General features: G+C 32.7%; 47 protein-coding genes (2 of these 47 only partly in view). 15 read left to right on the top strand and 32 right to left on the bottom strand.

Annotated elements, in window-relative coordinates; translation table 11 throughout:
* From menC to ACFVRR_RS01640, 5 genes are all read right to left on the bottom strand, one after another.
* Nucleotides 1-119, bottom strand: the 5' end (the start) of a protein-coding gene (gene menC / locus ACFVRR_RS01660) for an o-succinylbenzoate synthase (protein WP_387324004.1). It extends 997 nt beyond the left edge of the window; the window shows 119 of its 1,116 coding nt (coding positions 1-119); its start codon is at nucleotides 117-119; its stop codon lies off the left edge, out of view.
* Nucleotides 120-145: 26 nt separating this feature from the next.
* A complete protein-coding gene (locus ACFVRR_RS01655; RefSeq protein WP_387324002.1) occupies nucleotides 146-991 on the bottom strand; it encodes a GNAT family N-acetyltransferase in 846 nt (281 codons plus the stop codon).
* A gap of 181 nt (nucleotides 992-1,172) precedes the next feature.
* The gene (locus ACFVRR_RS01650; protein ID WP_387324909.1) at nucleotides 1,173-2,288 is read right to left on the bottom strand and encodes an RNA-guided endonuclease InsQ/TnpB family protein; all 1,116 of its coding nucleotides are present in this window, start codon (nucleotides 2,286-2,288) and stop codon (nucleotides 1,173-1,175) included.
* Nucleotides 2,289-2,449: 161 nt separating this feature from the next.
* Nucleotides 2,450-3,595: an amidohydrolase gene (locus ACFVRR_RS01645; protein WP_387324000.1), complete on the bottom strand. Its 1,146-nt coding sequence runs from the start codon at nucleotides 3,593-3,595 to the stop codon at nucleotides 2,450-2,452.
* Nucleotides 3,596-3,619: 24 nt separating this feature from the next.
* Nucleotides 3,620-4,474: a MurR/RpiR family transcriptional regulator gene (locus ACFVRR_RS01640; protein WP_387323997.1), complete on the bottom strand. Its 855-nt coding sequence runs from the start codon at nucleotides 4,472-4,474 to the stop codon at nucleotides 3,620-3,622.
* A 317-nt stretch (nucleotides 4,475-4,791) separates the two neighbouring features.
* Between ACFVRR_RS01640 and ACFVRR_RS01635 the strand changes: the two genes are divergently transcribed.
* Together ACFVRR_RS01635 and ACFVRR_RS01630 are read left to right on the top strand one after the other, a co-directional pair.
* The gene (locus ACFVRR_RS01635) at nucleotides 4,792-5,901 is read left to right on the top strand and encodes a glycosyltransferase family 4 protein (protein WP_387323995.1); all 1,110 of its coding nucleotides are present in this window, start codon (nucleotides 4,792-4,794) and stop codon (nucleotides 5,899-5,901) included.
* Nucleotides 5,894-6,676, top strand: coding sequence for a HipA family kinase (locus ACFVRR_RS01630; RefSeq protein ID WP_387323992.1), 783 nt, complete (start codon nucleotides 5,894-5,896; stop codon nucleotides 6,674-6,676). Before ACFVRR_RS01635 ends, ACFVRR_RS01630 begins: the two co-directional genes overlap by 8 nt.
* Nucleotides 6,677-6,723: 47 nt before the next feature.
* On the opposite strand, the gene ACFVRR_RS01625 is transcribed toward ACFVRR_RS01630, so the two are convergent.
* The 4 genes from ACFVRR_RS01625 to ACFVRR_RS01610 all read right to left on the bottom strand — a co-directional run bounded on the left by ACFVRR_RS01625 (nucleotide 6,724) and on the right by ACFVRR_RS01610 (nucleotide 12,216).
* Nucleotides 6,724-8,034: a UDP-glucose dehydrogenase family protein gene (locus tag ACFVRR_RS01625; protein ID WP_387323990.1), complete on the bottom strand. Its 1,311-nt coding sequence runs from the start codon at nucleotides 8,032-8,034 to the stop codon at nucleotides 6,724-6,726.
* A 1-nt stretch (nucleotide 8,035) separates the two neighbouring features.
* A complete protein-coding gene (gene galU / locus ACFVRR_RS01620) occupies nucleotides 8,036-8,947 on the bottom strand; it encodes a UTP--glucose-1-phosphate uridylyltransferase GalU (protein WP_387323988.1) in 912 nt (303 codons plus the stop codon).
* A 447-nt stretch (nucleotides 8,948-9,394) separates the two neighbouring features.
* Nucleotides 9,395-11,122, bottom strand: coding sequence for a glycosyltransferase family 4 protein (locus ACFVRR_RS01615; protein WP_387323986.1), 1,728 nt, complete (start codon nucleotides 11,120-11,122; stop codon nucleotides 9,395-9,397).
* The gene (locus ACFVRR_RS01610; protein ID WP_387323983.1) at nucleotides 11,119-12,216 is read right to left on the bottom strand and encodes a CotS family spore coat protein; all 1,098 of its coding nucleotides are present in this window, start codon (nucleotides 12,214-12,216) and stop codon (nucleotides 11,119-11,121) included. The genes ACFVRR_RS01615 and ACFVRR_RS01610 overlap by 4 nt, the downstream gene beginning before the upstream one ends.
* Nucleotides 12,217-12,510: 294 nt before the next feature.
* Between ACFVRR_RS01610 and ACFVRR_RS01605 the strand changes: the two genes are divergently transcribed.
* The gene (locus ACFVRR_RS01605; protein WP_387323980.1) at nucleotides 12,511-13,482 is read left to right on the top strand and encodes an NAD-dependent epimerase; all 972 of its coding nucleotides are present in this window, start codon (nucleotides 12,511-12,513) and stop codon (nucleotides 13,480-13,482) included.
* 96 nt (nucleotides 13,483-13,578) lie between these two features.
* Here ACFVRR_RS01605 and ACFVRR_RS01600 read toward each other — a convergent pair whose 3' ends face one another.
* Nucleotides 13,579-14,859 (bottom strand): helix-turn-helix domain-containing protein, encoded by a 1,281-nt coding sequence (locus ACFVRR_RS01600; protein WP_387323977.1) that lies wholly within the window; start codon nucleotides 14,857-14,859, stop codon nucleotides 13,579-13,581.
* Between the two features lie 905 nt (nucleotides 14,860-15,764).
* On the opposite strand from ACFVRR_RS01600, the gene ACFVRR_RS01595 reads away from it, so the two are divergent.
* The 3 genes from ACFVRR_RS01595 to ACFVRR_RS01585 are packed head-to-tail and all read left to right on the top strand — an operon-like array spanning nucleotide 15,765 to nucleotide 19,606.
* On the top strand, nucleotides 15,765-17,327 hold the full coding sequence (locus ACFVRR_RS01595) for a spore germination protein (RefSeq protein WP_387323974.1): 1,563 nt from the start codon (nucleotides 15,765-15,767) through the stop codon (nucleotides 17,325-17,327).
* Nucleotides 17,328-17,352: 25 nt separating this feature from the next.
* Entirely contained in the window at nucleotides 17,353-18,456 is a 1,104-nt protein-coding gene (locus tag ACFVRR_RS01590; protein ID WP_387323971.1) for a GerAB/ArcD/ProY family transporter, read from the top strand.
* Nucleotides 18,443-19,606, top strand: a complete 1,164-nt coding sequence (locus ACFVRR_RS01585; protein WP_387323969.1) for a Ger(x)C family spore germination protein — start codon at nucleotides 18,443-18,445, stop codon at nucleotides 19,604-19,606. Before ACFVRR_RS01590 ends, ACFVRR_RS01585 begins: the two co-directional genes overlap by 14 nt.
* Before the next feature lie 182 nt (nucleotides 19,607-19,788).
* Here the strand turns inward: ACFVRR_RS01585 and ACFVRR_RS01580 are convergent, their stop codons facing one another.
* Together ACFVRR_RS01580 and ACFVRR_RS01575 are read right to left on the bottom strand one after the other, a co-directional pair.
* The gene (locus ACFVRR_RS01580; RefSeq protein WP_387323967.1) at nucleotides 19,789-20,820 is read right to left on the bottom strand and encodes a CotS family spore coat protein; all 1,032 of its coding nucleotides are present in this window, start codon (nucleotides 20,818-20,820) and stop codon (nucleotides 19,789-19,791) included.
* Nucleotides 20,821-21,598: 778 nt separating this feature from the next.
* Nucleotides 21,599-21,793, bottom strand: a complete 195-nt coding sequence (locus ACFVRR_RS01575) for a hypothetical protein (protein ID WP_387323964.1) — start codon at nucleotides 21,791-21,793, stop codon at nucleotides 21,599-21,601.
* 181 nt (nucleotides 21,794-21,974) lie between these two features.
* On the opposite strand from ACFVRR_RS01575, the gene ACFVRR_RS01570 reads away from it, so the two are divergent.
* Nucleotides 21,975-22,184, top strand: a complete 210-nt coding sequence (locus ACFVRR_RS01570; RefSeq protein ID WP_387323962.1) for a hypothetical protein — start codon at nucleotides 21,975-21,977, stop codon at nucleotides 22,182-22,184.
* Here ACFVRR_RS01570 and ACFVRR_RS01565 read toward each other — a convergent pair.
* The 3 genes from ACFVRR_RS01565 to ACFVRR_RS01555 are packed head-to-tail and all read right to left on the bottom strand — an operon-like array spanning nucleotide 22,170 to nucleotide 26,025.
* Nucleotides 22,170-23,267 (bottom strand): GerAB/ArcD/ProY family transporter, encoded by a 1,098-nt coding sequence (locus ACFVRR_RS01565; RefSeq protein WP_387323959.1) that lies wholly within the window; start codon nucleotides 23,265-23,267, stop codon nucleotides 22,170-22,172. The genes ACFVRR_RS01570 and ACFVRR_RS01565 overlap by 15 nt on opposite strands.
* 9 nt (nucleotides 23,268-23,276) lie before the next feature.
* Nucleotides 23,277-24,470 carry a Ger(x)C family spore germination protein gene (locus tag ACFVRR_RS01560; RefSeq protein WP_387323956.1) on the bottom strand — a complete coding sequence of 398 codons (1,194 nt, stop codon included), beginning with the start codon at nucleotides 24,468-24,470 and terminating at the stop codon, nucleotides 23,277-23,279.
* A complete protein-coding gene (locus tag ACFVRR_RS01555; protein WP_387323954.1) occupies nucleotides 24,454-26,025 on the bottom strand; it encodes a spore germination protein in 1,572 nt (523 codons plus the stop codon). Before ACFVRR_RS01555 ends, ACFVRR_RS01560 begins: the two co-directional genes overlap by 17 nt.
* Before the next feature lie 343 nt (nucleotides 26,026-26,368).
* Here ACFVRR_RS01555 and ACFVRR_RS01550 point away from each other — a divergent pair, with 343 nt between their 5' ends.
* Nucleotides 26,369-30,496 carry a S8 family serine peptidase gene (locus tag ACFVRR_RS01550; protein ID WP_387323951.1) on the top strand — a complete coding sequence of 1,376 codons (4,128 nt, stop codon included), beginning with the start codon at nucleotides 26,369-26,371 and terminating at the stop codon, nucleotides 30,494-30,496.
* Between the two features lie 59 nt (nucleotides 30,497-30,555).
* Here the strand turns inward: ACFVRR_RS01550 and ACFVRR_RS01545 are convergent, their stop codons facing one another.
* From ACFVRR_RS01545 to kynU, 7 genes are all read right to left on the bottom strand, one after another.
* Nucleotides 30,556-32,037: a sodium:solute symporter family protein gene (locus ACFVRR_RS01545; RefSeq protein WP_387323948.1), complete on the bottom strand. Its 1,482-nt coding sequence runs from the start codon at nucleotides 32,035-32,037 to the stop codon at nucleotides 30,556-30,558.
* A complete protein-coding gene (locus tag ACFVRR_RS01540) occupies nucleotides 32,037-32,234 on the bottom strand; it encodes a DUF3311 domain-containing protein (protein WP_098810205.1) in 198 nt (65 codons plus the stop codon). Before ACFVRR_RS01540 ends, ACFVRR_RS01545 begins: the two co-directional genes overlap by 1 nt.
* Nucleotides 32,235-32,253: 19 nt before the next feature.
* Nucleotides 32,254-33,447 carry a M20 family metallopeptidase gene (locus ACFVRR_RS01535; protein ID WP_387323944.1) on the bottom strand — a complete coding sequence of 398 codons (1,194 nt, stop codon included), beginning with the start codon at nucleotides 33,445-33,447 and terminating at the stop codon, nucleotides 32,254-32,256.
* Between the two features lie 175 nt (nucleotides 33,448-33,622).
* Nucleotides 33,623-34,924, bottom strand: a complete 1,302-nt coding sequence (locus ACFVRR_RS01530; RefSeq protein WP_387323941.1) for a hypothetical protein — start codon at nucleotides 34,922-34,924, stop codon at nucleotides 33,623-33,625.
* A 462-nt stretch (nucleotides 34,925-35,386) separates the two neighbouring features.
* Entirely contained in the window at nucleotides 35,387-36,181 is a 795-nt protein-coding gene (locus ACFVRR_RS01525; protein WP_387323940.1) for an alpha/beta fold hydrolase, read from the bottom strand.
* A gap of 195 nt (nucleotides 36,182-36,376) precedes the next feature.
* Nucleotides 36,377-37,807, bottom strand: a complete 1,431-nt coding sequence (locus tag ACFVRR_RS01520) for an amino acid permease (RefSeq protein WP_387323938.1) — start codon at nucleotides 37,805-37,807, stop codon at nucleotides 36,377-36,379.
* Between the two features lie 38 nt (nucleotides 37,808-37,845).
* The gene (gene kynU / locus ACFVRR_RS01515; protein ID WP_387323937.1) at nucleotides 37,846-39,132 is read right to left on the bottom strand and encodes a kynureninase; all 1,287 of its coding nucleotides are present in this window, start codon (nucleotides 39,130-39,132) and stop codon (nucleotides 37,846-37,848) included.
* 215 nt (nucleotides 39,133-39,347) lie between these two features.
* On the opposite strand from kynU, the gene ACFVRR_RS01510 reads away from it, so the two are divergent.
* Nucleotides 39,348-39,959, top strand: a complete 612-nt coding sequence (locus ACFVRR_RS01510) for a TetR/AcrR family transcriptional regulator (RefSeq protein WP_387323935.1) — start codon at nucleotides 39,348-39,350, stop codon at nucleotides 39,957-39,959.
* A gap of 57 nt (nucleotides 39,960-40,016) precedes the next feature.
* On the opposite strand, the gene ACFVRR_RS01505 is transcribed toward ACFVRR_RS01510, so the two are convergent.
* The 3 genes from ACFVRR_RS01505 to ACFVRR_RS01495 form a co-directional block, all read right to left on the bottom strand.
* Nucleotides 40,017-41,549 carry a class I adenylate-forming enzyme family protein gene (locus ACFVRR_RS01505; RefSeq protein ID WP_387323933.1) on the bottom strand — a complete coding sequence of 511 codons (1,533 nt, stop codon included), beginning with the start codon at nucleotides 41,547-41,549 and terminating at the stop codon, nucleotides 40,017-40,019.
* Nucleotides 41,550-41,579: 30 nt separating this feature from the next.
* Nucleotides 41,580-42,761, bottom strand: a complete 1,182-nt coding sequence (locus tag ACFVRR_RS01500; protein ID WP_387323931.1) for a CaiB/BaiF CoA transferase family protein — start codon at nucleotides 42,759-42,761, stop codon at nucleotides 41,580-41,582.
* An 810-nt stretch (nucleotides 42,762-43,571) separates the two neighbouring features.
* Nucleotides 43,572-43,721: a hypothetical protein gene (locus tag ACFVRR_RS01495; RefSeq protein ID WP_176522518.1), complete on the bottom strand. Its 150-nt coding sequence runs from the start codon at nucleotides 43,719-43,721 to the stop codon at nucleotides 43,572-43,574.
* A 272-nt stretch (nucleotides 43,722-43,993) separates the two neighbouring features.
* On the opposite strand from ACFVRR_RS01495, the gene speB reads away from it, so the two are divergent.
* The 4 genes from speB to ACFVRR_RS01475 all read left to right on the top strand — a co-directional run bounded on the left by speB (nucleotide 43,994) and on the right by ACFVRR_RS01475 (nucleotide 48,682).
* On the top strand, nucleotides 43,994-44,938 hold the full coding sequence (speB, locus tag ACFVRR_RS01490) for an agmatinase (RefSeq protein ID WP_387323928.1): 945 nt from the start codon (nucleotides 43,994-43,996) through the stop codon (nucleotides 44,936-44,938).
* Between the two features lie 37 nt (nucleotides 44,939-44,975).
* Nucleotides 44,976-46,331, top strand: coding sequence for an APC family permease (locus ACFVRR_RS01485; protein ID WP_387323926.1), 1,356 nt, complete (start codon nucleotides 44,976-44,978; stop codon nucleotides 46,329-46,331).
* A gap of 22 nt (nucleotides 46,332-46,353) precedes the next feature.
* Nucleotides 46,354-47,979 carry an amidohydrolase gene (locus ACFVRR_RS01480; protein WP_387323923.1) on the top strand — a complete coding sequence of 542 codons (1,626 nt, stop codon included), beginning with the start codon at nucleotides 46,354-46,356 and terminating at the stop codon, nucleotides 47,977-47,979.
* Between the two features lie 121 nt (nucleotides 47,980-48,100).
* Nucleotides 48,101-48,682 (top strand): TetR/AcrR family transcriptional regulator, encoded by a 582-nt coding sequence (locus ACFVRR_RS01475; protein WP_387323921.1) that lies wholly within the window; start codon nucleotides 48,101-48,103, stop codon nucleotides 48,680-48,682.
* Nucleotides 48,683-48,722: 40 nt separating this feature from the next.
* On the opposite strand, the gene ACFVRR_RS01470 is transcribed toward ACFVRR_RS01475, so the two are convergent.
* The 6 genes from ACFVRR_RS01470 to ACFVRR_RS01445 form a co-directional block, all read right to left on the bottom strand.
* Nucleotides 48,723-48,977, bottom strand: coding sequence for a spore coat protein (locus ACFVRR_RS01470; RefSeq protein ID WP_387323919.1), 255 nt, complete (start codon nucleotides 48,975-48,977; stop codon nucleotides 48,723-48,725).
* 12 nt (nucleotides 48,978-48,989) lie between these two features.
* Entirely contained in the window at nucleotides 48,990-49,178 is a 189-nt protein-coding gene (locus tag ACFVRR_RS01465; RefSeq protein WP_097975901.1) for a hypothetical protein, read from the bottom strand.
* A 125-nt stretch (nucleotides 49,179-49,303) separates the two neighbouring features.
* Entirely contained in the window at nucleotides 49,304-50,791 is a 1,488-nt protein-coding gene (locus tag ACFVRR_RS01460) for an amino acid permease (protein ID WP_387323916.1), read from the bottom strand.
* Nucleotides 50,792-51,519: 728 nt separating this feature from the next.
* Nucleotides 51,520-53,496: an alkyl/aryl-sulfatase gene (locus ACFVRR_RS01455; RefSeq protein WP_387323913.1), complete on the bottom strand. Its 1,977-nt coding sequence runs from the start codon at nucleotides 53,494-53,496 to the stop codon at nucleotides 51,520-51,522.
* Nucleotides 53,497-53,577: 81 nt separating this feature from the next.
* Nucleotides 53,578-55,020: a spore germination protein gene (locus ACFVRR_RS01450; protein ID WP_387323911.1), complete on the bottom strand. Its 1,443-nt coding sequence runs from the start codon at nucleotides 55,018-55,020 to the stop codon at nucleotides 53,578-53,580.
* A 288-nt stretch (nucleotides 55,021-55,308) separates the two neighbouring features.
* The gene (locus ACFVRR_RS01445; protein WP_387323909.1) at nucleotides 55,309-56,343 is read right to left on the bottom strand and encodes an AI-2E family transporter; all 1,035 of its coding nucleotides are present in this window, start codon (nucleotides 56,341-56,343) and stop codon (nucleotides 55,309-55,311) included.
* 345 nt (nucleotides 56,344-56,688) lie between these two features.
* On the opposite strand from ACFVRR_RS01445, the gene ACFVRR_RS01440 reads away from it, so the two are divergent.
* Entirely contained in the window at nucleotides 56,689-57,126 is a 438-nt protein-coding gene (locus ACFVRR_RS01440) for a hypothetical protein (RefSeq protein ID WP_387323907.1), read from the top strand.
* Between the two features lie 13 nt (nucleotides 57,127-57,139).
* Nucleotides 57,140-57,268, top strand: a complete 129-nt coding sequence (locus tag ACFVRR_RS01435) for a hypothetical protein (protein WP_387323905.1) — start codon at nucleotides 57,140-57,142, stop codon at nucleotides 57,266-57,268.
* 9 nt (nucleotides 57,269-57,277) lie between these two features.
* Here ACFVRR_RS01435 and ACFVRR_RS01430 read toward each other — a convergent pair whose 3' ends face one another.
* Nucleotides 57,278-57,671, bottom strand: the 3' portion of a protein-coding gene (locus ACFVRR_RS01430) for a (2Fe-2S)-binding protein (RefSeq protein ID WP_387323903.1). The gene runs 116 nt beyond the window's last position; 394 of the gene's 510 nt are visible here — the last part of the coding sequence; its start codon lies beyond the right edge, outside the window; its stop codon occupies nucleotides 57,278-57,280.

Below are 57,671 nucleotides of genomic sequence, written 5' to 3'. Positions count from 1 at the left end.
TCTTCGCTTATGGCTTCTAATAGAATAAATTCACGGTCATATTCAGTACCAAAGCTGGTTGTAAAAGGATGCAATAAATCTAGCTTCATATGGCGTAATATTACTTTTTTAATTTTCATTTCCGAACTCTCCCTTATTTTCCTTTTTATTTTTTCAATACATAAAAATGAACTGGCATTTCCGAGTCTGAATTCTTATAAAATCCAGTAACTTTCCATCCGCTTTGAAATAATTTTTTAAAGGACTCTCTAGTAAGCATTCGCCACTGGCTTGCAATTTTACTATTCGTTTCTCTAATTGTTCGGAAATCTTTTGGTACCGCAACAAAGGCTAGATCGTTAAACACATCTATATCGTTTTGAATCGGCATTGGTATTCCGTCATCATTGTTTTCTTCCCATTTAATAAGTGAATTTTTAACTGCTTCATCTAATTCAAAAGGTCTCAACTTCTCCTTTTCCTCTTCCACTTCTGCAATATACCATTCAACTAGAAAACGATCAGATGGAATTCCACTATTTAATAAGTCTTCCATTTCACCATAGCAGTTTTCAATATACGTATTACAAACTCCACCTAACTTAGAAATATTTAAATAGCCATTTGCTGTTTCTAATGGATCATAAGTCCAAGTAATCAATTTATAGCCGAGTTTAAGAGCTTCTTCTCGTTGGGCAATTTTAAGTAGTTTACCAATCCCTTTATTACGAAACTCTTGATCAATTCCAAGCATATGAGAACAAAGATAAACATTTTGTCCATCATAACCAGTAAAACTATATTGAAATCCAATTAGTTTATCGTCAAAATATGCACCTAAAACTAGTCCGCCATTTTTTGCAGCTGTAATTGTTTGATGCGTAGGAATTGAATCTTCAAAACCCCAAATTTTAGATTCTAGTTCTCGTACTTGCCCCATTTCTTCGATGGAATGTAGTGCACGGATCTTAATTCCTGTATTAACTTCAGATTGATTCAGTTTGTTTAGCATTTGCCTCACCGTTGCCAAAAAATTATAAAAATCAATTAATATCTTTTATTCTAGATTTTGTTTAATTCCCTGTTCTACGTGTCCGATTTTACCTAATCAGGCTACTCTCGTTTGATCCAACACTCCAAGGGCTTAAATTCGGATACAACGAATCCTACAAATTAGTAATGACTTTTAGGTATCAGGTTACTAATTTATATCGTGACAAGTTGATTGCTGCATTTAAATCTCGATCCATTTCATGACCACACTCACATTTATATAATCGGTCAGATAGTTTTAAATCAAGTTTCAAACTTCCACAACTTGAACACGTTCTAGAAGATGGGTACCATTTATCAGCTTCAATAAATTCAATGCAATATTTTTCACACTTGTATTGAATTTGGCGTTTGAATTCGAACAAACACTGATTCGCAATTGCTTTTGAAAGGTGCTTATTCTTCATCATCCCTTTGATGTTTAACGTTTCCATTACGATACGATATGGTTTGGTTTTCACAATCTCCCTCGTGGATTGATGAAGATGATTTAGTCTAATATTTATCAACCTTCTATAGATGTGTTGTATCTTCAATTCAATTTTTATAATGTTGCTTGTTTTGACGAAACGGTTTCCCTCCTTATTCAATTCATATTTACGAGAAACTTGACGTTGCAACCTACGAAGGCGTTTCTCAGCCCTTCTAACATTGCTTGTTTTGTTAATGTTTTTCTTCTTATTTCCATCTGAACATACAGCTAATTCTTTTATTCCAACGTCAATACCAAGTGAGATATCTGTCAGTTCGACTGTTGGTTTTGATTCATTAATTCCTACAGAAAGATACCAATATTTACTGTCAAAACTAATTCTAGGATTGGTATATTTTACGTCTGGAATTGACTCAGAAACGACAACCCAACCGACTTTTTCAATCAATACTTTATTTCCATTTACTTTCAACTTTACATTATCGTTATAAAAAGATGGTTTTGATGTTCTTTTACTTTTGAATCGCGGTTGATCAACCAACCCTTTAAAGAAATTTTTATATGTTCCACAAAGATCTTTTATCGCTTGTTTTGTTATATTGTTAGATACTTCATACAACCACGAAAATTCATCTGTTTGTTTTAATACCGTTAATTCTTTTCTTAAAACACCATCATTTAAGAACTTCCCACTTTGTTTATAATTCTCTTTTTGTCTCGCAAGTGACCAATTATAAGCCCATCTGGCTGTACCAATGGATTTCCAAAGTTGGAATTCTTGTTCTTTATTTGGTTTCAATCTCACTTTCTTTGCAAGTATCATTGTTTTATCACAGTTTTTAAGAGATTGATTAGTTTTTTCGGCAATCCCACTTATCAGTTTCACATTACTCACCTCATGTATAGTTAAACACAATGGATGATGTCCATTTAGAACATAATGTGATATTTTTATAAATTTTTATAAATAGAGATTAACAGTTGTTAACCTTTTAATTGTTCTTGTTCTGATGCTAATAATACTGTTTGAGTTAAAATTTTCGCTCCATAATGAAGGGCTTCTAAATTAAAACTCATATGAGGATGATGTAATCCCGGAGTTAATCCACATCCTAAACCGACCATTGTAGCCGCAATTTGAGGATATTTGTTTGTATAGAAATGGAAGTCCTCCCCACCATTTGAAATGCATTCAGGCACTAAGTTTTCATGTCCGATTATTTCTACAATAGCCTTCTCGGTAATTTTTATTGCCTGCTCATTTTGTACAGCTGCTGGAACAAACTCTTCCATAGACCACGAAATCTTTGCTTTTGTTTCATTCATCGTTTCCTCGAACACCTCAACTGTACGCGCATTTAATTGATTCATAATGTCATTTGTTTGCGCTCTAACATCAAGTGAAAACTTTACCGTTTCTGGTATCGTATTCGATGCTTCATTTTCAGTTTGAATTTGGGTCATTTTAATTGAATGAGGGATATCCGTATTTAAATTTATTTGCTTTAATTTTTTGACTATTTCAGCAGCTACTTCAATCGCATTAATACCATCTTGTGGTCTAGATGCGTGAGCCTGAATTCCTCGAATTGTACCTTTAATCGTTTCAGCAGACCCATGTATGATCACTGGAGATGCCTTTTGAAAAGGTACTTCTCTTTCTGGTCTTAAGTGCACGCCAAACAATGAAATAACATTGTCTAATGCACCATCTTCCATCATTTGAAGGGCTCCTTCACCCTTTTCTTCGGCTGGCTGGAAGATAAATCGAATCGTATGGTTTGGCTTTATACCACTCGCAGATATAGCCAACGCTGCATATAAAACCATCGTACTATGAGCATCATGACCACATGAGTGGTTTGCTATTACAACACCATCTACTTCTTGAACAAGTGCATCCATATCAGCTCTTAGCGCAACAACTGTATCATTTTGACCCTTAATTTCAGCAATAAATCCAAAATGATTTTTAAATGTTTTAATCTCAATTTTTGCATCATTTAGTCGTTCACTTAAATACTTTGCTGTTTTTTCTTCTTGCCAACTAGGCTCAGCTAGCTTATGTAAATCCTGGTAAGTTTGTAAAATAGTTTCTTTATTATGATCTAGATACGATTGTGGATTCATAAAATTTTCTCCTAACTGTTTTTTCTATTCTATAAACACTTCATAGGTAGAATAAATTTTTTCCAATTTCTGTTGATACATTTGAATTCTTTTTTGGTCCTTTTCATATAATCCGGCAATCACTAAATTTAATAGACTAATAACTGATGCGATTGAGTTAGAACCACTTTCCACATTCTCTTCTGTAGTTAGAACAATATCTGCAATTCGGCCAATCGGTGATAATAACCGATCAGTAACTGAAATTAAACTTATTCCATTTTCTTTCGTACATTGAGCAATTGTTAATGTTTCCTTTGCATACCTTGGAAAAGAAAATGCAATAACAACTGATTTTTCTGTTAAATTACAAAACTTTTCATAAAAGTCACCTGCTGGAGAACAATACAATACGTTACCTCTAATTGAGCTTAACGTATTCGAAAACCAGTACGCTGCTATATGGGATACTCGATGACCAACTATTAACACTTGATCAGCACTGGTAATTGCTTCAACAGCTTTTGAAATTTCCTTAATATTTGAAGGTTGTAATAAATTTCTTAAAATATTTACTTCATTTTCGATAATTTTTGTAAAAGTATTTTGTCCTTCTACATTTTTTAACTCTTCTTGTTCTTTTATATAATCGGCTTTATTTAAATGAAGAAACTCATTTTGAACACATAACTGCATATCACTGAAGCCTTCAAATTCAAGTGCATATGAAAGACGAATAACCGTTGTTTCACTTACTTCAACTTTTTTTCCAATTTGATAAGCAGTTTTAAAAGCACACTCCTCAAGATTTTCAATCATATAAGTCGCCACTTTTTTTTGCCCTGGCGATAATTGTGTAAATTTTTCCTTAACTAACAATTTAAAATTAGGTCGCTCCATTATTTTTAATCCTTCCAGTGATGAAGTTTATCCTTCATTAATTTTAAAAGTTGCAGTCAATACTTCTTTTTCTTTAACATTATCATATCCCTAAACAAGGAGCAAGGAATAAAAAAGTTAAGTTTTTCTGCTTTTAACCTAATAAATATTTGTCGTTAGTAGTTAATTGCCCTTACAATTTACCTCAATTTGAATTAACTAAAATAGGACTACTATTCAAAATTTGAATCCGGTCAAAAGCCGTAATCGAGTATACAATTAGTTTTAAAATCGGTTTAAAAGTTATTTGTATACCCTAAAACCAAGGAGGGGAAAATTTGAAAGTCTTAATAATCTGGCGTCTCTTAACAGTTGGTGGAGTAAATGCTGGCTGGAGGAATCGTTCAATTTATTTTAAAAAGTTTGGCATTGATACTGAGTTTCTATACACAACAGATCATGGTGGATTACACATAATGGAAGATGTTGCACCTGTCTATTTAACGAAGGACGAAAACGAAATTATTGATATTATTAAAAACAATGCATATGACGCAATCATTGTAGTAGATACGGGATCAGCGTATAAGTGGTTACAAAAAGCTAAATATAAAGGTCCAGTTATTGTAGAAGCACGTACGCCCGAGCTTATGAAACTACAACCTCATTTAAAGAAATTCAGATCCATTGAACCTGTTTCTATTATTGTTCCATCTAATTATCAAAAAAGATTAGTTTCCATCTTAACAGATAATATCCCCATTAAAGTAATCTACAATGGTGTTGACACATCGTTTTTCCATCCATTAGCCCAAGATGAAATCGCATCCGAAGATCATCCAATCCTTCCAAACAATAAAAAAATTGTGTGTTGTATCGGTAGAGTAGATAAACGAAAGAACTGGCCAATGTTAATTGAAATTGCAAAATTGATAAAAAGTGAACGGTCGGATATTGAAATTTGGTTAATTGGAGGAGCTCAAAGCGTTCAGCGAGAGGATTTTGCATTAACTTGGAAGGAAGAAGGTCTAACCGATATTATTAAATGGTTTCCGGTTATACCTTATCAACAAATGCCCCATGTATACGCAAAAGTGCTTCAATCTGGTGGTTGTACTATCGCAACTACAAAAGTAGAATCATTTGGGAATACCTTTATTGAGTCTATGGCATGTGGTGTGCCTGTTGTAGCTTCTAATATAATGCCTATTTCGGAAATCGTTCTTCAAGGTGAAACAGGTATGCTTTTTCGAGGACATGATGTTCAAGATGCTGTAAAAAAAATCTATACAATCGTTGATAATAAGAAGTTTCATGAAAAACTATCCCAAAATGCAATCAACCATGTTGAAAATAATTTTGCTATTCATAAAGTAGCCGATATTTATCGCGAATATCTTCTAAAATTTGGTAAAGGCAAAAATAGTGATGTGATTCAAAATGATTGAACCAGTTTCCTATATAAAAAAACTAGAAGGTAAATCCAATGCTCATTTAATTACATTTAGTGATGGTAGAGATTATGTTGTGAAATATTTTCGGTCTGGATTTGAAAAAACATTGCCAAACGAATGGGTTGCTTATTGCATTGCTAGATTTTTAGATTTACCAGTTCCTTTTGCTCAAATCGTTTCGATTCCTGAAGAGTTCTCAAAAACAATACCGGATCTAGTCATGGAAGAAGTTCAACTTTCAAAGTTTCAGTTTGCTTCGTTATATGTACCTGAAACATTAAATGGACACCAAGTTGTATCAGTTCCTAGTATTTTAAATAACAATCAGCTTGCAGGTATTATTTTATTCGATTACTGGCTTTGTAATGGAGACCGTACTCGAAAAAACATTTTACTTCGCGAAGAAAGTTTAGATCAATTTAAACTTTGGATCATTGACCATGCTGAAGCATTTGGCTCCTATAGTTGGTTAACTTCAGAGTTAGAAACTTTGCCTCAAAATATTATGAAAAGTTCAACTCATCAATTCATGTCCCTATATATAAATAGTGAAGAAGAATTTAATGAACAACTTCAAATCATCCAAAGATTCCCGGTACTGCTTTTAGAAGAAATTGTAGAAGTAATACCTGATGATTGGTTATTATCAAAGGAAGACAAAAAGGCAATTGTAGGCAGATTAGTAAATCGTAGAAAAAAAATTCTCCCTTATCTTAAACATAAATTCGTCAAAACGATCTACCGTCCATTACATGATCAAAATGAATAGTATAACAAAAACGACTTCAAATTTGTTTGAAAGTCGTTTTTTCATTTTTATTGAATTATAGACGGTTTACCAACTGGGTAATATTCTATTTTCTCACAATCTCTTACTCTTTCTTCCAACAGACAGTTTCTTCCGTCAAAAATGATTGGATTCTTCATTTTCTTTAATATGCTAGGTAAGTCAAGTTCTCTAAATTCTCTCCACTCAGTAACAATAAAAATTGCATCTGTATCCGTTACACATTCATTTATTGAACTAGCGAACGTTAAATTGTTACCTAGTATTTTTTTTGCGTTTTCAATTGCAACAGGGTCATATGCAATGACTTCTGCTCCTAATTCTGTTAAAGAATTTATAATATTAATAGAAGGTGCTTCTCTCATATCGTCTGTATCTGGTTTAAACGATAATCCTAGGCATGCAATCTTTTTCCCTTTTAAAATACCAAATCGTTCAATAGCTTTCTTTACGAGCAATTGGCGTTGGAAATTATTAATTGAAATAGTTTCCTTTAGAAAACCAAATTCAACCCCATTTACCCCGGCTGTATGCAATAATGCTTTAACATCCTTTGGAAAACAAGAGCCGCCATAACCTATTCCAGCATATAAAAATGCTTCACCAATTCGTTTATCTTTACCCATTCCTTTTGCTACATCTTCTACATTTGCACCGAGTGCTTCACAAAGATTTGCAATTTCATTGATATAACTTATTTTGCTAGCTAAAAAGGCGTTAGATGCATATTTAATCATTTCTGCACTTCGAATACTAGTAATTAAGATTGGTACATTTAATGGTTTATACAGTTCTTCAACAATTCTAGCAGACTCTTGATTATCGCTACCGATAATGATTCGATCTGCTTCCATCGTATCTTTAATTGCCGAGCCTTGTCTTAGGAACTCTGGATTTGAAACAATGTCAACTACGATATCTTTACTGCAATTTTGTTGAATAATTTCTTTTACTACTTCATTCGTTCCAACTGGAACAGTACTTTTTATCGCAATAATTACGTCTTGTTTAATATTTTTTGCGATATCAATCGCTGCACCCTCAAGATAAGTTAAATTTGCGGCCCCATCTTCTCTTTGAGGGGTACCTACTGCAACGATAATAACCTTCGCATCTTCTAATCCCTTATCATATGAGGTTGTGAATGATAATCTTCCTAGCTTTATATTATTAGTTATTAACTCTTCAATTCCTGGTTCATATATTGGAGAAATCCCTGCACACAAATTTTTTATTTTAAGTTCATTTATATCAATACAAGTTACTGAGTGACCAATTTCTGCTAAACAGACTCCTGTCGTTAAACCGACATAGCCCGTACCTAATATAGAAATTTTCAAGTCAATCCACTTCCTGATTCTTCATATTTAGAGCATGATCAGATATGACCTCATTTAGGAAAGCGATTACCTCATCTTTTATATCTTCTCTATTAATCGCAAAATCAATTGTAGCCATTATAAATCCAATTTTATTTCCGATATCATATCGTTTACCTTCGAAATTATATGCTAAGACAAATTGATTTTTATTTAATTCATTAATCGCATCTGTTAATTGTAATTCACAGCCTTGTCCCACAGAAATTGTTGCTAAAATATCAAAAATCTCCGGAGTAAGAATGTAACGTCCCATAATTGCAAAATTTGATGGGGCATCTTTCAATTTTGGTTTTTCCACTAGACACTCAACTTGAAATAGATTTGTGTTTGTATCGTAAGTACTATCTTTTTGTTTAATAACGCCATATTTACTTACTTCTTCATCAGGAACATGCTGAACAGCAATAACCGGGGCATTATATTTCTCGTAAACATTAATAATTTGCTGTAAGCAAGGTGTTGTAGACATCACTATGTCGTCCCCTAACAAAACAGCAAATGGTTCATCTCCTATAAAACTCTTAGCACATAATATTGCATCTCCTAATCCTTTTGGTTCCTTTTGGCGCACATAGAAGATTTTGACCATATTGGATATTTTCTGCATTTCTTCCAAAACAGTTTGCTTGTTTTTTCGAGATAATGATTCTTCTAATTCATATGATTTATCAAAATGATCCTCGATTGCTCGTTTGCCTCTACCACTAATAATAATGATTTCTTCAATGCCAGAAGCTACAGCTTCTTCAACGATATATTGAATAGTTGGTTTATCAACTATAGGTAACATTTCTTTTGGCAACGCTTTTGTTGCTGGCAAAAAACGAGTCCCGAGACCAGCAGCGGGAATAATAGCCTTGCGGATTTTCATTTGACTTGCCTCCAAACATTTGTTCATTATACTTTATATGTAAAGGTTGGAGGTCTTGTCACCATATATACCTATTATGTTGAGAAAGTTTATGACTTAAAAACTAGTGTTTTTTCACCTATAAATATATTTTTTTAAGAACACTAAACCAATCTATTAAAAGCTAATGTTGTTCATGTTAATTAACATTCATTAAGCTATTTCTAGCGTTAATTTGGCCATTTTTTTCGTTCCAGGAGTTATCATTCATTACATCAGTTTTGGCGTTAATTTAGCCATTTTAACTTTAATTAAGCTATGTTCATAATTTAATCAATGTTGCATAAGTTGCTCTCTTCGGAACTCAGTCATAAATAATTTTCAAACTAAAAAAGGCTATCTCAAAAGTCTTTAAACTTATGAGACAGCCTCTTTCTATTTAGACAGATTCCTCAAAAATATGATTTTTTATCGATTTCTGTTTCTATGCATTTCAGTGACGCTAGGAAGTTTCTTTAATCTAAAAGGTTCTGAATTAACATTATTAGATAGATTGTTAGCCCTATTTTCTACTCTACTTACTTCATTTGCATATGGTCTTTCGTTTAGGCTTGAATTAGAGTTTACATTATTTACGACCTGATCAGTTACTCTTCTAATTCGTCTTAATACTCTTGGATTCGTATTAACTGAAAATTCTTCCCCTACTTTTGAGACTACTTTTTCCTTAGGAACTGACTTTGTTTTCTCTACTAGAATTTGAAGCAATTCTTCAATAGAGTTTATTTCAGACTGAGTTACTGGTTTTGGTACTTCTACTTTTGATTCAGTAGCTTCTTCAATTTCAATTGTTGGTTTTATTTCTACAGTTGGTTCGATTACTTCAATGATATCTGTCATCGGTTGTTCGGTTACTTCAATGATATCTGTCGTCGGTTGTTCGGTTACTTCAGATACATTATTAGCTACATTCAACTGTGTATTTTGTACTGCAGTTTTAAATAATGTTTGAGGTTCGTATTGTTCTAATTGTTCTGTTGAAATAGATGAAGCATATTCAGTTTGGCTCCATGTAGATAGAATTTCATTTGCTACACGACTCCATAAATACTTAGTAACTGCAAGTTCTCTACCTTTTATTCCCATATTCTTCATTATCGTTTTGTTTGATAATATTTCTGTAATTTTGGTAGCGAATTCATCTGGATCAACTGGATTTTCTACGATTAATCCATTCTCGCCTGGAATAATGACTTCAGGATTCCCTCCTCGAGCAGTTGTAACAATTGGAAGTCCAGCTGCCATCGCTTCATAGTGAACCCTTGCAAGAGGCTCTTGCCATAATGAAGTACAAACAAATAGATCTGCTACTGCAAACCAGTTGTGTATTTCAAAAGGTGATACAAACCCTGTTGTAATAATCGGTACATCTTGTTTTTTTGCGATAGCACGGATATATGCAACATAATCTGTAACATTGTTTTGACTAAACCAATTGCTTCCTACGATGACTAATGCTAAATCTTTGAAGGTTTTTGAAAGTGTTGGCAATGCTCTAATTAGACGGTCTACACCTTTATTTTCTGAAAGTCTTCCTGCAAATAAAATAACTGTTTTATTTTCTAAGCCATACTCTTGTCTAAGTGTGTTTCTCGTACTAATCATTTTAGGATGATTACCAGGTAAGAAACGGTCAGAATCAACACCTGAGTAAATCGTTCTAATTTTATTTGCACTTTGAGGATAAAGTTCACGAATTACATTTCCTACATAATCACTTACCGTAACGATGCTTGAAACTTCTTCTAATACTAAATTCGCTTCATCAACAGCAATTTTCCCAATATTAAACATGTCATTATGCATACTTAATGTAATTTTTGAATTTGGTGCTACTTTTCTAATCGGAAGGACAAGTCGTGGTCTGTTAAAAATGTGGATTAAATCAAATTGATTTCCTTTAATGTATTCAACTACACCTTCACGATATAGTTCTAATACTTTTCCTGGCACACGCACATAATTTACACCGTCGATTGTTTCTTCATCTGGTAAAGAGGGATCATTAACGCCTAGTACTGTTATATCGTGTACTTTACTTAAATAAGGTAAACTTCCTGCAATATAAGTCTGAATCGCACCACCTAAAACTGGAGGTACTGGTAGGTTTTCTGTACATACCATTAATATTTTCATTCTTTTCCACTCCAGTCGTTGCGAACTTCATTCAATGTTGCCCACTTTGACTGCTCTAAGTCAACGATTGATTGAATTAATTGTTTAGTAGATTCGCCTAAAAATAATTCTGGTTCATAAAGTACTTCTTTAATGTTTTTATAAAATTCATTTGGCATTGAAAAATCAATCATTAATACTTCATATAATTCTTTAGAAATTGGATTTGCTTCGTGATATGCATTAATCATTTCCCTTACCCATGTAGCATCCCACGCGAATAAATCAGACATTGTACCAGATATCAGTTTTCTAAGATCACGAATTGGCAAATCATATGCAACTCCATCTAAATCAATAACCCACATTCCATTTGGTCCCATTTGACCATTTGACCAGCCGTAATCTTGGTGAACTAGGCCCCAACTCGCGTTTCCTTCATTTACCATATTAAAGTAACCAGAATTGTTTAAGTCTTCCATACTCTTTCTTGCTTGTTCTTGAAATAGATCTACTACATTTAATAAATCCTGACTAGCTGGCATTTCTTCATAAGCCAGGGCAATTGTTCTAAACCAATTCATTTTGTTATATACTTTTTCATAGCTTTTTGGCCATTTGTGCAATCTTGATGCAATTTCTGCTTGAATCGGTGGTACATAGCCTTTACTTAAACGATGAAACTCACCAAGTGCAAAACATAACTGCTTAGCACCTTCTAAATCTTTCGAAACTGGTGCCAACTCTTCAATCCATTCTGCAACGAACCATAGTTTTCCACCAGCTTCTACATATTCCTCGCCATCTCTAGTTCGTACAATACTTGGAACTCTAGCCTGTTGAACCTCAACTAAATACTTCTGAGCTCCTAAACTAAACATACTTCTAGTTGGTCTTCTGTGTAAAAGCTTAAAACTTTTTGGACCATCGTTTGTTTCAATTTTCCAAATCGCTCCGCCTTTGTCAGCTTTCGTCGTAATTACTTGCATGCTATTTACTTGAAGGTCATAAAACTTAAGTACTTCAAGCCCAATTTTTTCAATATATTCAGGCACATAGAATTCATCATGAATAAGCTCATCGACAATCCATGGCTCAATTATTATATTATTCAATTTCTCCCTCCTACTTTTTTAGAGCCCATAAAAAAATTCACATTTCTTTTTAATGAAATGTAATAAATAGTTGCTTATTTATTTTTATTGCCCTAAGTGTATTTAGACCTAATGTAATAATATGATTTTGTCCAAGTATTGTGAGGGTATATGTGTATTCTATTAAAAAGTATTTTCCCTAATCTAGTTAAATACATATTTCTATTTGTATTCGAACTTTGTCGATTTCTCCATCATATGATATTCCAACTCTTGTTAGATAAGGAGGTTTTTAACATTAAAAAAGCTGATACTATGCGCATCTTAATTACTGGATGTGCCGGATTTATTGGATTTCATCTAAGCAGGCGCCTATTAGAACAAGGTTTTCAAATCATTGGAATTGATAATCTAAATGATTACTATGACAGACGTCTAAAATTTGATCGATTGGAGCTTTTAAATAAATATGAGGATTTTAGTTTCATAAATGGCTCAATTCATGAAATGGAACTACTAGAAGGGCTCTTTGTACAATATAATTTCGATCTAGTTATTAATCTAGCAGCACAAGCTGGGGTGAGATATAGCTTAGAAAACCCAGGGTCTTATATCCAATCAAACCTTGTAGGTTTTGCCAATATATTAGAGTGTTGTAAAAATCATCAAATTAAACACCTCATATACGCCTCTTCTAGTTCTGTTTATGGTAATAATAAAAAAACTCCCTCTTCAATTAATGATCGAGTTGACCAACCAATTAGTTTATATGCAGCCACAAAAAAATCAAATGAATTAATGGCATATTCATATAGTCATACGTTTAATCTACCTACTACAGGATTGCGTTTTTTTACGGTCTATGGGCCTTGGGGTAGACCAGATATGGCACTATATAAATTTGCGAATTCAATTACTAACGGACAACCAATAGATGTTTATAATTATGGAAATATGAAACGAGATTTTACTTATATTGATGATGTTGTTGAATCAATTGAAAGAATCATTAAAAATGGGCCACCAAACAAATCCGACTCGTATTATAAACTTTACAATATTGGTAACCATAGCCCAGTGAATTTAAATTATTTTATCGAAGTTTTAGAAAAGCAACTTGGTATAAAAGCAACTATTCGATTATTGCCGATGATTTCAGGGGAAGTACTTGAAACATATGCCGATATTGATCAACTCGTAAATGATATTCAATATAGTCCAACTACTTCAATTGAAGACGGTATTGCAAAATTCGTTGAATGGTTTAAGGATTATAAAAAGAAATGAAACTAGCCACAAGGATTTTAAACTTCCTTGTGGTTTATTTGTCTAATGTAGAAATTTTCAGCTATTGCTGTTGAATAACAAAAAAAGAAACCCAGTTTAAGGGCTCACTGCATATAAATTATTCGCCTGGTTCCGATCCTCACTTAACATTTGAATATAATCCTCATTTAATTGTTCTGTTAAATGTTCTCTATAGTGCCAAATTGATAATAAGCATTGTTTAAATTTTTCAATTATACCTACATTTTTAACTTTTCTAGATACCTTTATTAATTCATTTAACCCTTCAATATATTGCTTATTTTCACATTTTAAAAGTGATTGTGCATAACAGAAATCTAAGTACAATTGTTGTTTATACAAATTTGAACTATTGGCCATTTCATTAATTACTTTTTCATGCTGATTGATTAAAGCTAAAGCATCTTCTAATCTACCTAATTTTACATAGGATTCAATAATTCTCGGAATGCCTACATATAAATCATCTCGATCTTTAATCCAATCATAGTATTCATCAACATAATGTAATTCACCAAAATCAAGGAATGTGACATACCGATTACCGATTGCAGCCTCTGCAAAAAAATCATTAATCTTACTATATTTCCTTATTATTTCAAGCACTTCATCGATTGAATTACTTAACCGATTTAAAGCGAAACCTTGGTATACTAACCCATAACCAAATTGCTTTTCATTCTTCGCCATTTTTTCTAATCGCTTCGCATAATGAAGGACTTTGTCCCATTGTTTTAACATATAGTAAGTAGCTGTAATATATAAAATTGTTAGTTCCTGAAAATCATCTGGCATATAGCTCACATATTCTAATACATGGACAAGAGTAGCTGGTCCTTCTTCTGTTAACCTATTTAAATAGTACTTTCTAAAATAACTAATAGCGACTTCTTCTGCAGTTTGATCTGGCATGTGATGAATAATGATTTCATATAAAGGTAAAGCCTCTTTCTCTTTCCCTTCAGCAAATAACTTTTCAGCAATCTCAAATAAATTTTGTAAATTTTTAGTTCGTATTGTCTTAGATTTTTCCTCTAACATTTCAGAAATGATAAAGTTTAACTCTTTTTTAAATCCATTTATTGCACATTTATAAATAAACGCTACACTTCTTCGTTTATCTAAATATCGATTCTGATTAAAGCATAATTGTGTATAGCTCGAGTAAAAATGTCCTTCTGCCAAACCGAATGCTTCTGTAATTGCATCTAAATAATGCAAAGATAATGGCTTTTTATTATTAAATACTCTACTAATATCACTAATATGGATTCCAGAATATTTAGCTAAATCAGCTTTATTCCATTTTTTGTCATGCATTAATGTAAGAAAATCATATAGAAGTATCTGATTCATAAGCTTTCCTCTCCATACTTGGTAATAATCTTTTTTATTTCAACATTCCCAACCTTTTTATCTAGATAGAAAGTTGAAAATTAGGTATTATCGCACATATTCTATTAGGTTTATTATACTATTTTGTCGTTTTTTTAAAATAGGAAATATTCAATTATTTAATTAAAATTAATTAATTTTTTTCAGAGTGTTGAAATAAAAAATGGTCAATAGGGGAAACCGGACATTAAATGAACATTTATTTAATGATGAAATTATCATTTTTTGGATGAGCTATTAATGGCTTTAAATGTTAATATATTTTAGCAATTTCATGATTCAAATAACACTAGTAATGATTTTTTTAGAAGTTAAAAATATTATGATTTATTTTTAGAAAAACGAATTCGATTGATTAGTTTAATAATTGTTTGATAATAATTGACCTACAATCTGATTAATATACAACAGTTAAGTGACTCTAAGTAAAGACTATTTGATTAGGGTTTATCGCAGACTTTTTTTGATGAATAAGTTGATTGGAACGGAGGGGTGCTCGACTCCTATGGGATAAGCGGGAAGGCTGAGACCCCACAGGCTTGCCGAGGAGGCGAAAGAATCTCGCCCCATGGAAAGCGAGCATCCTGTAGTGGAAATCAACATCACTCTACTCCTTTTACGAAAATTTGGTAATTTAATTGAAAAGGTTGTTTTTCACCATGTTTCTGCATTCTTTTCCTACAATGGGAAATAATACCTTTAAACTTTATTAATACTTTACCTGAGGATGATTAGATGTTTAAAAAGATTATTTCATTTATACCCGAGTATCCTATTTTCATCCAAGCTTTTGTTACCTTTATCGTTCCTGTAGGCTTATCAAAATTTTTCAAATGGGTTCATTTTATGGAGAAAGAGTGATTTAAATGAAGCGTTGGAGATCCAAAATAAATCAAGAAAATGAGGAATCTCTAAATAATGAAGCTCAAAATAATAATGAGAATTTGTCCAGTGATCTCCAAGTAAATTTGGATCGGATGTTTAATGAAATCGGACATAATTCTGATGTGAAATTTAGAGAATTTCTATTAGGTGAAACAGAGATTCAACTTACAATTATTTTTATTGATGGTTTATCAGATACGGAGCTAATTCAAAGTCATATAATGAGCGAGTTAATGGCTGGACTTTCTGCAATTGCAAATGAACAAAAAAAAAATGGACTCTCTCTAAAACAAAATGAAATTAAAAAATATATTAAAGAGCAATCACTCGCTGTTTGTAAAATTGAAGATGTTAATACTTATAAAAAATTAAAATCGGGGGTACTATTTGGTTCAATTGCATTATTAATAGATGGTATATCTGAATGCTTTTTAATCGGTGAAGCATTAACAAAATCAAGAGATATTAAAGAACCAGATTCAGAAGCACTAGTACGTGGACCAAGAATTGGCTTTGTTGAAAACTTATCTGATAATACAGCCCTTCTTAGGCGTTCCGGAAAAACTCCAGATTTATCAATTATAGGATTTGAGATTGGAGAAGTATCAAAAAAAGAATTAGTTATAGCGTACATTACAAGTCTTGCTGATTCTCAACTTGTTGAAGAAGTAAAAAAAAGAATTAAAAGAATTGAAATTGATGCAGTCCCAGATTCAGGTTATATCGAACAATTAATTGAAGATAACTACTTAAGTCCATTTCCACAAATTCAAAGTACAGAACGACCAGATCGAGTTATGAGTGCTTTAATGGAAGGTCGAGTTGCCATTTTATTAGATGGATCACCATTTGCACTGATAGCTCCTGTAACATTTCAAATGTTAGTACAATCACCTGAGGATTATTATGAGAGATGGGCTGCTGCTTCATTGGTACGATTATTACGATACCTTGCATGTTTTATTGCTTTATTTGCTCCATCTTTATACATTGCATTTATTTCGTTTCATCAAGGCTTAATTCCGACAAAGCTAGTATTTCATATTGCAGCAACTAGAGGTGGTGTACCATTTCCTCCGTTAATTGAAGCACTTATAATGGAAATCTCGATCGAAGTATTAAGGGAAGCCGGACTTCGTTTACCTAAACCGATTGGGCAATCGTTAGGTATTGTTGGTGGATTAATTATTGGTCAGGCCGCAGTGGAAGCGGGTATTGTAAGTACAATCATGGTTATTGTCGTTGCAGTAACGGCAATTTCCTCATTTACATTACCACAATATAATGTCGGAATTGCCCTTCGTATGCTTCGTTTTTTATCAATGCTTTTTGCGAGTGTATTTGGTTTATATGGCGTCATTTTATTTTTCTTATTAGTATGTAGTCATTTAGTTAAACTCAAAAGCTTTGGTGTTCCTTACTTAAGTCCCGCAGCTCCAGTTCGATTTAGTGATTGGAAGGATTTCATCGTAAGAGCGCCATTATTTATGATGAAAAATCGTCCCAAAAGCATTCAAGCTAAAAGAACTAGAAGGATGAAATAGTATAAGAGAGGAGGAGTACTAGATTATGGTTTCAAAGCCTATTGATCAAATATCAACGAATCAAACCGTCATGTTAATCGTAAATTTTATTTTTGGTGCAGGTATTTTAATCTTACCAAGAAGTGTTACCGACAAAGTAAAAACGCCAGACGGTTGGATTTCAGTTATCATATCCGGTTTGATTATAACCCTCTTAACCTTTTTACTCGTTATGCTGTGTAAACAATATCCGAACGAAACATATTTTCAATTTTCTCAAAAAATCATTGGAAAATGGTTAGGAATTTCATTAAGTATCATTATAATTTTTTATTATATATGCATTTCAGCCTTAGAGGTTCGGGTAATGGCAGAGACTACTAGGTTGTTCTTACTACAAGGTACTCCTACTTGGGCTATTTTAATTCCGTTCTTGTGGATTGGTTTATATTTAGTACTTGGTGGGATTAACCCAATTGCTAAAATAATGGAAATTATTTTTCCAATCACTGTATTATTTTTTCTGTTAGTTATTTTTTTAGGATTAGGAATTATTGAAATTGATAACCTACGTCCTGTACTAGGTAATGGAATTAAGCCTGTCCTTAATGGGCTCAAAACTACTTCCCTATCATTTTCAGGTTTTGAAGTGATTTTATATATCTTTATGTTTATGAAGGATAAAAAGAAAGTATCAAAAACAATTCTGTTCGGAATAGGTATTCCATTTGTTTTTTATACGATTACGGTTGTGGCTGTAGTCGGTGCTTTCTCAGTAGAGGGTGTTTTATTGCAAACTTGGCCAGTACTTACCTATATTCGGAGCTATGATATCCAAGGTTTATTTGTAGAAAGATTTGACTCATTACTTTTAGTCATTTGGATTATGCAAATTTTTGCTACATTTATCATTGCATATTATATTTGTACTCTTGGAATGGCACAAATTTTTAATAAAAAAAGTTTGAATCCATTTCTTTTTGGTACATTACCACTTATTTACATTATTGCAATGATACCGAAAGATATAAATCAAACTTTAGCACTAGCTGATACCATAGGGAATTCTGCATTTTATTTATTTGGCATTGTCCCTCTTTTACTACTAGTGATTTCTATTGTGAGGAAAAAACTAAATGAGAAAATGTAGGCTAAAACGAATATTAACAAGTTTAATTATTAATATAATTCCCCTAATTTTATTATCGGGTTGCTGGAGTAGTAGACCAATTGAGGACTTAAATATTATAGTAGGTTCTTCTATAGATAAAGATGACAACGGTAAATTAAGATCGACTCTACAATATGTTGTTCCTGAGGCAATGACCACAAAATCAGGTGGAGGAGTTCCTACAAAACCTTATATAAATGTGATCGGCGAAGGCATTTCGTTAGAACCTTCTGGATGGGATACAACTTTAAGTAGGGAAGGATACATTTTTGGAGCGCATCAAAAATGCGTTGTCATTAGTGAAGAACTTGCTAGAGAAATTAACTTACGTGAGCTTACTGATTTATATTTTCGTGATATTGATATTCGTGGTAGTACGTTAATTTTTATAGCAAAAGGCAAAGCCAACCAAGCATTAGAAACAAAGGAACCAAATGTCATTCCATCATTACGAATTGTTGAAATTGCTAATGAATCTTTAACTTCGGAAGTTGTCAGCAAAACACCGTTAATTAAAATAGGTGGATTAATGAACTCTGGTTCTAGCTTCCTCCTCCAATTATTAGAACCGACTGATAATGGACCGAAATTTTCTGGTGGAGCAATTTTTAACGGTAAGAAAAATAAAATGATTGGTACACTTAATACTCAGGAAGTAGAAGGAATTAATTTGATCACTGCGCAAGGAAAAGGTGGAGCAGTAAAGGCTTACACGAACAAATCGGATGGACCAACTTGGTTTCAAATTGAATCGATAAAAAGTAAGGTGACACCACATATAAAAGGTGACAAAATCTCTTTTAACGTAAAAATTGAGTCTGAAGGTAGAGTTGCAGAATATTGGAATCCTAAATTAAGGCCATTATTTGAAGAAAAAACCCTTAAAAACATTGAAAAAGCAACTGAAGAGGAAGTTACAAAAATAGTAGAAAATGTAACAAACAAGCTACAAAATGAATATAAAACAGATGTTGCTGGATTTGGAAACGAATTTAGAATACAATACCCAAAAAAGTGGAAAAAAATGAGTAAGAACTGGGATGAACTATTTAGTAAAGCTAAAATAAAATACGATGTTCATATTACGATCAGAGACTATGGAATGATTGGAAAGAAAAAAAATAAATAAAGAAAACTCGCCGATTGGCGAGCCTTTAAGCGAAGACAGAGGCGTAGTTGTCCTTATACTTAATTCCTAAAATTTGGAAACTACATTGGTTTTTCTACTCCCCTGCCCATTTATAATTTCTTAATGTATAAAAAATAAAGCTTGATTCCATAAATTAAAGGGATCTAGCTTTATTTTTTTGGTTATCGTCCATAAGGTGCTTCATTTGTTTGTAAGAAGACGGTTGAAATTACTCTTTCTTTACTTAATTCCAATGTAATTATTTTTTTCATTTTTGAAACTAGACTAGGATCAGATCCTATTATTTCCTTATTTTCGTAATGTGCCGAAAATACATCGTAAAATAAATGAGGAAATAACAAATCAGCTTTTAGAACCTGGTACTGTAAACATGCTAACGGATTAATCTCCTGATATGCGATGATTATTTTCTTCATTAACTTTGGATTCCAATTTTTTTCTTTTTTCATTACAATATTTAAAATTCTTCTCATATCATGAATCGGCAATTCCCTTTTTAACGAACTCATATTTAAGAAATATAAATTCCCGTCTTCTCCAATTATGAGATCGTTTACATCAAAATTCTGATAGCATAATGTTTTGGTTTGTGCTACCACTTCAACACTATATTTATCAACTATTGCTAAAGCTTTTTCACATTGCATTAGAACTATATTTATATTTTTTAAAAACAGCTTATCGATTTCATTTTGATGCTTTAACTTAGCTCGTTCTTCTTTCCATTTTGTTAATTTTAAAAATTTATTTTGTAAATCATTTTTCCAATTTGATTGAATCGATGATACTTGCTCAGTTGTTATTTCTATGCATACTGAAGCTTTATGAAAAGAAGCAATCCCATTCATCAACAGAATAAGATCATCTTCACTCTCTAAATTTGGTCTCCTCCCATTAACAGCTTCATATAACATAAAATATTCATCTTTCCACTTTACAAAACCATCACCTAATTTGGTTGTTAATACTTCTGGTGTAAATACGCCATTATCTCTAAGATAGTCAATTGCATAAATCATGAATTCAATATATCTTTCATCAATTAGAACTTTCTTCAATAATACTTCACCGATATTAGTATCAATGGGCCATTCAGCTTTTTTTTCATCATTGTATTCTATAGATTTATGTTTTACTTCTAAAGGGTAATTTGCAATTACTTTTTTTACTAAATCACTAAAAAAAGCGTCCAAAAAAAATACCTCCCAAATAATACTTATCCACTGTTAATCTATGAATATGTACATGTTTAGAGACGGCTAATCTACTAAATAAATTAGGAAGTAAAATATTTTCTAGTAATAAATTTCTTACCTTTTTACCAATATAACTGTTTGATACTTGAAATGTATAAATTATCTTCTTCTATTAATTTTACTTTTATTTTCGTAATAAATTACAACAAAAATTCCTTATTTTTTTAAGTTTATAAATGCTTTTTGAAATAGCAATTGATGATTAGTGTACAAATAAAAAATCCTAAAGTTATAATCTCAGGATTATCATGCTGATGAAAATATTCTTTACATTTATACTCAATTATCGTAAAGGGGACTAATGATGTTGATTTCCACGACAGTGCGCTCGCTTTCCATGGGGCGAGATTCTTTCGCCTCCTCGGCAAGCCTGCGGGGTCTTTAGCCTTCCCGCTAATCCCATAGGAGTCGAGCACTATCCGCTCCAATCAACTTAATCAATTAAAAGAAGTTTTTTATAAAAACCTATTTTAATTTCCTTTACTTAAAGTAAAAAAATTTTATTCAAGTTAAACGAAATATTAAAAATTAAACTTATAATTTGAAGTTTATTTCTCTAAAAAATTAGCACCAAAACAAACTAATTGGCTATTTTTGTATGTATTGTTGTTATTAAACTATAGGAGTTTTATTCTTCAGGGTCATTTAAAACAAATAGAAATAAACCCAAAAATAAATTCACTGACCATTCCGATATCAATTCTTTTACCAGCTTTTAAATATTGAAAAAAGCATCATAAAAATAATACAAAATAAGGATGATACAACCTGAGAATAATGAGTTTCTAATGAATGTTGTTTTCTTACTACTTTTTGGTTCGTTTTTTCTTAGTTTATAATCTTCCACTAATCCATAAATGATCGGAAGTGCTCCAAACGAAAAATAGCCTATTTTTAAGATTAATTCCACATTTCATTCCCCCATTAATTGATTTTGATTGTTTTAATATTGGTTTTACTTATACATTTCAATAATTATACTTCAGCTCTTTTTCTTTGTAACTTGGGGGAATTTTTGCTTTTTTAATTGAAGCTTATTGAGTAAAACAACCTCAAATTTCTCATAATACTCATTAAAAGGAGTGTTATGAATGAAAGAAATATTAATCTTTGTTTTGTTATCATTTTTTTGTTTTTTGTTATTTTACGGGCTTACATTATTACAAGGTTTTGATTTGCATTATTTAATGTTAGCGATTTCTTATAATAAAGTTGGTTTTATGACACTTGATAAAATTTTAATTATTTATTTCATTCTCTATTTTGGTTTAACAATGTTTGTGAATCTAAGAAAGAGATAACTTTTTTTGGATTTTTAAAGTCACAAATAGAATGAATGGCAAAATTATTTGAAACGGAACATGAAGATATTTAGGGACTAAATCAAGTCCTATATGAATATGCTGTGCATACGATACGGTTGTAAAGATACTAAAACAAATAATAATGATTCCAATTAAAAATGTTATTAACCAGTTTTCTTTTAAATGGAAAATTTCCATCGTCCCAATAACTGCCCCAAAAAATAATATGGATATTTTAATAAACCCCAAAATGACAAATACAATTACCGCTAGTGACTCTAATCTAGTAAAAAAGTCTCCAATGTTAATTAATGATACGCTTGAAAGTACAGGATAGGTTGAAGCTTTAAAAATAATTTCACCTAAATTTGCAATATGTATGATTGTCGATATGATTAGAAAGAACCCAGCATAGATCATTGCTAAATAGCTCATTTTGTGTGCATTTTTTGGTTGATCATAATGTTGCATCAATAATAAAAATACGATTGACTCTCCAAATGGAAAAGTGACAGTTGTTGGAAATACTGATTTTAAAACTGGTTTCCATCCGTTTTCAAGGAAGGGTTTTAAATGGGAAAAATTTAAAAATCCAGTTAATAATTGTGAAATAATGAGAAGAAAAACGATTATACCACTTAATAGAAAACAAACCCAAACAGTTCTGGCAAAGCTTGTAAACCCTTTCATCACAGTATAAATTAAGAGAAACATCATTAACATCGAAATGGTAAATAAACCTGTATTATCTAATGCAACTGTTAAAATAAGCTCTGCAAAATCTCTCATAACTCTTGATGCAATATAAATACAATAAACAACATATAATACGCCAATGAAGTTGCCTATATATTTTCCCCACGCTGTTTGTAAGCACTTAATTAGTGAATATGTCGGGTTATTTTTATAGATTCCCAAATATAAGCTTAATAAAATTAATCCACATAAAAGACTGATCAAGATTGCTAACCACGCATCTCTCCCGGCATCTTTTGCTGGGTCGACTGCTACAGCACTTCCTATTAAATAAATTGCTAACAAACTAAATAATTGCTCTGAATTAAATTTCATATTTTGCATTACATCACCTTATTTCTTCTTCATAATAACAGGATCTCCTAGTAAGCCACTTCGTTTTATAATGACAGTAGTTTTCACATTTACTTTTGCTTTTGCGAAATCATCTGCCCAATGGCTTTTAAGTTTTTTCCATTTTTCAGGATCATTAGTATGTATCATATCTCCGAATCCAAAGACATCACTTTTATATTTTTGAGCAGATTTAATACTATGCTCGATCTGTTGTTTGACTACTAAAGCAGCTTGTTTTTCAATTTTTATTAAATCTTGAACACTTTCAATATTTACCGAACAACCAGTTTCATCAAGTAATGTAAGGAGCGTATTATCAATATGAATAATTGGTATATTCCCCTTAACTTTCACTTTCGTTTTTATACTTTGTGCATGTAGACGGAGTGAACTATATTTATTATTTCCACATGGCACTGCAAAATTTGTTTGTTGAATTTTATCCAATACCATTAAGATGCCTCTTACATCCCGTCCGGAGATCCAACCAGCTAGTTTACTATCTCGAAATAAAGCTAAGTTATCAATTTTAGTTTGAGCTGGCTCCATCGTTTGTAAATTAGTTAACGTATTTTTTTCTTTATTCCCGTTAACAATTTCAACTCCACTAATCGCAATCTCTTTCCCTGAATAAGTAAGATCTTCTCCTAATTCAAATACATTTGGATTGACACTTTCACCTAATGAAAAATTAACATTCTGTAATTTTGAAACCATTTCTGCTGAAGAAACTTTATTAATAGGAGTCATTGTATTTAATATTTGTTCGGCAGTTGAATTTTTAGCTACAAGAACAGACATAAAAGCAGAGACTCTTGGTTCCCGAATAATTGCATCCACAATTTCTTCAATACCATGCTTTGCTGCATTCTCCCCTATTACCGTTAAACCAACATGCGTAAAATCTTTGTTCTTCGTTATTTTTTTACCTGCTTCTCGAATTGCTTCGGATAGTGTTTTCCCAGTACTTGTATAAAGAATGACTGGTGAAGAATTACCACCACCATTTTGACCGGTAGCTAAATCAGTTGGATTAATGACTTGTAATGTAACCTTAAAATTTGATTTGTCAGTCCAATCGACACCTAATCCCGTGATAAAAGAAATTTTATTTAACTCCATATAATTACTACAGCCTGATAGTATCAATACAATTGACATTAATAACGTTATTTTAAGATTTCGATTCATTGTCTTCACCGTTATTCCTTTTTTGTTGCTTTCTAATCCGTGATGATTCAGGAACAACATCATCCTTTGTTGTCTTTAAATCTTTTCGTTGTAATCGTATTAACATATCTTCATTATCTTTGATTGATAATGGTGATATTGGCATCATATATGGCACACCAAAAGAATCAATTGTATTTAAGTGGACTAGCCAAAATAAAAACATTAATGCAATACCGTATAATCCAGCAACACCAGCACTTAAAATGAATAAATATCTAAGCAATCTTGCTGAAGCAGCAACACTATAATTCGGTATTGTAAAACTAGATATTCCCGTAATTGAAACAAAGATGATCATTGCAGTTGAAATAATTCCTGCTTGCACAACTGCTTGACCGATAACAAGTGCTCCAACAATCGCAACAGTTGAGGCTAGTACTCTCGGACTTCGAATACTTGCTTCTCTTATAATCTCAAATGCAAATTCCATTAGTAGTAGCTCAACGATTGCTGGAAAAGGTACACTTTCCCTTTGCGCTGCAAGACTAACCAATAATGGTGTTGGAATCATCGACCGATGATGAGTAATTAATGCAAGATAAAATGCAGAAACTAATAAAGAAATTAAAAAGGCTGTAAAACGTAAAAACCGTAAAAATGTCCCCACTATATAACGCTGATTGTAGTCATCAGGTGACTGAAAAAACATCGGTAATGTGGCTGGTAAAACAAGCCCAATTGGACTCCCATCCACAAGTAGTCCTATGCGCCCTTCTAATACATTTGCTGCAATAACATCCGGTCTTTCAGTGTCCAATACAGTTGGAAATGGACTGTATGGTTTTGATTCAATTAAAGACTCAATATAGATAGATTCTAAAACTCCTTTAATCTTAATATGCTTAATTTTGTCTCTTATTGAGTTTAATAACTCTCGATCAACTTTGTCGTCTAGATAGGAAATAACGAGATTTGTATTCGTTACATCCCCTACCTTCAACATTTCCATCTTAAATTGAGTATTTCTAATACGATAACGAAGAAGTGACATATTCGTTGCAATTGATTCAGTAAAACTATCTTTTGGACCACGGATAATCGTTTGTCCAGTCGATTCTGAGACTGAACGGAATTGCCCACTTTTTGTATCAATCAGCAAAACTTTTAGCTGATTATCAATAAAAATCGCTGTGTCACCGTTTAACACTGCCATCATTATGTTATTCCATTCATTTTCAATTTTAACTTGTGGAACATCAAACGTGTTCTCTTTCATTTCATTGAAGAAATTAAGATCACTTAAACGATCTAAATTCGAGTTTTTCCATCTATGAAGAATTGGATCCACGATAAATTGACTAATCGTGTCACCATTCGAAATACCTTGCAAATGAATTAAAGCCATTTTTCTTTTTTTGGTCTCTCCAACCTCAAACTCTCTTACGATTAAATCAGCACAATATTGCAATTCACTATTTATATTTTTTAAATTTATTTGTAATTCGGATGATAAAACAACTGGAGCTTTAACTTCTTTTGACTGTTTACTTCTTTTCGGGTTTCCCAATCGCATATCAATCACCTAATTAATTTATTTATTACTATTTAAAATTTGTTAAATGTAGAAAAATTATGCTATTTTTTACCATTTTTTTGAACAAGCGTAAATTTAACGTGAAAATAACCTTATTTATTTACTATATTAGAAACGTTTCAAATCAATAATATTTTATTTTTTAATATGTTTACTAATTTTCTAGTACAAATTTCTTAATAAATTAGAAGAATTTTATTCTTTAGTGGGAAAAACGTTGATTTTTTAAGAGAAAATAACCCAATTGACTGGTTATTTAATTTTGCCAATAATTGGAATATAAGGATAATTCCTTGAGTTTAATTTGAAGGGGTGTTTTGTATTGAAAAGCAATTTAGTAGTACCACTCAAGGTTGTATCTACTAGTTTTATAGCAGCTAGTTTACTATTTTCTAGTCACACTTTTGCATCAGTTGGTTCAACTTCACAAGGTCGCATTTCAAACGTAGAAGATAATTTAAAAAATTTATCAAAAGAGGATCGAAACCGAGTACATAACAGTGTTGATTCGTCAGATAAAGAAAAGTATTTATCACCAAACCTTGATACAACAAGTACTAATCCTGTAAACATCATTGTTCAGTTTAAACAAGATCCTGCTAAAACGGAAGTTAAGAAAAGCGAAGAAAACGGAATTAAAGTCTCTTTAGACGATGCAAAAAATAAAGTGGAAAAATCTCATCAAACTTTTATAAATAAAATTGGACAAGCAAAAAAAGGCATATCAGCTATGCAAATACGTAAAGAGTACCGTCAAGCATTCAATGGTGTTGCGATGACTGTACCGGCTAATGAAGTACATACAGTTCTTGCGATGGATGATGTAAAAGCAGTATTTGAAGACAAAGTAATCAAAATAGATCCATCTCCTTCTGAGGTTCAAACTACTGAGTCAACTAGCCATTCTCCAGCATTAGATAGTTTAGAAAATATAGGTGCATCAAAACTTCATGAAGAAGGCATTACTGGTAAAGGTGTAAAAGTCGCTGTAATCGATACTGGAATTGATTATAATCATCCAGATTTAAAAGATATTTATAAAGGCGGATACGATTTTGTAAATAATGATTCCGATCCAATGGAAACAACTTACGACGATTGGAAAAAATCTGGACAACCTGAAATCAGTCCATTTGGTGGCACAACTTACTACACTTCCCATGGAACACATGTATCGGGAACGATTGCAGGACAAGGTAAGAATAAAACGGATTATGCAGTTACTGGAGTTGCACCTGGAGTTGAACTATATGCTTATAAAGTGCTAGGTCCATATGGTTCAGGCTTAACAAGTACTATTATCGCAGGGATTGACAAAGCGGTAGTAGACGGAATGGATGTTATTAATCTATCACTTGGATCTGATCATAATGACCCCCTTGATCCAAATTCGATTGCAATCAATAATGCTACATTAGCTGGTACGACAGCAGTAATTGCAGCTGGAAATTCAGGAAGTGACTTATATTCACTTGGTTCACCTGGAACTTCTCCGCTTGCTATTACAGTTGGAGCGAGTGATTTTCCAATGACAATACCTACAGCTACTGGTACGGTTAGTTCAAATGATACTCTTTCGTTAACAAATTTAAAACTACTTGCAAAGAGCTATGATGATGATATAAATACTTTTAAAAACCAATCTCTTCCAATCGTATTTGTAGGCCTAGGAAATAGTGAGAGTGATTACAGTGGCAAAGATGTTATTGGAAAAATTGCTCTAATCGAACGTGGAGTCCTTAGCTTAAATGAAAAAGTAATGCTTGCAAAGAAACACGGTGCAAAAGCAGTAATAATGTATAATAATAACCCGACAGAAGGTCAAATTCCTCATTATCTTGGAAACGGTTTTGACTTTATCCCTTCATTTTCGCTTACGAATGAAGATGGATTAAAAGTTGTGAATCGAGTAAAACAAGGAAATGCTACATTTACTTTGAACTCAATTGGAGAAATGAAAACTGGTGGGGATACATTAGCTGATTTTAGTTCACGTGGTCCTTCTAACAGATTTTATGATATTAAACCAGAGGTGACTGCACCAGGGGTTGCTGTATTCTCAAGCGTACCAGCTTATGAAAATGGACCAGAACATCTAACAGATTATACAAATGCATATATGAGTGCATCAGGTACATCAATGGCTTCGCCTCACGTTGCTGGAGCTGCTGCCCTTCTTCTACAAGAACATCCAGAATACAAACCTGAAGATGTTAAAGCAGCTTTAATGAATACAGCCGATAAGTTGAAAAAAGATTATAGTGTATTTGAAGTCGGTGCTGGAAGAATTGATGTATATGAAGCAGCGCATTCTGACGTGCGTATTAAAGTACTAGATAATGCAATTAGCACAAAAGATGGTAAAGATATAACAATACCAGATGTTACAGGTGCATTAAGCTTTGGACCTCAAGTAACTGCAGGTAAAGCAAAAACAGACTCACGAGTAGTTTCTATAACAAACAATAGTAACCATAAGAAAACATTAAAGCTAGAAGTTACATTTAATCAGAATGTAAAAGGTTCTAAAGATGCTTCAGCTAACAATATTTCACTAAATGTTCCTTCTACCGTTACAGTTAATGCAAACCAAACGATAGAAATTAAACCTACGATTCAGATTCCTGCATCTGCAGAGTTCGGTAACTACGAGGGATATGTTTATTTTACAAACAATAGTAATCCTGATGAAGTTTATCAATTACCTTTTGGTTTCAAGCATTTAGATGAAGGTATTAATAAATTAAACGCGTACGAAGACGCATTTACAACACGACGTGATTTAAATAATAGTTTCCCATACGGAACAGGTATTGAATTTGCATTAAATAGTTCAATGGAAACAGTAGATTTTGTGTTAAAAGATGCGAAAACGGGACAAGCCCTTGGCCTTATTGATTCATACGAAGGACTGTTTCCCGAGGACATACTTTTTGCAGTTGAATTCCCGTTTAATGGATTATATTTTCCTTTTACTGAACATAAGGATCATCCAATAGCTTACTCAAAAAAGCTTGCTCCTCCAGGAAAATATGAACTAGAACTAATCGCTACTAACAGAGATGGTAAAACATTTAAAAAGTCTGATACATTTTTCATCGAAAATACGAACCCTGTCGTTAAATTGCAACAACCGGGTGGAGTATACGAGGTTACTGGAGATGGTATGACTGTAAAAGGAAATATTTATGATGAGCAAGTAGCCATTATGAATCAGAACGGTTTTAACTGGGATCAGTCTTCTAATATGATCGATCTTATTAATAAAACGAAATATTCTACTACCCCATTATTGATTGAAAAAAATGGTGACTTTGAATTTAAGACTGGTCTATTAAATGGTAAAGATGTAACAAAATTTACACTTAACGAACGTGATTATGCACAAAACGGTATGCAAGATCATCCAGATTTCTCATACACGCTTGTTAAAAAAGGACTTCCTTATACGAAACTAGTAGCGAACAAAAATGATGTAAAATATGGAGAAAATGTCACTCTATCACTTAGTGCACACAATATTAAAGATTTAATAGGTGGAGAATTTACATTAGCATTCCCTTCTACGACATATGACATTGCAAATATAACTTTAAATAAAGATTTTACTGCTTATGCTAAGTCACATGGTTTAATTGCTGATCTTAAAATACTTGAGCAAACTGCAAGTAAAATCACGATTAAAACTCAATTAACAGGTGACTCAGTCCAACCAATACAAACAGCTATACCATTAATCGATATGACCTTTAAAGTGAAGGAAAAACCAAGCACCTATATAAAATGGATTCAAAATATTGATATTACAAAATCTACAGCTTTTTCTTTAAATCAAGCACCTGTGACAATTCAAGGTTTTGGTCAAGGTATAAATATTGTTCCAACCTACTCTCAACTTGAAGGGGGTATTCTTGCAGATGGATTTTTAGATAATAATGGTATTTGGCTAGACTATAAGAAAGACTTTTCAAAAGCTGGCATGACTTTAAAATTAGTTTCAAAAAATGGAAAAACTTATACAGGAGAATTTAACAGTAGTTCACGTTACTTTATTAAAAATCTTCCAGCTTCAAATGAAAAATATGATTTAACAGTCAAAATTCCAGGACATTTCGACCGTCATGCTACAGTTAATGATTTATATGATATTACTAATGGTGATACTGTTGGTCGTTTATCTTACATTTTATATGCACCAGTTATGGGTGGGGATGTTAATAACGATGATGTAATCGATGTATTAGATGCGGATTATATTAAAACATATTGGGGCACTAACAAGCGTGTAGCTGATATCAATTTCGATGGGATTGTTGACGCAAAGGATATGAGTTTTATTCAAAAGAATTATTTAACACCAAACCCTGATGTGAAAGACGTTCCAAAAGGTAAAAAGAAAATTAAAGGTGAAACTTTAGAAGATATTTTGAAGGATTTAGACATTCACTAAATAACTTTATAGCATAATAGAAAACGTCGGCTCAATAGAACCGACGTTTTTATTACGTCTTATTGCTCAACTAATTTATCAATACGCTTATTCTCTGACATACTATTTCTTGTAATAAGACTAACAGTAACCATTACTAGCGCATTAATAATTAGTGCAATAATCCCTACATTTAAGTCTTTCACTACTTGTGGAAGGTGTGGAAAAGCTTGAGCAAAAGTCTTTTCACCTAAATCAAAAATACAAACAATAACCCCACCAAATATAATTCCAGTTATAGCCCCTTGCTTTGTTACGAAGTTCTTTTTCATTAAACTTAAGAAAAATGGTGGAGCAAGCTGCGTTATAAAATTATACGCCACAATTGCAATATTAAATAAAGAGCTACCACCTTTAAATGTAAAATATAAACCTATTAAAGTAATGAAAGGAACAATTAATTTTATTAATTTTGTAATATGTACTTCTGATTTAGAAGGGACTACTACTTGGTAAATATTTTTAACAAATAATGTGGAGATTACCATTAGAATCAAAGAAGCAGGTACTAATGCAGCTAATACCCCCGCTCCCCCTATTAAACCAACAAACCACGGATCAAAAGTCTTTTTCGAAAGAAGTAATAATATTTTGTCACTATCACTTCCTTGTAACCCTTTAAATTGTAAGATCGCTGCAAAGCCCACGAAGAAAGCAAATAATAAAATCAACTGATACAACGGCATTATGATTGCGTTTTTTCTTAAAACCTTTGCATTTTTGGCTGCAAAAATAGGTGGAAAAGAGTGAGGCCACATATACATCCCAATTCCACTTAATATAATAGTAGAAATATACCAAGTTAAGTTCATACCATGTTCTGGAAGAATCGTAAAGTTTGGCTTAGCTTGTTCAATCGCTTCATACATTGGCTTAATACCGCCATAAAAATGAAATGGAAAATAAATTCCTAAAAATAAAATAATAGCTAGAATTAAGATATCCTTTAATACAGAGGTCCAAGCAGAACCATGAATACCTGATAGAATGACAAATATCGTAACGCCAAATGCACCAAATAAAATTGCCATTTTGGAAGAAATGACGCCATAAGATGTAATTTCAACAATATAACCTAACCCTTTAAACTGTAAAACTAAGTAACAAAATAAAGCGACGATTCCTACTAAAGCAACAAGCACTCCTAGAATTGGACTATCATATTTCTTTGCCATAAAATCTGACTGAGAAATTAATTTATGTTTTTTGGAGTATTTCCAAATCTCTGGAAAAGCCCAATAAGATATGATTGATGCAATACATCCGTAAGAAACGATACTAAAAATTGAACCTCCTTCACCATATGCTGAGCCACTTGCACCTAAAAAGGTAAAGGTTGTATACATTTCACCAGCTGATAATAAAAAGATGAAAAGCGTTCCCATTCCTCGGCCACCAACAGACCATTGTTCTAAGTTCATTTCTTTCCCTTTTTTTGACCATATACCAATCATGATTGAAACAGCGAAAAATAAGAATATAAATAATGTTCCTGTATTCATTATAATTCCTCCTCTTTGTTCGCAGGATCAAAAAGATAGATTAAACCTAAAAATGCAGTAGTAAGAAATGACCATAGTACAATTGAGAAATGGAAAAATGGCATACCAAGTACGTAAGGGGTAACCTTATTCGAAAACAACGCGCCTATTACAAAACCAATAATCGGAATAAAACCAAGTAAATAGATTTTTTTCATACTCTACTCTCCTTAATTTTTAATTATTTAAAATGTTAATAGCTCCTTGAACAAATATCTTTATTCCATCTTTTAAAGCCCTCTCATCGATATTAAATTTTGGATGATGATGCGGATACACTATTCCTTCCTCCTCATTTCTTGCACCTACAAAAAAATAAGTCCCAGGAACTTCATTAAGGAATGCTGAAAAATCTTCACTTCCCATTATTGGTTTAATTAATTCACGATTTTCTTCTCCAACTATTTCACAGACGGTTTTATCGATTAAGCTAGTTATTTCATTATCATTTATGACCGGTGAGTATCCGAGATCGTATACGAACTCGTACTTTGCACCATGAGCATTAGTAATACCTTTTACTATTTGCTCGATTAACATCGGTATATGATTGCGAACTTCAGGTTTAAAGCTCCGAACTGATCCACCAATATTAACACTGTTGGGGATAACATTTATTGCTGTCCCCCCATTAAATTGTGTTACTGAGATGACAGCTGTATCAATTGGATCGAGTTTTCTTGACACAATATGCTGTATATTTGTGACAACTTGGGTTCCAATCAGAATTGGATCAATTACTTGGTTTGGCTGTGAAGCGTGTCCACCTTCACCGATAATTGTAATTTTAAATTGATCTGCACCTGCCATAATTGGCCCATAATTTAATCCAATTTTTCCAGTTTTCAAATAACTCACTAAATGTGCCCCAATAATCAGATCAACTCCATCAAGTACACCTGCATTTACCATTTCAATTGCACCACCAGGTGGTAATTCTTCAGCATGTTGGAAAATAAAGCGGACCTCACCTTTTAATTGATTTTTAAAACTACAAAGTAGTTTCGCAGCTCCTAAAAGCATTGCAGTGTGCCCATCATGACCACATGCATGCATTATGCCATCCTTTTTAGAACTAAATTCAATTTTAGTTTCTTCTTGTATTGGGAGTGCATCCATATCTGCTCGAATTGCAAGTACTTTTCCTGGATGAATCCCTATTAATCTAGCAACTACACTAGTCTTTGTTGGTCTAGAGATTTCTAAGCCTCCAAATGAATTTAGTTGATCGTACACAAATTGAGCAGTATTTTCTTCTTGAAAGGATAACTCTGGATTTTCATGTAAATATCTTCTCCACCCAATCACTTCATCATTAATCGAACTAACTACATCATCTAATTTTAAATTAGAAAAAACATCGTACTTCATCACTACACCTCCGAGATTAATTCAAATCTACTTAAGGAACATTTACGGTCTTTTTCCTTATATATCAATTTTATTACCTGAAAACGGTTTCTTCAATAACTTTTTTGTTAAAAATTCAAAATATTAATAATATTTAATATTCACAAAAAAAATAAACACTCCAAATTTGGAATGCTTATTTAAAACGATATATTTTACTAGGTCTTCCACGGTAAGATAAAGATTCCTCACCTATACATTCTAATAATTCGACTTCACATAAATCTGCTACAATACGTCTAGCATTCCGTTCTGTCATTTTAAGCTGTTCAGCTAGATTCTTTGTCGTAAAATCCTTCCATGCCATTCTTTTAATTAGATTCTCGATTTTATGATATGTCTTTACACTAATATTTCCTAATTTAAGCTTTTGCAATAGTTCTTGGTCATTTGAACGGTATGCATATGTCATCTCTTCTTCACGACCAAGAGACTCAATGATTTCGCCATTCTCTTGTACAATTATTATTTTTTGTTCATGCATCTCTTTCGACTGCTGAATTGATTCAATTGCATTTTTCTCTGCAGAATAAACAGTCTCACCAAAACCAATACCTACAGAAATTTTAGTATCAGATTCTAACGATAACTGCTCAAGCGTATTTTCTAGCATATGAATCTCTCGTGCAATTGCACCTCTAGAACTATAAATCAAATATTTACCATACCCCTTTTCAATCAGTGACCCATTTAATTGTTCGCAAAGTGTTAAAAGTACATCTTTAATTCGAAGTTCGATATGCTGTAAATGATAAGGTGATTTTGATTTCTGTATAATGCTCTCAAAATTTTCAATTTCAATCAACTCTACTCCAATTTGAGAGTCTTTAAAATAAAGACCTTTCACTTTCTCTGTTAGGAGCCTTAATGTATGCTTAATATCAACACTACTAGTAGATATCCATTCGACTGGAATATCGCGCTTTTTTAATTCCTGATAAATGAATGGAAAATTAGTCAATGCACCTTCTGTTTTATTGGAATCCCATAACTCAAGGTGAAATTGTAATAATTCATCTAAATTAATCTGCTCTTCTTCAAACTTTTTGATATAAAACTGATCAAATGACTCATTTAATTGCTCTAAAGCATCTTCTAATAAATTAGAATACGTTGGCATATCGATGCTTAATTGATTAATTAACCCACCAGTACTATACATGATATTTAACAAACTTTTATAAACCGAAGATTCTGTATGAGGAATATATAATAATTTTTCTTTTGAATGTAGGATTTTTTTTGCAATATTGTATGGCAATTGCCCCGAAAAAAGCCAGACATCTACATCTCGGTCATGTTTTTTTACAATTTCTTTTGTTTCAACAGGTTCATCATATGAAAATGGAAAAAATTCCAATTCATGTTCATATTCTTTAGTAAAACTTAATATTCGTTCCAAAGACCACTCTGGGCCAACAAGACCAATACGATACATTATTACACCTACCAATTACTCTAATTTTATAGGGGATTAAGTTTTATTTAGCTAATTTATATATAGTTAATCTTAACAGTATCTCACTATAAATTACCATGATATTTAGAAATTATTTGGGCAAAAAAAAAGAGGATGTCCCAAAAGTATAATCTTTTGGGACATCACTTTTTTGAGCATAAAAAAAAAATCGTTCTCTTTGGTACAATCTAAAATAGTGGGAATCCACTTCCAAAAAACAGAGAAATAGCAAACTAATAGAAGAATATCATACATAAAGCCTACAATTTTGCAAAATTCCATCAAAAAATGAAGAAATTAAAAAAACTGCCTCAAAAGGTCGTCATTCAACGACCTTTTGAGACAGCCTCTTTTTCATTTCCTTTTTAAAAAGCTTTTTTTTAGAAGGTCTTTTTAATCATTTTTCTTTTCCCTAAATCCCTTACTTTAATTTTTCTGTACTTAAAACGAACTTAAAAAATCCTTCATTTCATTAACTAACTCTTCAGGTGACTCATACATGCTCATATGTCCGGCACTGTTTAATGTAGCAGTTTTAATATTTTCTTTTTCGACTGAAAATGTCTTTTCAGGTGGTATAATCTGATCGTCTTTACCTGCCAGTAAAAGTACAGGTAAGTTTGTATCGTTAAGTACATGATTTCGATCGGGTCTATTCTTCATGCTTATTAAAGCATTAACCGTGCCATCTACTGAAGTTTTATACCCAATTTGTTTTGCTAATTCTATTTCTGCACTATTAGTTTGGATATTTTTTGGAGAGAAAAGTTTAGGAATTAACCCATCAACTACGTTTTTCACTCCTTCATTTTTCACTTTTTCACTAGTTGCTACTCTACCTTTTTTTGCTTCCTCACTATCTGGAAAAGCAGTAGAGTGGATTAATGAAAATCCATTTAAGTAATTAGAATATCTTTCTGCGAATGCAAGTGTAATATAGCCTCCTAACGAGTGGCCAAATAACGTTATTTGCTTAATGTTTAGTTGATCTAGTAAATCTTTCAAAACATCTGCATAGTCTTCAATTGAATGCTCTTCTTTTATAGCTGTAGAGTCTCCATGTCCTGGTAAATCAATTGCTATCACACGATAATCCTCAGATAGCTTTGGAACTACTTTTTCCCAATATTCATGACTTCCCATAAAGCCATGAATTAAAACGATTGGCTTCCCTTTTCCTTGATCCTTATAAGCAATTGATAAATCTTCAAGTTCTACTTTACTTTTAATAATCATTCAACTCCATTCGAGAATATTAATATCGGACTATTTTCATTTATAGAAAATACCGTTATTAAAAAACTAATTTAAAAGAATCTTATGAACAAAATTCTGCACTTAACTATTTTCTCCTCTCTTTTCACTAAATAATCTTCAAATAGAAAAGGCATGTCTTAAAAATGAAAGACAAGCCTAATTTCTATAAAGACCTTAAAATTTATCTACTTTCTGCTTAAAAACTGCATCGTTACGTTGAATTTTCTGACCTTTATTTTTATTTATAAATAAGTAAGCCACAGATAATACAATTAACCATGGTATTCCAAATTGAAGCATAATTTTAAAGCCAGTAAACCAAGAAGTAATTGTTAATCCTAATAATAAAATTGCTCCTAGTATTGTGAAGTAAGGGAAACCAATCATTTTTACTGGTAATTTTCGCCCGCCTGACCGTTCCCATTTCCTTCTAAAAAATAGATGGGAAATAAAGATTGTCATCCAAGTAAATATCGCACCAAACATTGAGATTCCCATCATAAATGCATATGAGGAATCTGGAAGTACTGCATTTACAATTCCAGCAACTACAATACCAATGGTTGAAACTGCAAGAGCATTTACTGGAACACCTTTTTTACTTACTGTTCCTAAAATTTTTGGCGCATGATTCGTTTTTGAAAGTGAATAAACCATACGAGTTGACGCATATAATTGGCTATTCATCGCTGACAAGGCTGCCGTTAAAATAATAAAGTTCATAAGGCCTGAAGCAAAAGGTATATTTAATATTTCCATTACCTTTACGAACGGACTTTCATCAACCCCTGCTGATTTCCATGGAACGATGATGAGCATGATTGCAATTGTTAATACATAAAAAATTGATAAACGAAAAACTGTTGCTTTAAGAGCTTTTGGAACAGCAATATCAGGCTCTTTTGCTTCACCTGCTGTAACCGATATCATTTCAGTTCCTAAAAAACTAAATAATGATATAAAGACGGCTACCCACATGCCCCACCAGCCAAATGGCATAAATCCTCCATCATTTGTTAAGTTCTCTACACCAATATTTGTATGGTTAGATGAACCAAACAAGACATACGATCCAAGTAGGATAAACCCAACAATTGCGCTTACTTTAATCATTGAAAACCAATACTCAAATGTTGCAAATGTATTAACACTTGTAGCATTTATATAGATTAAAACTGCAGCAAAAAAGGTAATCCAAACAATTCCAGGTACAGTTGGAAACCAATATTTCATATAGACTGCAATTGCACTTACCTCTACTCCAACAGCAAGAACTTGTGCCACCCAATATGAATAACGAACAAGATATCCTGCCATAGGATGAATATATTTTTCGGCAATTGTTCCAAACGAGCCGCTAGTTGGATGTGCAACGGTCATCTCTGCTAAACATCCCATGAGCAGTAAAACGATAAAAGCACCAACTGCATAACTGAGTAGTACGCTAGGACCTGCAGTTTTTATTGCTAATCCACTTCCTAGGAATAACCCTGTTCCAATTGCACAACCCATTGCAATCATCGTTAGTTGACTAGTTTTCAACTCTCTTTTTAAGCCTTTTTCTTGCTCGTTTTCAATTTTATAATTAGTGGTGGATTTCTTCATGATCTCATCCCCTTGTCCCCTTAGATAGCCAACTAAACTTACGCCACAACTTCACGTTCATTTTTAAATTTTTCATATTGCTTTTCAGTCATGATTTTCTTAAGAGTTTGTACCACTTCCCAAACTTCCTCGTAAGAAGTGTAAAGTGCAACAGGTGCAAGACGAATAATATTTGGTGCCCTAAAGTCAGGAATAATACCATTTTCTTTCAAAGACTTACAAATACGTGCTGCTTCTTCATGCTCTAGACTTACATGTCCTCCACGTCGTGCATCCTCTCTAGGAGATCCAATGAAAAATCCCATTTCTGCTAATTCTTGTTCAATACAATCCATTAAAAATTGATTTATTTGAAGTGATTTTTCTCGAATCGCATCAATTCCAGCTTCTGTAAAAATCTCCAAAGATCCGATTAATGGTGCACAGCTTAATACATGTGGAGTACCGATTTGATAGGCTCCAGCAGTTTCAGCAGGAGTTAGTGTGTGTTCCATATCAAATTGTTTATCTTTTCTAGAACCAAACCAACCTGCAAGTCCTGGCAATGTACCAAAATGTTTGCGATTAACAAATAATCCACCTACACCACCGGGTCCACCATTTAAGTGTTTATAATTGCACCAATAAGCAAAATCAACATCCCACTCACTAAAAGAATGCGGTATTGCTCCAACTGAATGGCAACCATCAAAACCGATTAAAATTCCTCGTTTATGAGCCTCTTCAGTTAAGCGATTCATATCTAAAATTTGACCACTACGGTATAAAACTGTTGGTAAAATAATCAAAGCAATTTCATCCGTCATTGCATTTATTATGTCGTCCTCATCTAAATAACGTCCATCCTTACTTTTTACACAAATAAGATCTTGCACAGGATCTAATCCGTGAATACGTAGTTGACTTTGGAGGGCATAAATATCTGATGGAAATGTAAGCTCATCAGCTAATATCTTTTTTCTACTGGCATTAGGTTGAAAAAAAGTAGCTACTAACTGATGTAAATTAACCGTCGTGGAACCGGTTACAATTACTTCCTCAGGTGAAGCACCAACTAAAGGAGCTAATTTTTCTCCTAATTTTTCAGCCATGAAAAACCAAGGATGATTTCCATTTGTCCACCCATCTATTCCGTAGTTCTTCCAATCTTCCAATGATTCTAGTAAAGTACGTTCAGCTCTTTTAGAAAGTAGACCTAATGAATTACCATCCATATAGATTGATTCAGGATTTAAGTAAAACTCATCTCTATACTTTCTAAGTGAATCAAGACTGTCCATTTTTTGGGCGTATTCTAATGTTGCTTCTGTAACTTTCGTATTCATACTGTTCCTCCTCTATCAATCTACTAGTTAAATCTATTGTGAAAAAATCATATCAAAATAACTGACACCATGTCAATGACATCATGTCAAATAATCTGATAATAAAAAATTTTACTTATAAAGAGCTGGTTTTTATGTTAATCATATATAGGATTTCTTCCATTTTTATAAATTTACCTATATGCTAGAAGTAACATATGTTGGAGGATCGTAGTATGAGTAATGACAAAGTAGAATCTAAGCGTCAATTACGTTCATTAATGACAAGACAAAAACTACTAGAAGCTGCTAAAGAAGTATTTCATGCAGAAGGATTTCAAAAGGCAACGATAACACAAATGATAAAAAAAGCTGATATTGGCTATGGAACAGCTTATGTACACTTTAAAGGGAAAGAAGAGCTTTTAATCGTGTTAATGGAAAATGTAATGGAAAGATTTTATGAAATTGCCGAAACTCACTTTTTTCCAGAAACGAAAGAATCCGCTGAATCGATTATTTATAAACAAGCTACTTCTTTTCTAAAAATGGCAGAAGATGAGCGAAACATGATGCAAATTTTTGAACAAGCTATTGGAGTATCTGAAATCATCTCAGACAAATGGAAAACAATTCGTGAAAAGTTTATTGATCGCATATCACTCGATGTTTCATATGCACAAGAAACTGGATTAGCAAGAAAAGAATTAAATCATGAACTAGTCGCGCGTGCTTGGTTTTATACAAATGAGATGTACTTATGGGAAATCGTTCGAGATGAACAGCATTATTCCATTGAAGAAATTGCAAAAACAATCACATCACTTTATACAAGTGGTCTTTATTAAGAACCAAATAAAAAAGCTCAAACAAATCAATTCTAAAGTTTGAGCTTTTTTTCAATTCTACTTTGAATTAGCACTACAATACATTTCTCGCAATATAAACTTCTGTACTTTCCCAGATGCATTTCGAGGAAGCTGCTCAATAAATTCAACAACTCTAGGAATCTTATACCCTGCCATTCTTTCGCGGCAAAAAGATCCAATCTCCTCAAAAGATAGACGATGCCCCGGTTTTAATACGACAATTGCTGTTACAACCTCTCCCCATTTAGCATCAGGCGTACCAATTACTGCCGCTTCCAAAATAGAATGATGCTCATATAAAACATTTTCAATTTCAACTGAGTAAATATTTTCTCCACCAGAAATTAACATATCCTTACTACGATCAACTAACGTGATATATCCTTCCTCATCTACTACGGCTAAATCTCCTGTATATAACCAACCATCTTTTATCGTATCTGCTGTCTCTTTCGGCTTTTTATAATATTCCTTCATGATTGTTTCACCTTTTAAGATTAATTCACCAACTTCACCTGGTAAAACTTCTTCATCTTGTTTATTGACTACTTTAATAACTGTATAGAGTAAAGGTGTTTTTCCTGATTTTCCTAAATGGTGCTCATGATCTTCTGGAGAAAGATATACCCCTGTAGGTCCCCCTTCAGTTAATCCACATAAGCTGAAAAATTGATTTGTATTAAATAATTTCATACTTTTCATTAAGATTTCAGGAGGCATAGGAGCTGCACCGTATGCACATCTTTTCACTGAAGAAAGATCAAAATCGTCAGCATTTGGAACTTGTTGTAAATAGTTATACATTGTAGGGACACCAAAAAATAAAGTGATTTTATATTTTTCAATATCCTTTAAAACATTTAACGGGTTAAATTCTTGATGAATTATATTTGTCATACCTAAATATAAACCTGGTAATAGAAAGATTACGAGCTGAGCACAATGGAATAATGGAGCAACATGTAAAAGCCGATCCTGACAGCTTTGCCCCATTACCGCACTCAATCCATTTATGAGCTTTTCAATTCGTTTATAGTCGAAAAGCGCACCTTTTGGTTGTCCAGTCGTACCTGAAGTATATAGCAAATGAAAATCATCATCTCCTGAAATCTCTACTCTAGGATCTTCGTCAATTAATGACAACACATCAAAGAAGCTTAAACAATCCTGCGATGAAGTTATAGGAGCAGTAATGATATTTCTTACTTTCGATGAGGTTTTTGAAGCATCTAAAACGACTTTTTCTAGTTCTGAATCACAAACAACAAAAACACTATCCGACTGTTCTAAAATATATTCAACTTCTCGAGAAACAAGCCGGAAGTTAATTGGAACGACAACAACTCCTACCTTTACAGCAGCACAATAACTAATCACAAACAAGTCTGAGTTTGCCATCATAAGAGCTAGTTTTTCACCTTTTTTTAAACCTAGTTTCTGTAATCCCCAAGCAAAACGATTAACCATTTTATTGAATTCCATGTATGTGTATGTACGGTCTTGATAGACTAATGCTAATTTATCTGGGTGCCTTTGTGCGTTTAGCGATAATACATTTCCAAAACTCATTTGCTTACCCCCGTATTAAATAATTTAGATTTAATCAGCTGACCTAATAACTCCTTTTTCAATGAATCGATTAATTGTTTGATGGTCGTATCCTAAACTTAATAAAACTTCTTTTGTATTCGTTCCAGGTTTTACTCCAACATGTTGATAAGTAGTTTTAAACACTGAAGATTTAAAAGGTGAACCAATTTGCAATTGATTTGTACCGTCATTTTTTTGAACGTTTACTAAAAGCCCCCTTTCTTTTACTTGCGGATGCTCACATGCTTCTTCAAAAGTTAAAACTGGCTCAACACAGGCATCAAATTTACTAAAAATTTCTTTTAACTCATTAAACGTTTTCTTACTAAATGCACGCTTTACTTCATTTTTAAATAAATCGATTTCATCCTTCTCCTCACTAAAAGAATAAGGAAGAAATGGCATGATTTCTAATGCCTGACATAGTTGTTTTCTAAATGAAGGTTCAAGACTGCCAACTGAAAAGAATCGACCATCTGCTGTTTCGTAATAGTCATAAAACACGCCACCATTTAAAAGATGTTCCTCAGGCTTTGGATTAATTTTTTGAGTTAACCAACCAGATCCCATTAAAGATTGCAACGCAAAAGTACAATCTGTCATGCTAATATCAACCCATTGTCCTTCACCAGTTTGCTCACGATGAATGACGGCCGATAAAATGCCAATAATTGCGTGTAACGATCCACCTACTTGATCTGCAACTTGGATTCCCATCGGAACTGGACGCTCATTTTTTCTTGTTGAATAACTCAAAACACCTGTTAATGAAAGATAATTATTATCATGTCCTGCTCGATTTCGATACGGACCTGATTGTCCATAACCAGTAATTGAACAGTAAATTAGTTTCGAATTTATTTTCTTTAATTGCTCATAGCTTAAGCCAAGCTTTTCCAACACTCCTGGTCGAAATTGCTCAATGACAATATCGTACTCCTTCACTAACTTATAGATTATTTCAGTACCTTCTTCGCTTTTTAAATCAAGGGTAATAGATTTCTTAGAACGATTAATCGTTTGATGTGCGGCAGATTGGTCTCCATCGAATGGAGGTGAAGTTTGTAATAAGTCGGGATGATATGGAGATTCGATTCGTAACACTTCTGCACCTAAATCCGCTAGTATCATAGTTGCATAGGGACCCGGTAAAAGACGTGTAAAATCCAGAATTTTCAATTTATTCAACATATAGTAAACCTACTATTCAATATCATTTCTCCCCCCATCTCTATCGTTTCTCGTGTACATTAATTATTCAAGATTACTTTGTATCTTTCCTTTTTTAGATTAATTTCTTTTCTACCCTTGTTTTTTATCATTTTAAGTTTCATTTTTCTAAGTAAAAAGGCATTCATTTTAAGAATGGTTTTTTCAGACTGTTGGAAAATGAGTTTGTCAATTAGGAATCCAGATTATGAACCTGTTACAAGTATGGTATTTTCATATTTTTGCATTTTTACTGACTCATGAACCTGTGAATTTAAATCTTCTGTAAAGGAAGCAATAGACCTTGAATGACATTTGGTAGTCTAATTGCACGATTAGTTTTAGTTGTGGTTAATTTCCCCTTAATAGTATTAGTCGAAAATTTGCAACATGTATTGGAGAAAATTACACTATTTGAATATTTATATAAAGCTTATAATAAATATACATAATTAAATATTCATAAAAATTTATATAATTCGCACTTATAAATTTCGTTCTACTGAAGGAGACACAACATGTACCCCACACAAGAATGGTTTAACAATCGATTTAACGATATGATTTACCCAAACACCTATCCGAACGATATTTTGGATACGAAACCTCCAAAAAAACGATGATGAACAGAATACAGTAATTAGTTTAATCATTAAAAGATAATGCGATTATTATTTCATATTGAAGGTAAAAAAATGCACCGACCACTAAATGGTCGGTGCATTTTTTTTACTAGTTTTCTTTATTTAATTTTGAAATATATCGCCTAAAAACCCACTAAAAAATGGTTTTTTAATCACGCATTGCCCCTGCCTCACGAGAAGTCATTGCTCCTTGTCCATGGCTAACATCACTTTGAATTTGTTGTTTTACTTTTTGAGGATTAGTTCCTGATTTCATATTAGTACCCATATTCCCTTTTCCTTGTTGATTCTGTGGCATAAAAATCCCTCCTAAGATTATTGTTTTAAACAACTATATTATTTACAAAAACCCTTCTCATATCCCACGGAATTGACTAATTTCAATAATGAAGTAAGCAATTGTTAATGGCTCAAAAAAGATATCCAAATAGCCAATCACTTTTTTTGATTCCAAAATAAGCTTCTTTTTCTAAATTAATAGTTTGACTATTCAGATTTAACAAACTATAATCTAATTAAACTAACTACCGGTAGTTAATAACCGGAATAAAAAATTAGGAGATGATTTTTGTGAAATATCCACTTTCACCTGATGTAAAACCTGAGTTTTGTACAACTGGAACATTTATGAGATTACCATCAACAAGAGAAAATGCGAAATTAGCAATCGTTGGCATGCCTTTTGATACTGCAGCCTCATTTCGTGTTGGTGCACGATTTGCTCCTCAAGCAATCCGACAAGCTTCTATGACTTTATTCCCATATCATCCGATTCATAAGGTATATCCATTTGACGACAGCAATGCCATCGATATTGGAGATGTATCAGTTATTCCTCATAATATTCATCGAAGCTATAAACTAATGGAAGACGCGATGTTTGAATTAATGGAGAATAATATTATCCCAATCGGTTTAGGTGGTGACCACTCGATTTCTTTAGCAAACCTACGAGCTGCGGCTAAAAAACATGGCCCGGTTGCGATGATTCACTTTGATTCGCATACTGACACTTGGGATACATATTACGATGAAAAATATTGGCATGGTTCACCTTTTATCCGAGCTCACGAAGAAGGACTTCTAATTCCAAACAAAGTATTCCAATTAGGTATTAGAGGCACATTGAATCATCCAGGAGACATAGATGCTAGCCATGAGCTTGGTTACAATGTTATTACTACACCGGAAATGTATGAACGTGGTTTTGAAAGTATTTTAAAAGAAATGAAAGAAGTTATTGGAGATACACCATGCTTCTTAACTTTTGATATTGATTTCGTCGACCCTTCTTGTGCACCAGGAACTGGGACTCTTGAAGTAGGTGGATACAATAGTATGGAAACATTAAAAATGATCCGCACATTAACTGATTTCAATTTTATTGGCTTTGATGTCGTTGAAGTACTACCATCCTATGACCCAACTCAAATCACAACACTATTAGCTGCAACGCTAGTTCATGAATTTGCTAGTTTAGCTACATTGCAAATTAAAAAAGAAAACCTAAAGTAAAGATAACTATATTTTCTGAAAAGGGTTGATAAATTGAATGAATAAGCTTCCTATATTAAATCGATCGCTTTCATTAGGGCATGTTATTTTATTTGGACTATCATTTATGGCACCTATCACAGTTTTTACAACTTATGGTATCGCAATTAAAACAACAAATGGAATGATTCCTACCGCATACTTTATTTCACTTGTTGTCATGTTATTTACCGCTTATAGCTACGAAAAAATGGTAAAAGAATTTCCAACAACTGGCTCAGCCTATACTTATGTCCAAAAAGGAATTAATTCATCCATGGGGTTTCTTGTAGGTTGGGTAATTTTATTAGATTATTTGCTTAGCCCGATGATTAGTGCATTATTATTTGGGATTTTTATTCATGCGTATTTACCGATTATTCCAGTATCAGTTTGTATTATTACATTTGTCGTCATTATTACATTAATTAACATTTTGGGAATTAAGTTCGCTACAAATGTAAGCGCTATATTACTTGCATTACAGATACTCTTTATAGTAGTCTTTTGTCTTTTTAGCATAAAAGGCTTAATTGATGGAAAAGGAACAGGTAATATTTTATCGACTACTCCTTTCTTTGATCCAAAAGTTCATTTTTCAAAAATATTATCAATTGTTCCATTATTATGTTTCAGCTTTCTTGGTTTTGATGCAGTAACAACATTGGCTGAAGAAACAAAAAATCCGAAAAAAACATTACCAATAGCAATCTATTTAATTACAATCATTGGTGGAATTTTATTTGTAGCATCTACATATTTCGCACAAGCTATTTTTCCAAATTTCTCATCCTTTAAAGATTCAGAATCTGCTGCTGTAGATCTATTTGTATATGTTGGTGGGAATTTCTTAAATGCATTTTTCTTAAGTGTAACAGTTATCGCAGCTATTGCTTCAGCTGTAGCCTCTGGTGGAAGCGGTGCTAGGGTTTTATATGCAATGGGTAGAGAGAACATACTCCCTAATCGTATATTTGGCTATGTATCTCCCAAATTTAGAACACCTATTTTCAACATTATTTTAATTGGTTTTATTGCACTAACAGCACTTTTCTTAGACTTAGATACAGCTGCTGCGTTTATAAACTTTGGGGCATTATTTGCATTTACATTTGTTAATGTCTCAGTAATGATTCATTTTATCGTGAGAAAAAAACAACGAAGTATAAAGGCAATCATCTCATATGGAATCATTCCATTCATAGGTGCTATAGTAACTGCCATTTTTTGGACAAAACTAGATGTTCATTCCATGGTATTAGGCTCAATATGGTTAGTTGTCGGTCTTGTTTACTTGCTATATTTAACGAAATTTTTCAGACAGCGTCCTCCTGAATTTGACTTTAATGAAACAAATTTAGACGTACAAATATAAATTACTGGTGAAGGAGATTATTATGAAAGCTGATATTGTACTCTCGAGTAATGCTGTTTTTACTGGCATTGTTAATAAACCGCAAAAACTCTCAATCGCAATTTTGGATAATCGAATAATTGCTGTTTCACCATTTGAAGAAATCGAATCGTTAATTGGTGAAAATACAATTGTCCAACAATTCGGTGATCAAATGATTATGCCTGGTTTCCACGATTTCCATGTCCATGCAATGATGGGAAGTCTCTCTTTAGAATGTGCAAATCTCTTTTCTGCTCGATCTGAAAATGAAGCAGTACAAATAGTTCAGGAGTATGCAAAGACTGTTTCTGAAGATGAGTGGATTATCGGTTTCATGTGGGACTCGAGCTATTGGAACAATAAAAAATTCCCAACCCGCTTCTCACTGGATGAAGCATTTCCAAACCGCCCTGTTGTTTTATTTCACGCTGAGGGACATTATACATGGGTAAATTCTAAAGCATTGCAAATAGCTAATATCGGTAGTCAAACTAAAAATCCACCTAACGGCATTATTGAAAAAGATCAAAATGGTGACCCGACTGGAATTTTAATTGAGGAAGCCTCCTCTTTCATTACTAAATATGCTTACGATTTTTCAAAGTTGAAAAAAAGAGATTTATTTAGAAATTTTTTAGTAGAAGCAGGAAAAAATGGAGTAACCTCCATAAACAATTTATACGGAACTGAAACATTAAGCGGATTAGATGACTTCGAGGTTTTTAGCGAATTTGAAATCGAAGAAGCACTTTCAGTAAGAATGCATCTTTATCCTGCCTTAAATGGTGATATGAAAGAAGCTTTACGTTTAAGGGGGAAATATCATTCTGATAAATTACGTGTTTCTGGTTTAAAACAATTTATCGATGGAGTAGTAACAAGTCGTACTGCTTATATGTTTGAGCCCTACGCTGATGCTCCAGATACCTTTGGGTTACCAGCTCATTCAATTGAAGAGATAAAAAAGTGGGTAGTAGATGCAGACCGTTATGGTTTTAGCATTCGTTTCCACGCAATAGGAGATGCTGCAATTCGCTTAGCACTTGATTCATATGAAAATGCACAAAATGTAAATGGTAAAAGAGATTCGCGCCATTCGGTAGAACACATTGAAGTAATTCATCCAAATGACATTTCACGATTTGCTTCTTTAGGCGTGATTGCTTCGATGCAACCAGACCATTTTGCATTATCAGAAAGAACGACCTATACTGAACGAATTGGCAGTCATCGTGAAAAATATGTGTTTGTCATCAATTCATTAAAAAAGGCTGGTGCAAGGCTTGCTTTCGGAACAGACTTTCCGATAGATTCTTTAAATCCATTGCTTCAAATTTACCGAGCGATTACTCGAATCGACAGTAGTGGCAAGGAAGTTTGGAATCCCGAAGAAAGGATCTCACTCTTTGATGCACTAAAAGCCTATACTTTTGGCCCTGCTTTTGGAACATTTCGGGAACATGAGCTTGGTACACTTGAAGAAGGAAAACTTGCCGATCTTGTTGTACTAGACCGAAATTTATTCGAGGTCCATCCCGAAGAAATCAAAGATGCTTCCATTCTAATGACGATTTGCGATGGGAAGATTGTTTACTCTAAGCAAAAGGCATATTCTCAAACTAGGTAAAAAACAAAAGCTCTGTCATCTTAAAGCAGAGCTTTTTTGCATTAAATTAAAACATTATTTAGACTTAATATGTATTCCAGTTTATAATCTAGCTAACAAGAGTTAGTTTCGGAGGATGAAGATGACAAAGGATAAAATTATTGCAGCAGCACTTGCCCTGTTTTCCAAAAATGGTTATGAGGGTACTAGTTTAACTGAAATTGCTAAAGCAGTTGGAATACAGAAGCCGTCAATATATAACCATTTTAAAAGTAAGGAAGAAATCTTCCTTACTATTTATGAGAATATATTATGGCTTCATGTGAAAAAAGTAGACGAGCTGATGGGTGAAATTGGCGAACAATCTGCGAAGGAACAGCTTTACCAAATTCTAAACGTAACATTTGAATATTATATTGAGTTTGAAGAACAGTCTACTTTCCTAAATCGAGCTGTCTTTTTTTCACCTGAATCTTTAAAAGAACAATTACATACTCAGTTCATGGAATCTGAGGAAGCAATGTCAACTATTTTAAGATCAGTGATTGATAAAGGGATTAAAAATGGTGAAATTCGAACAGGAAATGTAGAAGACTTTGTAATGTCTTATTACTGTCTAATTGATGGTATTTTTATTGAGTTATCTTATTATGGAGCTGAAAAGATGAAACCAAGAATATCGAATATTTGGAGAAATTTTTGGTACGGCTTTCAAAATGAATAGCAAAAAAGCATTCGATTAAACGAATGCTTTTTTATTCATATTACTGATTAGCTGTTAATTCTGATTTAAACTGCTGAATTAAATTGTCATCTGCAGGTGCTGCTGGTTTATAAAATCCTTTTTGTAATGCATAATTGTATAATGTGCGTTGACGCGCTTCATCTTGATTTCGTAATTGAATTAAAGTTTGTCTTAACTCTGAGTTATTTGATTCATTAATATATCCAGCATAAGCCGCTAAACTAGCGTTAAGCCCAGCTAAATAATCATTTACCATATCTTTATCTTGAAACATTTTACCATCTCCTTATCCTAAAAAATTTAGAAGTTCTTGTCTTGATTGCTGTGCTGATTGAGCATCTCTTTGTAGTAATGCTTTTAATTCTGGATCAGAGCAATTTTGAGCATAAGCCTCTAATTTATTTGCGATTGTACTATGCCCTCCGATAATATGACGCAGGTTTTCTAATTCAAGTTCTGTTAATGAATTGTCCATATTTAAATCTCCTTTCGAACATAAAATTACTTTATTAATTTTCCTAAATTCTAAAAAAAAATACGTAAAAAAAGCTCAATCTATCCAATTAATAGATTGAGCTTTAAACTGTTTGTCAAATTTAATTAACTCTCACTGCTGAAGTCAGCATCTTCTAGTTTAACCTTTTTCGTTTTCATCACTACTTTATAGCCAAGGTATCCAAGAATAAATAATGGTAATCCAATATAAGAAACTGCAATACCATACCAGTCAACTTTCGGTCCGATAAATGCATTATAATTCGTTCCAAGCATTGCAACTAAACATAAAACTGTCGCTAAAATTGGACCAAGTGGGAACCATTTTGCTAAATAAGGTAGATCCTTTAATTTTCTTCCTTGAGCGATATACGCTTTACGGAAGCGGTAATGCGTAATTGAGATACCTAACCAAGAAATATAACCAGCTAAGCCTGCTGCATTTAATAACCAAGAGTATACTGTACCATCACCAAATAATGAAGTTAAGAAGCAAACCGCACCAATTAGAGTTGTCGCAATTAATGCACTAACTGGAACTCCACCTTTGTTTACTTTTCTTAAGAACTTTGGTGCTTTTCCTTCTTCAGCTAATACCCAAAGTACACGAGAACCAACGTATAAGCTTGAATTACCCGCTGATAAAACTGAAGTTAAGATAACTGTATTCATTGCAGCAGCTGCAAAAGCAAGTCCTGCATGTTTAAATACTAAAGTAAATGGACTGATCGCAATACTATCAACGTCTCCACCTAATAAGTTTGGATCTGTGTAGCTTATTAAACAGCCAATAACGAAAATCGCTAATACGTAGAATAATAAAATACGCCAGAAGATTTGCTTGATCGCTTTTGGAATATTCTTTTCAGGATTTTCACTTTCCCCGGCCGTAACTCCGACCATTTCAGTTCCTTGGAAAGCAAAACCTACAATCATAAATACACTAAAGATTGATAAGAGACCACCTTTGAATGGTGCTTCTCCTTTTGTGAAATTATCAAATCCTCCTGTATGACCATTCATAATACCGAAAATCATTAATAATCCAATTACGATAAAAATAATAATTGTAGCTACTTTAATAATTGAAAACCAAAACTCAGATTCCCCATATCCTTTTACAGATAGTACATTTAATCCAAAAATTAAAACAAGGAATATAGAACTCCATACGATCCCTGGAGTATGTGGGAACCAATATTTCATAATTAAAGCCGATGCTGATAATTCTAATGCAAGGATGATTGCATTGTTATACCAATAATTCCAACCAACAGCGAAACCAAGAGCTGGATCGACAAATCTTGAAGTATATGTGCTAAAAGACCCTGAAATTGGAATTAAAGTTGCCATTTCGGCTAAGCTAGTCATCAAGAAGTAAACCATGATACCAGCAATTAAATAAGCAACCAGAGCTCCACCTGGACCTGCATCATGGATCGTTGCTCCACTCGCTAAAAATAAACCAGTACCAATCGTACCACCCATAGCGATCATAGTTAAATGTCTTGTTTTTAGTTTTCTTTCTAAATGCTCTTTTTTAGGCGCGTTACTTTCAATAGTGAAATCATTTTTACGGTTTGTATTTTGCATGAATACACCTCTTTATTTTAAATTGAAATTTCTCCAAGAAGGATTGTTTTAATCTTTTATAGCTCACATTTCAATCTATTCTATGACAATTTGTCATTCGTCAAGAAATTACAAAACACATTCCGAATTCCGTATTTTAATACTAATCCTGGAACGAGAGCGATGTAAAGATGAAAATCCTACCTTCTAAATTTAACAAAGAAATAAAGCTTGTCCCCTCAATGCTGATAGCGTTTTCATTTTTTTTACTTTCATCATCGAAATGTTCTTAATTTAAATTATCATAATTTGACGAAAAATAGAAGGAGTTTTTTCATTGTTTAGATAATTTGGAGTTATTTAAGAATAGTTAAATTTTCAAAAACCGTATATTTATTTGAAACAATAAATATATATTAAGTCCTAGTTCAACATTCTTCAACTATTAATTTTTAGATTAGAAAATATTATATAATGAAAGCGCTTTGTTGTCGTTTATTGTTGTCTTTCCTTATTTAATAAAGTACTAGACTAGATTGAAGTTCCAAATTAAAGAATCTGAATACAGGAAAATCCTCACTCTCTTTCTAGTAAAAATGTCATGAATCTTTATCTTTACTCTGGTCCACTATATACAAAAAAATGAATAAAACTAAGTTAATAGTTTTCTGAATTTTTAGAACAAAAAATCCCAAAAAAACATTCTTCATATTTCCGGAAGAATGCTTTTTTCATCTATTTTTAATTTCTTATGGAGTAACGATATTGATCTCTTTTTTGAAATAGTCAAATAAAGTTACCATCTCTTTAAATTTCTCTATATTCCCTGTAATGCTTAACTTTCCATTTGCAATTGCCTGATTTACATCAAGTTTTCCATACATAATTAAATAAAAGGTTCCTTTATCTACAAATAGTGTTGCATCAGGACTTGAAGTAGTTAAACCATCCTTATAATTAAAAACTGCATTCTTTATATCAATTGTGTAATTTGTTTTCAGATCAGTAAAATTCACATTGAATGTAAAACGCTTATTCTCCACTTTTGGACCATTAAGGGTAATCGAAATAAAATCAAAAAAATCATTTACTTTCATATTTAAGATGGCTTGTTGGTCTACAGTACTTAAAGTTTCATCTGTCTTCCTAATACCTTTTCTCAATTCCTGTGCACCCGTTAAATAGACATTTCTCCAGGCTGCAGATTCGGCCTTGTATCCTAACTGCTCGTAAGATTTTGCTAGTAAGGTCTTTGCCTCTTTGTTATTCGGGTTTGCCATAACGACATTTTTCAAAACTTGTGCTACCCATCGATAGTCACCTTTCTCAAAATCCTTTTTTGCGAGCTTCAGAACCTTCTTTTCTCCACCCATGTATTGGACATATTTAGTTCCAGTTTCTACTTGTGGAAGTGGATCTAAATCAGAGGGATTACCATTAAAATAACCTAAATAATAATTGTAAACTGCTTTAGCATTTTGCTTCAAATCACCATAATATCCTCGATTCGCCCAATATTTTTCAAGGCTAGCAGGTAATTTTATTTGTTCGGCTATTTCATCTGCAGTGTACCCTTGGTTGGCTAGACGAACTGTTTGATCATGAATGTATTTATATAAATCTCGTTGCTTTGTAAGCTGCTCAATTACATAATCTCTTCCCAATAACGGCCAGCTATGAGCTGTAACTAATGCATCGATTTCTTCATTACCAAATAACTTAATAGTATGATCCAAAGCTTTTACCCACTCAGAGGCATCTCTTGTTTTTGCTCCTCTTAAAGTGTAAAAATTATGCATAGTATGACCTGTATTCTCAGCAACGACTAATGTTTTGTAATCATGTATGTAATAATGCATTTCTGAAGGTGCTTCAGTATTTAACGTTAATAAAAACTTGAATTTAATTCCATCTATTTCCATCGTTTGTACTTTATCTTTAATTTCAATTGTCGGTGGCATAAAGCTGATTGTACCTGTACTAATTCTTGGGCCAATCCCATTTGTTACGTATCCTTTTTTATTTACGGGTAAAAGATATCCGAACATATACCCTGCCCTACGTGACATGATGTTACCTAATAGGATATTTTCACTGACTACTTCCTTAGAAAAGTTTAATGGAGCAATAATTGGTACATTTTCTGGATTTGTAGCGTACTGTACAACCCCTTTCACCCCTCCAAAATGATCAGCATGACTATGACTAATAACTACTGCACTAACTGGTTTTTTAGGGCGATTCGCATAATAAACTTCCATTGCTGCTTTAGCGGTTTCAATCGTTGATAATGTATCTAATATGATTAAACCTGTTTTACCTTCTACAATTGTCATCACGGACACATCTTGCCCACGAATTTGATATACCCCATCAACTACCTTGTATAGCCCTGGAGTATTTAATAATTGAGCTTGTCTCCATAAAGATGGATTGACAGTTAAAGGCGCCGGCCCATCACTAATAATTGAATATTGATCACGGTCCCAAATGATATCACCTTTTAGATTTTTTATTTGATCCTGCATTAATGGTGCTATGAAGCCTTTATGAGCATCATTAAAATCTTGCTTATCATTGAAATTTAATTCGCTATACATTTTTTCATTTGACTTAATTGTATCTTTAGTAGGAGGCATGGCTTGAGAAAAAACGGTTTGAGAAAAGGTGGTACCTAACAAACATGTTATTATTAGTAAAGATGTTAATCTTTCTGCTTTAAACATGGTTTTACTCCTTCTAATCAACAGATAGAATTGGAACAAAAAGCAACAAAACTTCTTCAATACGTTACACTTTGTTCCAATTTATTTTTTATGAGGATATGAATGTTTACTGTTAATAATCTTTCTTAAATCTCCTCTAAATAAAGCATCTTTCATTTCTTTAGGATTAAACGGAATAAACGGCGCTAAATATGGAACCCCCATTGATCTAATTGTTGCCATATAAGCGATCAAAATAATTAATCCGATGATAATCCCTTTTAATCCAAAGAAGAAACCTAAAAATAAAAAAACTATTCGTAACGTCATAACCGATCCATACAGTCCTCCTGCAGCAATTGCAATACTAGAAAGGAAATTAATTCCTACTATTATTAACGTCACAGAATGAATCAGTTTTGCAGTGACTGAAGTTTGTCCAACTACAATAGCCCCTATAAGTGAAACAATAATAACAGTTGATTTTGGAATCCTCAACGATGCTTCAGTTAGTAGTTGAAAAATAATCATGACAAATAAAATCTCACATATAATTGGAAGCATTGTATCTGACCCTGTGAAAAACGTCTTTGCAAATTTATGGGGTACCCAGTCATGATGAAAGCGGACCACTGTTTCAAAAAAACCCAATAAAATAATTGAAAATAACCAACTAAATAAACGCAAAAACCTGAATCCATATCGACCTGATTTAGTATGATATTCATCAGGTTGATGGAAAAAATGAAGAAAAAGACAAGGAACGATAATACCATAAGGAATACCATTTACTAAAATCGCAACACGCCCCTCATATAATGCTGAAACAGTGACATCTGGACGTTCGCACGTAAAAACAGTTGGAAAGAATGTTTTTTTCCCTTCTAAAGCGTCTTCAATTACTCTCGCTTCTAATAAATAGGAAACATCTAAATTTTTTATTCTTGACCTTGTTTCATCTAAGATGCTTTGGTCAACAAATCCGTCCATATAAATAATCGATACATCTGTTTTTACTTCGTTCCCTACCTCTAGATTTTCAATACTTAACTTATTTGACGGTATGATATTACGGAGAAGATTGACATTAACTTTTAACTGTTCATTAAATCCTATTAACGAGCCTTTCAATGATCTTTGAGTATCAGGCTCATTGATTGACCGCATTTGCCAATCAGCAGTATCTGCTAATATTCCTTCATCGTAACCATCGACTAAAATAAGTGTCTTTCCTTTCGATAGCCCAACCAAAATATCTTCATAAGCTGTTACCTTCATTACATCAGCAATTGAAAGATGACGGGTGATAACAGTGTCAATAGTATTGAATTTTATCATTCTTAGCAAAGGCGTAAGAATATTATCTTGAATAGATTGTGTATTCGTTATTCCATCAATATACAAAACTGCAGCATCACGAATGACTTCATCATTTACCGTGATTTGTCTAACTTTTAAGTCAGTACCATTATTAAACATTTCTTTTAAATAGTTTATATTCTTTTCTATACTTACTACTAAACTAGATTGTTCTTTGTTATTCACAAATAAACTCCTTAACCACATTTTGCTTAGTTTATCCTTCAAATTCCAATTTATGACAAGTTACTTGTTAACACTTTTTATGAGTTTAAAAACAAGCATTCAAAATGAATATTGAAACCATAAAAAATATACCGACTCGCACGATGGCGAATGTAATAAAAGATACAATTATAGAGTGTTCTCAAGAAGAGTAAATGAAGCTTCATTAAATTTTTTAAACCGGAGATGAAATGTAGGTTAAAATAGAAAAAAAGATGATATCGTCTTCTCGATATCATCTTTTCATTTTTATTCAGTTGACTCTACTTCTTTTTTTTCATGATCTGTAACACCCAATACATCTAGCAAAAAGATGAAAACTGGTATCCCGATAATAAGACCCCATACGCCAAAAAATCGTTCAGAAAAAACAAGAATTAGAAAAGTATAAAAAACTGGTAAGTTCGTTTTAGCTGATATTAGCTTTGGATTTAAAAAATAGGTTTCAAGTGAATGTAAAACAAAAATCATCAATATGACATACATGATATGTGCCATTCCACCAATTGTATAGGCAATCGTACAAAGTGGAATTAACGAGATAAACATACCAGCAACCGGGATTAGTCCAAGTAAGAATATCAAGAAGCCTAAACCGATAAGCTGTGGAAATCCCATAAATCTTAATGCGATCACCGATAAAATACAATTCACCAATGCAATTAAAAACTGGGCTTCAATCACTTTTCCAAAAGAACGTGAAAATCTTTCGCCGAAATATGCCATCTCATAATAAAAAAGTGATATTTTACTATTCTCAAACTTTTTGGTAAATGCAATAATCCTAGGTTTTTCAAGTAGAAAAAAGAAACTCAGAACTAAAGCAATTAATACTTCAATCCCCCATTGGCTAATATTAGAGGCATACTTATATAAAAAATCTAATCCTTGCTCAGTGTAACCTGATATTTCAACCTTTTTAATTGCGGTTACAATATAATTGATGATTTTCTCATCTGGTGGATTCATATAAAACGTTTTGATTTGTACGATTAGTTGGACAACTTGAGTTGTAATAACAGGTAAATAATTATAGATCCCTACGACTAAAGCTGCCACAATAACTATATACAAAGAATAGACAACTACTAACCGATTAACCGGTAAAATCTTGTTTACTCTATTAATAATAAATTTATGTACTCGATCCATTAAATAAGTAAAAATGAAAATTAGTAAAATTAAATTTATTATTTTGCGAGTTAAGATTAGTACAAGAATGATACAAGCCATCATTGCTAGTCGTCTAAACGTACTACTTTGAAAAAATTTTTTGACCTCCATTCCACAACCCCCTTACTTAGATATTATTTTGAGTAGTATGGAAATCTTAATTATTATGATAAAAACATAACCACATCCCAAAGGAAGTGGTTCATAAAGTTGCTTCTCTTTTCATTTTTATTTAGTAAAATCTTCAATTATGAATTTTCATTTAACAAATTCTTAATGTTGAAAAGCGCCACTTTATATTTTACCAATTATAATACCAAAAATAAAGCTGCAGCTAGACAATTTAAGTCTAGCTACAGCTTTTAATTGAACTTTTTGTGTCAATATTTGTTCCCCTTCCCTTTTCAATCACACTTGGGCACTTGCTGAATACAATAGGCATGAGGGTGTGATCCAATGAATGACTATAAAATTAAAGAAGATCTTCTTATCATCGCTACTCTTCAAAGAGATTTAAATGTCGCCGCTGCAGCCTTATTATTAACTGGCCAAATTACGATAATAGGTGTATTTATAACGTCTGGAGAATTTAGTCTTTCTCTAAGTGGACCCTTATTAGGTAGAGAACGTGTAGAAAGTAAATATGGAGATCAATTAACAAATTCTCTTATTGATGTAATCGATATAATCATTGCTATTTTATTATTAATTGATGAAGTTCGTGTTGTAAGCTCTGTAATAGGACCTGGTAGATTCTCACTCAATGTAAGTGGGCCCATTTTTGGTGCGCCAGTTAGCGAACCGACACTTCCTTTTCTAAAAAAAACATATTATTTTTGCAAAAAAATTGTTTCGAAACATTTTGATATTGATCCGCGAATCTTTAGTAAATAAAGGAATGGTGATTATGGCTTTAACAGATATCCCTACGGTAAGACCTACTGATACCCAAGTTTTTCTTATGGCAATTTCAGTCATTTCGTTTATTTTCTTCTTTACACAACGAAAAACTAGTGACTCAACCTCAACACCTTGAGTTAAAAAATCACAATTCGTCTTTTTCTATCTCATTATTCATTGGTTTTTCTCTATTCTCGATAACTGATAAAACAGCTTCATTAATCTCTTCATAGCATGTGCATCTACAAATATTGGAAGATAGCCATTCCTTCATTGTTTCATAGGTTGGATGTGGTTTTTTTAATAAAAGAGAATGACAATTCATAATAAATCCAGGCGTACAATAACCACATTGAAACGCAAAATTTTCAACAAATGCTTTTTGTATAGGTGAATCTTTTAACCCTTCAATTGTCGTTATTTTTTGACCAACTGCCTCGATGGCAAGCATTATACATGATTTATATACTGTATCATTTACTACAACTGAACAAGCCCCGCAATCTCCATTTAGGCAACCTGGCTTTGCTCCAGTTAGA

It is taken from the genome of Gottfriedia sp. NPDC057948, assembly GCF_042887255.1.
GTDB lineage: Bacteria > Bacillota > Bacilli > Bacillales > Bacillaceae_G > Gottfriedia.
The sequence above is the reverse complement of the archived record's forward strand: the minus strand, read 5'-3'. Positions and strand labels throughout refer to the sequence as shown.

Bases quoted from the DNA above. Each gene is read 5' to 3' on its own strand.
- ACFVRR_RS01470 (WP_387323919.1), bottom strand. From the start codon at position 48,977: ATGTTTCAAGATAAAGATATGGTAAATGATTATTTAGCTGGGCTTAAC.
- ACFVRR_RS01605 (WP_387323980.1), top strand. From the start codon at position 12,511: ATGCGCATCTTAATTACTGGATGTGCCGGATTTATTGGATTTCATCTA.
- ACFVRR_RS01655 (WP_387324002.1), bottom strand. From the start codon at position 991: ATGCTAAACAAACTGAATCAATCTGAAGTTAATACAGGAATTAAGATC.
- ACFVRR_RS01545 (WP_387323948.1), bottom strand. From the start codon at position 32,037: ATGAATACAGGAACATTATTTATATTCTTATTTTTCGCTGTTTCAATC.
- ACFVRR_RS01570 (WP_387323962.1), top strand. From the start codon at position 21,975: ATGAAAGAAATATTAATCTTTGTTTTGTTATCATTTTTTTGTTTTTTG.
- ACFVRR_RS01485 (WP_387323926.1), top strand. From the start codon at position 44,976: ATGAATAAGCTTCCTATATTAAATCGATCGCTTTCATTAGGGCATGTT.
- ACFVRR_RS01600 (WP_387323977.1), bottom strand. From the start codon at position 14,859: ATGAATCAGATACTTCTATATGATTTTCTTACATTAATGCATGACAAA.
- ACFVRR_RS01530 (WP_387323941.1), bottom strand. From the start codon at position 34,924: ATGTATCGTATTGGTCTTGTTGGCCCAGAGTGGTCTTTGGAACGAATA.
- ACFVRR_RS01480 (WP_387323923.1), top strand. From the start codon at position 46,354: ATGAAAGCTGATATTGTACTCTCGAGTAATGCTGTTTTTACTGGCATT.
- ACFVRR_RS01555 (WP_387323954.1), bottom strand. From the start codon at position 26,025: ATGCGATTGGGAAACCCGAAAAGAAGTAAACAGTCAAAAGAAGTTAAA.
- ACFVRR_RS01595 (WP_387323974.1), top strand. From the start codon at position 15,765: ATGAAGCGTTGGAGATCCAAAATAAATCAAGAAAATGAGGAATCTCTA.
- ACFVRR_RS01650 (WP_387324909.1), bottom strand. From the start codon at position 2,288: ATGATACTTGCAAAGAAAGTGAGATTGAAACCAAATAAAGAACAAGAA.
- ACFVRR_RS01540 (WP_098810205.1), bottom strand. From the start codon at position 32,234: ATGAAAAAAATCTATTTACTTGGTTTTATTCCGATTATTGGTTTTGTA.
- ACFVRR_RS01465 (WP_097975901.1), bottom strand. From the start codon at position 49,178: ATGGACAATTCATTAACAGAACTTGAATTAGAAAACCTGCGTCATATT.
- ACFVRR_RS01510 (WP_387323935.1), top strand. From the start codon at position 39,348: ATGAGTAATGACAAAGTAGAATCTAAGCGTCAATTACGTTCATTAATG.
- ACFVRR_RS01590 (WP_387323971.1), top strand. From the start codon at position 17,353: ATGGTTTCAAAGCCTATTGATCAAATATCAACGAATCAAACCGTCATG.
- ACFVRR_RS01475 (WP_387323921.1), top strand. From the start codon at position 48,101: ATGACAAAGGATAAAATTATTGCAGCAGCACTTGCCCTGTTTTCCAAA.
- ACFVRR_RS01615 (WP_387323986.1), bottom strand. From the start codon at position 11,122: ATGAAAATATTAATGGTATGTACAGAAAACCTACCAGTACCTCCAGTT.
- ACFVRR_RS01440 (WP_387323907.1), top strand. From the start codon at position 56,689: ATGAATGACTATAAAATTAAAGAAGATCTTCTTATCATCGCTACTCTT.
- ACFVRR_RS01445 (WP_387323909.1), bottom strand. From the start codon at position 56,343: ATGGAGGTCAAAAAATTTTTTCAAAGTAGTACGTTTAGACGACTAGCA.
- ACFVRR_RS01520 (WP_387323938.1), bottom strand. From the start codon at position 37,807: ATGAAGAAATCCACCACTAATTATAAAATTGAAAACGAGCAAGAAAAA.
- ACFVRR_RS01630 (WP_387323992.1), top strand. From the start codon at position 5,894: ATGATTGAACCAGTTTCCTATATAAAAAAACTAGAAGGTAAATCCAAT.
- ACFVRR_RS01435 (WP_387323905.1), top strand. From the start codon at position 57,140: ATGGCTTTAACAGATATCCCTACGGTAAGACCTACTGATACCCAAGTT.
- ACFVRR_RS01560 (WP_387323956.1), bottom strand. From the start codon at position 24,470: ATGAATCGAAATCTTAAAATAACGTTATTAATGTCAATTGTATTGATA.
- ACFVRR_RS01585 (WP_387323969.1), top strand. From the start codon at position 18,443: ATGAGAAAATGTAGGCTAAAACGAATATTAACAAGTTTAATTATTAAT.
- ACFVRR_RS01645 (WP_387324000.1), bottom strand. From the start codon at position 3,595: ATGAATCCACAATCGTATCTAGATCATAATAAAGAAACTATTTTACAA.
- ACFVRR_RS01455 (WP_387323913.1), bottom strand. From the start codon at position 53,496: ATGTTTAAAGCAGAAAGATTAACATCTTTACTAATAATAACATGTTTG.
- ACFVRR_RS01565 (WP_387323959.1), bottom strand. From the start codon at position 23,267: ATGCAAAATATGAAATTTAATTCAGAGCAATTATTTAGTTTGTTAGCA.
- kynU (WP_387323937.1), bottom strand. From the start codon at position 39,132: ATGAATACGAAAGTTACAGAAGCAACATTAGAATACGCCCAAAAAATG.
- ACFVRR_RS01505 (WP_387323933.1), bottom strand. From the start codon at position 41,549: ATGAGTTTTGGAAATGTATTATCGCTAAACGCACAAAGGCACCCAGAT.
- ACFVRR_RS01460 (WP_387323916.1), bottom strand. From the start codon at position 50,791: ATGCAAAATACAAACCGTAAAAATGATTTCACTATTGAAAGTAACGCG.
- ACFVRR_RS01500 (WP_387323931.1), bottom strand. From the start codon at position 42,761: ATGTTGAATAAATTGAAAATTCTGGATTTTACACGTCTTTTACCGGGT.
- ACFVRR_RS01525 (WP_387323940.1), bottom strand. From the start codon at position 36,181: ATGATTATTAAAAGTAAAGTAGAACTTGAAGATTTATCAATTGCTTAT.
- ACFVRR_RS01495 (WP_176522518.1), bottom strand. From the start codon at position 43,721: ATGCCACAGAATCAACAAGGAAAAGGGAATATGGGTACTAATATGAAA.
- ACFVRR_RS01640 (WP_387323997.1), bottom strand. From the start codon at position 4,474: ATGGAGCGACCTAATTTTAAATTGTTAGTTAAGGAAAAATTTACACAA.
- ACFVRR_RS01535 (WP_387323944.1), bottom strand. From the start codon at position 33,447: ATGAAGTACGATGTTTTTTCTAATTTAAAATTAGATGATGTAGTTAGT.
- galU (WP_387323988.1), bottom strand. From the start codon at position 8,947: ATGAAAATCCGCAAGGCTATTATTCCCGCTGCTGGTCTCGGGACTCGT.